General features: G+C 66.5%; 39 protein-coding genes. 20 read left to right on the top strand and 19 right to left on the bottom strand.

Translation table 11 applies throughout. From position 1 onward, the window contains the following. The first annotated feature begins 792 nt into the window (after positions 1–792). On the top strand, positions 793–1,644 hold the full coding sequence (locus tag BVE01S_RS16930) for a hypothetical protein (RefSeq protein ID WP_157076486.1): 852 nt from the start codon (positions 793–795) through the stop codon (positions 1,642–1,644). 381 nt (positions 1,645–2,025) lie between these two features. On the opposite strand, the gene BVE01S_RS15710 is transcribed toward BVE01S_RS16930, so the two are convergent. The 6 genes from BVE01S_RS15710 to BVE01S_RS15685 all read right to left on the bottom strand — a co-directional run bounded on the left by BVE01S_RS15710 (position 2,026) and on the right by BVE01S_RS15685 (position 8,041). Next, positions 2,026–2,466, bottom strand: coding sequence for a hypothetical protein (locus tag BVE01S_RS15710; RefSeq protein WP_066629595.1), 441 nt, complete (start codon positions 2,464–2,466; stop codon positions 2,026–2,028). A gap of 87 nt (positions 2,467–2,553) precedes the next feature. Then, positions 2,554–2,940 carry a DUF6491 family protein gene (locus BVE01S_RS15705; protein ID WP_066629592.1) on the bottom strand — a complete coding sequence of 129 codons (387 nt, stop codon included), beginning with the start codon at positions 2,938–2,940 and terminating at the stop codon, positions 2,554–2,556. Between the two features lie 26 nt (positions 2,941–2,966). Beyond that, complete coding sequence (gene mnmC1 / locus BVE01S_RS15700; RefSeq protein WP_066629589.1) at positions 2,967–4,799, bottom strand: FAD-dependent 5-carboxymethylaminomethyl-2-thiouridine(34) oxidoreductase MnmC1; 1,833 nt, start codon at positions 4,797–4,799, stop codon at positions 2,967–2,969. 85 nt (positions 4,800–4,884) lie between these two features. Next, the gene (locus BVE01S_RS15695; protein WP_066629586.1) at positions 4,885–5,190 is read right to left on the bottom strand and encodes a hypothetical protein; all 306 of its coding nucleotides are present in this window, start codon (positions 5,188–5,190) and stop codon (positions 4,885–4,887) included. A 98-nt stretch (positions 5,191–5,288) separates the two neighbouring features. Continuing rightward, positions 5,289–6,155: a flagellar motor stator protein MotA gene (gene motA, locus BVE01S_RS15690; RefSeq protein ID WP_055754172.1), complete on the bottom strand. Its 867-nt coding sequence runs from the start codon at positions 6,153–6,155 to the stop codon at positions 5,289–5,291. An 86-nt stretch (positions 6,156–6,241) separates the two neighbouring features. Beyond that, positions 6,242–8,041 (bottom strand): long-chain-acyl-CoA synthetase, encoded by a 1,800-nt coding sequence (locus tag BVE01S_RS15685; RefSeq protein ID WP_055753876.1) that lies wholly within the window; start codon positions 8,039–8,041, stop codon positions 6,242–6,244. Between the two features lie 325 nt (positions 8,042–8,366). Between BVE01S_RS15685 and BVE01S_RS15680 the strand changes: the two genes are divergently transcribed. Beyond that, a complete protein-coding gene (locus tag BVE01S_RS15680; protein ID WP_146112028.1) occupies positions 8,367–8,930 on the top strand; it encodes a flagellar basal body-associated FliL family protein in 564 nt (187 codons plus the stop codon). Between the two features lie 58 nt (positions 8,931–8,988). Here the strand turns inward: BVE01S_RS15680 and BVE01S_RS15675 are convergent, their stop codons facing one another. Beyond that, a complete protein-coding gene (locus BVE01S_RS15675; RefSeq protein ID WP_066629582.1) occupies positions 8,989–10,311 on the bottom strand; it encodes a PQQ-dependent sugar dehydrogenase in 1,323 nt (440 codons plus the stop codon). Positions 10,312–10,323: 12 nt separating this feature from the next. Next, positions 10,324–10,872: a lipocalin family protein gene (locus BVE01S_RS15670; protein ID WP_066629579.1), complete on the bottom strand. Its 549-nt coding sequence runs from the start codon at positions 10,870–10,872 to the stop codon at positions 10,324–10,326. A gap of 148 nt (positions 10,873–11,020) precedes the next feature. On the opposite strand from BVE01S_RS15670, the gene cysD reads away from it, so the two are divergent. Genes cysD through BVE01S_RS15655 form a run of 3 tightly spaced genes read left to right on the top strand, consistent with a single transcriptional unit; the run spans position 11,021 to position 14,992 of the window. Further along, complete coding sequence (gene cysD, locus BVE01S_RS15665; RefSeq protein ID WP_066629576.1) at positions 11,021–11,989, top strand: sulfate adenylyltransferase subunit CysD; 969 nt, start codon at positions 11,021–11,023, stop codon at positions 11,987–11,989. Next, complete coding sequence (gene cysN / locus BVE01S_RS15660; protein WP_066629573.1) at positions 11,989–13,902, top strand: sulfate adenylyltransferase subunit CysN; 1,914 nt, start codon at positions 11,989–11,991, stop codon at positions 13,900–13,902. The genes cysD and cysN overlap by 1 nt, the downstream gene beginning before the upstream one ends. A 40-nt stretch (positions 13,903–13,942) precedes the next feature. After that, on the top strand, positions 13,943–14,992 hold the full coding sequence (locus tag BVE01S_RS15655) for a mechanosensitive ion channel family protein (protein ID WP_066629570.1): 1,050 nt from the start codon (positions 13,943–13,945) through the stop codon (positions 14,990–14,992). On the opposite strand, the gene BVE01S_RS15650 is transcribed toward BVE01S_RS15655, so the two are convergent. Continuing rightward, positions 14,980–17,124 carry a malate synthase G gene (locus BVE01S_RS15650; RefSeq protein WP_066629567.1) on the bottom strand — a complete coding sequence of 715 codons (2,145 nt, stop codon included), beginning with the start codon at positions 17,122–17,124 and terminating at the stop codon, positions 14,980–14,982. The two genes, BVE01S_RS15655 and BVE01S_RS15650, sit on opposite strands and share 13 nt — an antisense overlap. A gap of 228 nt (positions 17,125–17,352) precedes the next feature. Here BVE01S_RS15650 and BVE01S_RS15645 point away from each other — a divergent pair, with 228 nt between their 5' ends. Beyond that, entirely contained in the window at positions 17,353–17,727 is a 375-nt protein-coding gene (locus BVE01S_RS15645) for a hypothetical protein (protein WP_055753868.1), read from the top strand. Between the two features lie 18 nt (positions 17,728–17,745). On the opposite strand, the gene BVE01S_RS17070 is transcribed toward BVE01S_RS15645, so the two are convergent. Continuing rightward, positions 17,746–17,892, bottom strand: coding sequence for a hypothetical protein (locus BVE01S_RS17070; RefSeq protein ID WP_165113816.1), 147 nt, complete (start codon positions 17,890–17,892; stop codon positions 17,746–17,748). 175 nt (positions 17,893–18,067) lie between these two features. Here BVE01S_RS17070 and BVE01S_RS15640 point away from each other — a divergent pair, with 175 nt between their 5' ends. The 3 genes from BVE01S_RS15640 to BVE01S_RS15630 all read left to right on the top strand — a co-directional run bounded on the left by BVE01S_RS15640 (position 18,068) and on the right by BVE01S_RS15630 (position 21,432). Continuing rightward, on the top strand, positions 18,068–19,711 hold the full coding sequence (locus BVE01S_RS15640) for a peptide chain release factor 3 (protein WP_066629565.1): 1,644 nt from the start codon (positions 18,068–18,070) through the stop codon (positions 19,709–19,711). 61 nt (positions 19,712–19,772) lie between these two features. Beyond that, complete coding sequence (locus tag BVE01S_RS15635) at positions 19,773–20,111, top strand: hypothetical protein (protein WP_240612048.1); 339 nt, start codon at positions 19,773–19,775, stop codon at positions 20,109–20,111. A gap of 106 nt (positions 20,112–20,217) precedes the next feature. Next, a complete protein-coding gene (locus tag BVE01S_RS15630; protein WP_066629563.1) occupies positions 20,218–21,432 on the top strand; it encodes a hypothetical protein in 1,215 nt (404 codons plus the stop codon). 3 nt (positions 21,433–21,435) lie between these two features. Here the strand turns inward: BVE01S_RS15630 and cysQ are convergent, their stop codons facing one another. Next, the gene (gene cysQ, locus BVE01S_RS15625) at positions 21,436–22,263 is read right to left on the bottom strand and encodes a 3'(2'),5'-bisphosphate nucleotidase CysQ (protein WP_066629560.1); all 828 of its coding nucleotides are present in this window, start codon (positions 22,261–22,263) and stop codon (positions 21,436–21,438) included. Between the two features lie 96 nt (positions 22,264–22,359). Between cysQ and chpT the strand changes: the two genes are divergently transcribed. The 3 genes from chpT to BVE01S_RS15610 all read left to right on the top strand — a co-directional run bounded on the left by chpT (position 22,360) and on the right by BVE01S_RS15610 (position 24,312). Next, positions 22,360–23,031 carry a histidine phosphotransferase ChpT gene (gene chpT / locus BVE01S_RS15620; RefSeq protein ID WP_066629557.1) on the top strand — a complete coding sequence of 224 codons (672 nt, stop codon included), beginning with the start codon at positions 22,360–22,362 and terminating at the stop codon, positions 23,029–23,031. Between the two features lie 91 nt (positions 23,032–23,122). Beyond that, entirely contained in the window at positions 23,123–23,500 is a 378-nt protein-coding gene (locus BVE01S_RS15615) for a response regulator (RefSeq protein WP_017505646.1), read from the top strand. Next, complete coding sequence (locus BVE01S_RS15610) at positions 23,497–24,312, top strand: CheR family methyltransferase (RefSeq protein WP_066629551.1); 816 nt, start codon at positions 23,497–23,499, stop codon at positions 24,310–24,312. Before BVE01S_RS15615 ends, BVE01S_RS15610 begins: the two co-directional genes overlap by 4 nt. A gap of 21 nt (positions 24,313–24,333) precedes the next feature. On the opposite strand, the gene cckA is transcribed toward BVE01S_RS15610, so the two are convergent. From cckA to fliQ, 4 genes are read right to left on the bottom strand one after another with little or no spacing between them, the layout of a single operon-like run. Next, the gene (gene cckA, locus BVE01S_RS15605; RefSeq protein ID WP_055806826.1) at positions 24,334–26,385 is read right to left on the bottom strand and encodes a cell cycle histidine kinase CckA; all 2,052 of its coding nucleotides are present in this window, start codon (positions 26,383–26,385) and stop codon (positions 24,334–24,336) included. A 51-nt stretch (positions 26,386–26,436) separates the two neighbouring features. Next, a complete protein-coding gene (flhB, locus tag BVE01S_RS15600) occupies positions 26,437–27,513 on the bottom strand; it encodes a flagellar biosynthesis protein FlhB (protein WP_055753861.1) in 1,077 nt (358 codons plus the stop codon). Then, entirely contained in the window at positions 27,506–28,279 is a 774-nt protein-coding gene (gene fliR / locus BVE01S_RS15595; RefSeq protein ID WP_066629549.1) for a flagellar biosynthetic protein FliR, read from the bottom strand. Before fliR ends, flhB begins: the two co-directional genes overlap by 8 nt. Further along, positions 28,279–28,542 (bottom strand): flagellar biosynthesis protein FliQ, encoded by a 264-nt coding sequence (gene fliQ / locus BVE01S_RS15590; protein WP_017505641.1) that lies wholly within the window; start codon positions 28,540–28,542, stop codon positions 28,279–28,281. Before fliQ ends, fliR begins: the two co-directional genes overlap by 1 nt. A gap of 297 nt (positions 28,543–28,839) precedes the next feature. On the opposite strand from fliQ, the gene folE reads away from it, so the two are divergent. The 4 genes from folE to BVE01S_RS15570 all read left to right on the top strand — a co-directional run bounded on the left by folE (position 28,840) and on the right by BVE01S_RS15570 (position 35,943). After that, on the top strand, positions 28,840–29,424 hold the full coding sequence (gene folE, locus BVE01S_RS15585; RefSeq protein WP_066629547.1) for a GTP cyclohydrolase I FolE: 585 nt from the start codon (positions 28,840–28,842) through the stop codon (positions 29,422–29,424). A gap of 63 nt (positions 29,425–29,487) precedes the next feature. Beyond that, on the top strand, positions 29,488–30,645 hold the full coding sequence (locus BVE01S_RS15580) for an acyltransferase family protein (RefSeq protein ID WP_066629545.1): 1,158 nt from the start codon (positions 29,488–29,490) through the stop codon (positions 30,643–30,645). Positions 30,646–30,813: 168 nt separating this feature from the next. Then, positions 30,814–32,487 (top strand): MFS transporter, encoded by a 1,674-nt coding sequence (locus BVE01S_RS15575; protein WP_055753857.1) that lies wholly within the window; start codon positions 30,814–30,816, stop codon positions 32,485–32,487. A gap of 90 nt (positions 32,488–32,577) precedes the next feature. After that, positions 32,578–35,943, top strand: a complete 3,366-nt coding sequence (locus tag BVE01S_RS15570; protein WP_066629542.1) for a hybrid sensor histidine kinase/response regulator — start codon at positions 32,578–32,580, stop codon at positions 35,941–35,943. 11 nt (positions 35,944–35,954) lie between these two features. Here the strand turns inward: BVE01S_RS15570 and BVE01S_RS15565 are convergent, their stop codons facing one another. Then, positions 35,955–36,563, bottom strand: a complete 609-nt coding sequence (locus tag BVE01S_RS15565; RefSeq protein WP_066629540.1) for a response regulator transcription factor — start codon at positions 36,561–36,563, stop codon at positions 35,955–35,957. A 161-nt stretch (positions 36,564–36,724) separates the two neighbouring features. Between BVE01S_RS15565 and BVE01S_RS15560 the strand changes: the two genes are divergently transcribed. From BVE01S_RS15560 to BVE01S_RS15545, 4 genes are all read left to right on the top strand, one after another. Beyond that, entirely contained in the window at positions 36,725–38,077 is a 1,353-nt protein-coding gene (locus BVE01S_RS15560; RefSeq protein ID WP_066629538.1) for a DcaP family trimeric outer membrane transporter, read from the top strand. A gap of 4 nt (positions 38,078–38,081) precedes the next feature. After that, entirely contained in the window at positions 38,082–40,037 is a 1,956-nt protein-coding gene (gene acs / locus BVE01S_RS15555; RefSeq protein ID WP_066629598.1) for an acetate--CoA ligase, read from the top strand. Between the two features lie 68 nt (positions 40,038–40,105). Beyond that, entirely contained in the window at positions 40,106–41,101 is a 996-nt protein-coding gene (locus BVE01S_RS15550; RefSeq protein ID WP_066629535.1) for a bile acid:sodium symporter family protein, read from the top strand. A 188-nt stretch (positions 41,102–41,289) separates the two neighbouring features. Next, positions 41,290–41,712, top strand: coding sequence for a hypothetical protein (locus BVE01S_RS15545; RefSeq protein ID WP_039246275.1), 423 nt, complete (start codon positions 41,290–41,292; stop codon positions 41,710–41,712). A 78-nt stretch (positions 41,713–41,790) separates the two neighbouring features. On the opposite strand, the gene BVE01S_RS15540 is transcribed toward BVE01S_RS15545, so the two are convergent. Genes BVE01S_RS15540 through BVE01S_RS15530 form a run of 3 tightly spaced genes read right to left on the bottom strand, consistent with a single transcriptional unit; the run spans position 41,791 to position 46,205 of the window. Next, positions 41,791–42,702, bottom strand: coding sequence for a hypothetical protein (locus tag BVE01S_RS15540; protein WP_066629532.1), 912 nt, complete (start codon positions 42,700–42,702; stop codon positions 41,791–41,793). 27 nt (positions 42,703–42,729) lie between these two features. After that, positions 42,730–45,429, bottom strand: coding sequence for a fimbria/pilus outer membrane usher protein (locus BVE01S_RS15535; RefSeq protein ID WP_205678462.1), 2,700 nt, complete (start codon positions 45,427–45,429; stop codon positions 42,730–42,732). Then, positions 45,426–46,205 carry a fimbrial biogenesis chaperone gene (locus BVE01S_RS15530; protein WP_055753849.1) on the bottom strand — a complete coding sequence of 260 codons (780 nt, stop codon included), beginning with the start codon at positions 46,203–46,205 and terminating at the stop codon, positions 45,426–45,428. Before BVE01S_RS15530 ends, BVE01S_RS15535 begins: the two co-directional genes overlap by 4 nt. Positions 46,206–46,450 lie beyond the last annotated feature (245 nt).

Here is a 46,450-nt window from a genome sequence, read left to right as displayed (position 1 = left end):
ACGGCTGACGAAGAACGGCAGACTCAGCGTCTCGTTATCGCCGGAGGTGTAGCCAACAATTAGAGAAGGAAGGTTTTTCGCAAAGTCGTCCGAACCGGGAGGAACGTCGGACCATTCGCCCTCAGCGGACTGAACCGCCATCTCGACTGGGCCAACCTTGCGACCTGTCTTCGATCGGGAAAGCCGGATAACGCGTTCTGTATGTCCTTCCGGCGCGATACGGTAGCGGATATCGAATAGAGACTCGCGGTTGGAGCTCGTACGCTCCTGGTCGTCAGCGCATTCATGCCACGTCGCCGACATTGCGGCAGGCCGCTTAGGGGCATGGTTCGGCCCATCCGGGCTGGAGTCTTTTGCCAATTTATTCGTGGACCTCGAAGAAGTTGAGACACTTCGCGGACCAAGCGGCCTTGGACGCAGCGAAATGGTGTCGGCCAAACAGGCGACACAGCGCCTTCGCGTAGGTCATCGGACTTTGACGGCGCTGATACTGCAACAGCAAACTTGCGCAAACTGGGGTCACAATAGACGCCTCATCGCTGTTTCGAGAAACTCGGTTGATCGCTGGGCACAGGAGTTGGTCACGTCTGCGGATCTCGCACGTCCCATAGGCGTCGGCCCTGCTTCGATCACGAAACGTCTGAACAGCTGGGTATTGAGCCCATTTTGAATGCCGATCCTCAGGCGAAGATCGCAGCGCTTTGGTCACGAAACTCGGTCGAAGGGATAAGCTTCGAAACGCAATGGGTCACGGCGTCGGGGACAGTATGCGTCAAACCCAAGCGAAGCAGTATGAAAAAGCTCAAGCTCCGAGATGGACGAACAGTGCCGAAAGGCAATATTTCTTTGACTGAGCTTAAGAGCCTGACCAACATCGACAGTGAGACCCTTCGGCACCTCACCCTGAACGGCTATCTGCAAGCTACAGAATTCACCACGGCGGGTCATCTGCGGGGAGTTTTGCGAACATCCGCGCAGGCATTTCGGAAAACATACGTCTCCAGCACTGAGATCGCCGCCACGCATGGACTGAACACCATTGCGGTTACGCGACGCCTGCGCGCAAGCGGTCTGCGACCGATCCTGGAACTAGAAAATAATGTCCGCGTGCAATCCTGCTGGCGCAGGGCTGATATCTCAAATTTTGACTTCAGCTCGCAGTATTTGATGCCCTGTGGCCGGCCCTCAACCCCCTCAAGCATAGACGGAGCAACTCTACTGCCCTCGCGCCCTACAGGCAGTCCGCGCCTCGTTGAAGGGTCGATTTACGTCCATGTTGCGGCAGGCATTCTGGGCACGAACTCTTCCGGCATTCGTGCGGCAGTCGATGCGGGACACATCAGCACAATGAGTCGGTCAACTACTGACAAGGTGCTGACTGTCGTTGAGGCCGACGTGTTGGAATTTGCAGGGCGTTACGCATTCACACCAAAGCTGGCTTCCGAGCTTGGCCTTTCGGTCAGAAGCGTGTCACGCAACCTCGCCCGTCTAGGAATTAGCCCAGTCTGGCCGGGCATAAGGCCGGTGCATGCGCTCTGGGACCGTCAGTCTTTCGACATTGGTGACCTTCTCGGGCGTTGGACCACGACGGAGGGCGTTCTGTCTGAGCAAAGCTCATTGTTTAACCTTTGCAAGAATCCGTAACCGCTGTTGTGACCTGATGCATCTCGCTCGACTGAGCGCCCGCTTAGAGGTCTGCTACCGATCCGCAAGATTGGCCCGGACGGGTCAAGACGTCCGTTAGTGAACGTTTTTCTATTGCGTATCCAATGGGCGACGCGGCCCGTCGGGCCTCAGCGAAAAGTACTTAAAGCTTATAGCTTTAATTTTTGCGAGGATCCGGCACCGCCCAGCAGCTCAGAAATTCTGGTCGACAAAGTAGCTTTCTCATAAATTTTGAGCGTCGAACGCCAACATCTCAAAAATTTTGATCCTCGACTTTCATTATTAGTGAAGCGCGCCGAGGAAAGATGAGTCTTTCCAGACAGGGCAATCTCATCCATTTTGACTCGGACCAGGCGCGGCCTACTGGCCGCGTCCGCCCGCGATGAAGGCCTGGATGGTCGGGAAGGCCGCCGTCTGGGGCCGCATGTCCTCACAGGCGAAGGATTTGATTGCGCCATAGATGCCGCCGGCCGGCGTCGCTTCCCACGGCGTGTCCTCGGAATAGCGATCGGTTTCCGCCCCGTCCGCGCCATAGGTCACCGTCGCGCCCGAACGCGACTGGCCGTCCGAACACCGCACCATGACCTCTTCGGTCTCATGGCTGAGATTGGTCGCCTCGCCGCGCGCGGGCACCCGCGCCATCCGCGTCGTCGCCACGCCGTCCACCGGCGTCAGCGCATCGACATCCACCAGATAGACGGTGGCGTCGCTGCGTGAAAACGTGGCCCAGCTTTCGGCCGCCGATGGCGATGCGATCGCCGCCGTCGCCAGGATCGCCGTCACGCCGATTGTTCTGATCATCCTCTTCCCTCCCCAGGCAAGACGATCATTTCATACCCGCACGAACGAGAATTCAATCTCTCCCGAAGGCCTCGAAAGCGTTTTCGATCAGGGCCGATCGCGAGACGGCAGGGCCTCGAGCTCTGCGGTCGTCAGCTTCTTTGCGATGCGCACGCGGCACGGTTGAGGCCCCGTCGCCGGGCTGAGTAAGGCGGCCTGATCGCCGGGACACAGCCGGCTGGATCCCGCGACAGGTTCCAGCGCGATCGACAGGGCGCGGGTCATGTCGCGACAGAAGGGGGTTTCGATCTGGAACACACCGGCGTCCGCCGTGCGGACGTACAGGGTCTGGTCGTTCGGCGCGGTGAAGTTGCGCACCAGATTGGGCCGGAAGCACTGGCCGGCGTCGGCGCGGCTGGCCGTCGCCACGCCCGGCGACGGCGCACAGGCCGACAGTACGAGGAGAGCAGCAGACGACAGAATGAGGCGATGCATAGTCAACTCCTGAACAAGCCCCCGCTTCATCCTGCGCGCGTCGGCGAGGATGATGCAAGGGCGTCCGCCAGAACCGAAGACCGACGGGGCGACACGCGCGCCGCCAGATCGCGCGGCAGGGGCGAAGGCTGATCAAGGATGAGGGCGGCGATATGCTCGCCAAGCAAGGGCCCGACGCAAAAGCCGCGCGACCCCAGACCGCCGAGCACATAGAGTCCGTCATCGAGAGCGCCCGCCACAGGCAGGCGATCCGGCGTCGTGGCGCGGACTGCCGCCCGGTTCTGCACCGGCCCGGCCGCCGCGATGCGCTTGGCCAACTCCGGCAGGCGCGCTTCCAGGGTTGCCAGATTTCGCGCGCTGTCGGCCTCGCGCGGCGCCGTGTCGGTGTCGGCCCGGTCATGGGTCGCGCCGAACAGCACGCCTTGGCCCGTCGGAACCGCATAGCCGCCCCATGCCATGGGGTGGATGGTCACGTCCCCGTCGATCCAGTCCGCCTGCCCCCGCACGGGCGACAGGCGCGGCGTCTGGTCGAACCCGTCCATCAGGGCGGCCGATCCCCAGCCGGCGGCGAGAACCACCGCATCGACCTCGCCCAGCACCGCGTCGTTTTCGCCGATCAGCCGCCAGCGGCCGTCGGCGCGCTCCAGCCGTGTCACGCGCTCAGAGCGCATCTCCGCGTCCGAAAGCCAGTTCGAGAGCACCGCCGCAGGGCGCAGCGCGAATGCCCCCTTCATCAGCAGACCGCCCTGCCCCGTTGCTTCGCCGGCGACCGCTGACGCCGCCCCTTCATCCAGCACCCCCATGTCATCGGCATTCCAGATCGGTTGGCGAGCGATTTTTTCGAACCGGGCCGCATCGCGCGGCGCTTGGGGCAGTTGCAGCACGCCGTCGCCCGTCACGGCGCCCGGGATCGCGGCATAAAGATCGCCCGCCCGCTCCAGCGCCTGGGCGTGCAGGGCGGCGATGCCGTGATCGCCGGCGTCCAGACGCGGCGTGACCAGGGCCGCCGGAAAGCCAGAGCCGCCCGCGCCCGGGCGCTCACCCTCGAACACCACGGCCCGGAGGCCCTGCGCCTCCAGGGCGCGGACCACAGATGCACCAGCGACGCCCGCGCCGATCACGGCGACGCGGGGCGGCGGCGACGGTTCGAACACTGAGGGGAGACGCGCCTCAAGCCGCTCGCGCTTGCGGCCATGGCCGGGGCGCTTCTCGACGACGAAACCCTGCCCAGCCAGGCCCCGCCGCACGGCTCCGGCGACGGTGAAGGTGGCCAGGCGCGCGCCCGGCGCAGAGCGCTCGGCGATCAAGGCCATCACTTCGGGCGACCACATGCCCGGGTTCAGCGCAGGCGAGAAACCGTCCAGGAACCAGGCGTCCGCCGCCCCCGACCACTGCTCCAGCGCCCAGGCCGCATCGCCAACCGCCACGTCCAGCACGGCGTCGAAGCCCGGCAGGTCCACCCGGTGAAAGCCCGGCGTCGCGGCCGGCCAATTTGCGATCAAGGCCTCGGTCGCCTCCGCCAGTTCGGGCCAGGCGCCCAGCGCCCTCGCCGCCTCCGCCGCCGTCAGCGGATACCCCTCGATAGAGAAGATGTGCAGCCGCCCGCCCTCGGGCCGCGTCCGTCGCCACAGATGCAGCAGGGCGGCGATGTTCAACCCTGTGCCGAACCCCAGCTCGGCCACCGTGAAATGATCCCGCCCCATCCAGGCGTCCGGCAGGCCGCAACCTTCCAGAAACACCGCCCGCGTTTCGGCCAGGCCGTCATCACGCGAGAAATAGACGTCGCCGAACCGGCCTGAGCGCGGCTCGCCCTCTTCGGTCCAGGTCAGCAGGGGCGAGGCGTCGTCATCAGGCGTCATCGCGCGGCTCTAGCACCTTCGTCGCCGACATGAAAAAGGCCGCCCCAGTCGGAGCGGCCTCTTCGGGCTTTGGTTTCGACGCGTCCTAGTGGGCGGCCGCCGGACCGTGCGCAGGTTCGGCCGGCGCGACGGGAACCGGCGCCGCGGCGGAGGCGTCGGCGCCCTGCATCGTCGTGGCCGCCTGGGCGGCGGTGTCTTCCTGAATGGCCTGATTGGCCGCCGCTTCGGCGTCCTTGGCCGCTTGATCGACCGTCAAAGCGGCTTCTTCGGCGCTGCCGGCGGCCTCGACCGCATCGGTGGCCGGCGCTTCGGCCTTTTCTTCCGGGGCCTTGCTACAGGCGGCCAGGACCAGGAGCGCAGCGGATGCGGCGACGAGGGCTTTGATACGCATGAAGATGTCTCCGAAGCTTGCGAGACCGGAACGTCTCTTGGCGCAAACGATAGGGCCGCCGCGCGCGGCAGGGCAAGTTAAGATCAGGAATGTCGGGATCAGTCGGCGGTGATGCTGTTCAGCGCCTCTTCCATCTCGCCAAACGACGGCTGCGCCGACGACGGGATGTCGCCCCGGCCGATCTCGACCGAAATCTGGGCGGCGTTGCCGTGCAGGTGGGCGACCAGCACCGACTGGATGATCTTATAGTAGGCGGCTTCCTCGTTGATGATGGCCGTCAGGCGCGCCGCGAATGGACCGACCAGACCATAGGCCAGGAACACGCCCATAAAGGTGCCGACCAAGGCGCCGCCGATCATGCCGCCCAGAACCTCGGGCGGCTCGGTGATCGAACCCATGGTCTTGATGACCCCCAGGACGGCGGCGACGATGCCCAGCGCAGGCAGACCGTCGGCCAGGTTCTGAAGCGCGTGGGCGTTTTCCAGATGCTCGTGATGGTGCTTTTCGAGCTGCTTTTCCATCGCATCCTCGACCTGGTGCGGATCCTCCAGGTTCATCGTCATCATCCGCAGGGTGTCGCAGATGAAGTCGACGGCGAAATGGTCCTTCAGCACCTTGGGGTACTTCTGGAAGATGGTCGATTCCTTGGGCTTTTCGATATGGCTTTCCAGCGCCACCACGCCCTTGGACTTCATCGTCTTGGTCAGCTGGAACAGCAGCGACAGCAGGTCCTTGTAATCCTGCTTCTTCCACTTCGGCCCGGCGAAGGTCTTGCCCAGGCCCGCCATGGAGCCCTTGATCACCGGCAGGGAGTTGGAGATCAGGAAGGCGGCGATGCCCGCCCCGCCGATGGCCATCAGCTCGTGCGGCGCGGCGTGCAGGATCACTTCGAACTTGCCGCCCGAAATGGCGTAGCTGCCGAAGACGAGGCCGAACAGCAGCACGATGCCGATGATCTGGAACATGGAGGCGAACAATCCTGACGCGAGAGGTCGGGACTATCGCCATTAATCATTAAGACGGCGTTTCGCGAACGCCGCCTTCCCAGTCGTTACAGACGGCTTTCGCCCTTCAGGATGGCGTTGCGCCCGGCCGCCGTCAGCTTCTGATAGCCCGCAGCCCCGCCCCGCACATAGAGGGCGGCGCCAGTCTTGGACGGATCGAACCCGTCGACCACCAGATCGGCCTTGCGGTATTTGAAGGTGCCGGTCGTTTCGGCCGACTTGATCAGCCGCACAAACACTGGTTGGGCATAGGCGGGCAGCTTGGCCTCGACATGGTCGGAGAAGGCCTGGGCGTCGAACTTGCCGTCCACCACCAGAGCCGCCATCCCGGCCTTGCCGTCCTGGGCTGGAACGGGCACGCCATAGACGATGGCTTCGGTCACGCCCGGTGCGTCCATCAGCACCTGTTCGACCTCGGAGGTCGAGACGTTCTCGCCCTTCCAGCGGAAGGTGTCGCCCATCCGGTCGACGAAGTAGAAATAGCCTTCCTTGTCCTGCTTCATCAGGTCGCCGGTGCGGAACCAGCGGTCGCCCTTCTTGAACACGTCGGTCAAGATCTTCTTCTGCGAGGCGGCCTTGTCGGCATAGCCCGAGAAGTCGTGGCGGATGTCGTTGCCGATCAGGCCGATGGCCTCGCCGACCTCGCCGACGCGCGCCAGGCGACACAGACCGTCCGAGCCGCGGATCGGCTGTTCGGTCTCTACGTCGAACTCGACCAGGCGAATATTGATCTGCGACTTCAGGAAGCTCGGCACCCGACCGATCGCGCCCTGTTTGCCGTCGAAGTTGAACAGCGAGACATTGCCTTCGGTCGAGCCGTAGAACTCCAGGATGTCGGGGATCTTGAACCGGCTCTGGAAGTCGGGCCAGACATCGGCGCGCAGGCCGTTGCCGAACGCCAGACGCAGCTTGTGCTTGGTCTCGTCCTCGTGCGGCGGGCAGTTGACCAGATAGCGGCACAGCTCGCCGATATAGACGAACATGGTCGCGCCCGACGAGCGCACGTCGGGCCAGAAGGTGCTGGCCGAGAACTTCTTGCGGATCACCAGCCGCGCGCCGTTCAACAGCGCTGCGCCCACCCCGACAAGACCGCCAGTCGAGTGATACAGCGGCAGGACGTTGAAGATCCGGTCCTCGGGCGTCGAACGCGTGGCGCCGGCGAAGGCGCGCATATAGGTCCGGGCGCGCGAATGCGGGATCCGCGCCGCCTTGGGCAGGCCGGTCGTGCCGGAGGTGTAGATATAAAGGGCGGTGTCGCGGTTGGTCAGGCCTTCGCGCGCCGACTTGGACGGCCGCACCGAGGATCCGCCACGCACGGGCTTGTCCAGGCCGCGACGGTCGCTGGTCTCCAGATCGTCGGTCAAGCCCAGAACCCAGAGCGCCAGGTTGTGATCGACCAGAGGCCGCGCCTCCTCGATCTGACGCCAGCAATCCTCGTCCGCGACGACGTTGAAGGCCTTGGAAATGGCCAGACAGTGGGCCAGCCCCTGTCCGTTCAGATTGGTGTTGATCAGGGCCGTGGCGATGCCGACCTTCGAGAAGCCGATCCACGCCGCCAGATACTCGATCCGGTTGGTCATCATCAGGGCGATGGTGTCGCTGCGGCGCAGGCCCCGGTTCTTGGCCCAGTGGGCGAAGCGGTTGGCCATGGCGTCCAGGTCGCGATAGGTCAGGGTGCGCTGACCGTCGTCGATGGCGATGTTGTCGGCGAACTTGTCGACGGCTTCTTCAAAGTCGTCACAGAGCAGGACGTCGCTGTCCAGCTCGATCGGCTTGATGCGTTTCAACAGACGGAACAGGCCGCGCGCGAACCGGACATCCCTGCGGATATTGGCTACAAAACCCATGCGCGCCGTACTCCGGTCAATGCGTGTTCCACCCGGTCCGGTGATGGACGAAGGCGGCCGGTCGGGTCAACCGTAGGGTCCGCAATCCTTCGCGAACCTGACGAATTGCCGTCCAGCCGTGATCCATTTGTTCGGTTGACGCGGCGGAAATCCAGAGCACCGCCCTGCTTTTTATTGCCGCATTGACGGCAAATGCGGCGGCCGCACGCACGGTCTTCGCCCCATTCCGGGCGGAAACGGTGTTTCTTCGGGGCTTTTGCGCTTTACGCGGAACGCCGTTGCGGAACGGCGGGTTGGTTGATCGACGTTATGGAGGACAGAAACAATGTCTATGACCTATGCCAACGCCAATACCGAAGCCCGCGCTGAGGACACGACCTTCGTTCCGCGCTACGCCCGCACGACCAAGTCCAAGAAGTCGGTGAAGACCTGGATGATCCTGGCCCCGATCGGCGCCGTGGTGCTGCTGGGCAGCGGCGTCGCCATGATGATGGGCGGCGAACAGGCCGCTCCCGCTCAGCCCGCCGAGACCGCCGCACCGGCCATGCAGACCGCGCCCGCCGCGATGACGGCCGCCCAGGCGCCGGTCACGCCCGCCCCGGCCGAGGTCGCGCCCACGCCGGCTGCGGCTCCGACGCCGGCCGCCGCGCCTGCGCCGGTCGCTCGCCGCGCCGAACCCGTGGCCCGTCGCGCTGCGCCGGCCGTTGAACGGCCCGCCGCTGCCCGTGTTGAGACGCCGGCTACGCCTTCGGGTCCGCAACCCTACACCGCGCCGGCCGCCTCGACGGCGAGCACCAGCCGGTTAAACACCGCGCCTGCAGCCTCTACCCCGGCTCCGGTCGTGACCACGCCCGCCGCGCCGGCGATCACGGTCCAGCCGCTGAACTGATCTCAGCAGAATAATGGAAAGCCCCGGTTTCGGCCGGGGCTTTTTCTATGATCGAGGTTCAGGCGCCGCTGACGCGCCAGATGACATTGCCCACATCATCGGCGACCAGCAGGGCGCCTTCTCGGTCGATCTGCACCCCGACGGGCCGGCCTTGCGCCTGACCCCGGGCGTTCAGAAATCCGGTCAGAACATCCTGCGGCGGCCCGGCGGGACGTCCATCGACGAACGGCACGAAGATCACCTTGTAGCCGCTGCGCACGCTGCGGTTCCACGATCCGTGCTGGCCGACGAAAACGCCAGAGCGCAAGGCTGGCGGCAACAGGCTCGCGCCTTGTCCGAATGTCAGCCCCAGCGACGCCGTGTGCGCGCCCAGTGCGTAATCCGGCCGGATAGCGCGCGCGACCATCGCCGGATTGGCGGGTGGGCGCGTATCGACAGTCTGGCCGTAATAGCTCCACGGCCAGCCGTAGAAGGCGCCCGGCGCCACCGAGGTCATATAGTCGGGCACCAGATCGTCGCCGATCTCGTCACGCTCGTTGACCGCCACCCACAGCTGGCCGGTCTGCGGGTTCCAGTCCATGCCGACCGGATTGCGCAGGCCCGAGGCATAGACCTGCCGCGCGCCCGTGGCCGGATCGATCTCCAGTATGGCGGCGCGATCGACTTCCTCGTCCAGGCCGTTTTCGCCGACGTTGGAGTTGGATCCGACCCCGACATAAAGCCGGCGACCATCCGGGCTGGCGACAAGGCTCTTTGTCCAGTGATGATTGCGGCCGGCAGGCAGGTCCGCGACCTTCGTGGCCGCAGCGTCGATCTGCGTCTGGCCGCTCCGATACGGAAAGGCCACCACCGCATCGGCGTTGGCGACATACAGCCGGTCGCTGACCAGAGCCATGCCGAACGGCGAGTTCAGTCCGGTCAGGAAATCGCTCTTGGTCTCCGCTACGCCGTCGCCGTCCGCGTCCCGCAGCAGGACGATCTTGTTGGGGCTTGGGACACCGGCGCCGGCCTTGGCCATGACCTTGCCCATCACCCAGCCACGCAGACCGCCCTTCTTGTCTTCGGGCTTGGGCGGCGCGTTCGACTCCGCGACCAGAATATCGCCGTTGGGCAGGCGATAGAGCCAGCGCGGGTGATCCAGGCCTGTCGCGAACGCCTGCACGCGCAATCCCGCCGCCGCGACCGGCGTCGCGCCTTCGGGCCAGCTCGACGCCGGGGCGATATTGACGGTGGGCAGCAAGCCCTGACGCACCGCCGGCAGTTGCGGGTCCGGACCAAACCCCGCCGCGACGGGCAAGGCTGTCCCACCCGCGCAGGCTCCTAGACCGATCACCGTCGCGAGCAGTGTCGAGGCGAACAAAACCGTCCGTGGCGAGCGCATGGTCTTTGATCCTTACCGCGCCGGTTGGGCCGGGAACTCCAGACGACTGACATCATAACCAAGGGCCCGCGCCCGTTCGGTCAGGGCGCGCACCTGCTGCTCGCTTGGCAAGTCGCGCGTGTAGATGAACAGCCGATTGAAGGTCGGATCAGCCGAGATGAACCAGCTGTAGTCGTCCGCTCGGTCCAGCACCCAATAGTCCCAGGTCACGAACCCGGCCAGATATTTGACCCTCAGCTTGGCGTTTGTGCCCGGATCGAGGATCTCGCCCCGTCCGCCGATGGCCTTTTCCTTGCCGTCGGGCGTGCCGACCTGACAGGTGTCGCGCACATCGACCCGCGTGCCCTCCACCGGCGTATAGATCGACGCGCCGGCGACGCAGCCGTCGGTCAGCCGATCCGGCAGACGCGCGATCTCGTGCCAGCGCCCGGACCACAGACGCTGCACATCCACCGGCTTGGCCGGCTGCGGCGCGCGATATTCGGAAGGCGACGGTGCGGTCACGCATCCCGCCAGCGCGATCGCGGCGGCGGATGCGGCGAGGGATTTCAGGCTGGACATGGGCGTTTCCGTTTTGATGCCATAAGCCGCTTTCAGCGACCCTGGTTCCGTTACGCACCGACGGCGAAATCGGACGCCGCGGGACGAAAATCTCCTAGCGGGGAACAGGAACCCTCGCTTGTCCCGTCCCGCCCTTTGGCGTTGTCACATGGCGTTCGACGGAGACGCCCCGGTGACCACCGCCACCCTGACCAAAAAACCTGCCGCCCTTTCCACGCCGCGCCTGACCCACCTCCAGCGCCTGGAGGCCGAGAGCATCAACATCCTACGCGAGGTGGCTGCCGAGGCCGAGCGTCCGGTCATGCTGTATTCGATCGGCAAGGATTCAGCCGTCATGCTGCATCTGGCGAAGAAGGCCTTCTATCCGTCCAGGCCGCCCTTCCCGCTTCTGCACGTCGACACGACGTGGAAGTTTCGCGCCATGTACGCGATGCGCGAACAGGCGGCGGCCGATCTGGGCGTCGAACTGTTGGTCCACCAGAACACCGACGCCCTCGCACGCGGCATCAACCCCTTCGATCACGGCTCGGCCCTGCACACGGACCTCTGGAAGACCGAAGGTCTGAAACAGGCCCTGAATCATTACGGCTTCGACGCGGCCTTCGGCGGCGCTCGTCGCGACGAGGAGAAGTCGCGCGCCAAGGAGCGCATCTTCTCCTTCCGCACCGCCGAACACCGTTGGGACCCCAAGAATCAGCGGCCCGAACTCTGGCGGCTCTACAACACGCGCAAAAAGCCCGGTGAGAGCATCCGCGTCTTCCCGATCTCAAACTGGACCGAGCTGGACGTCTGGCAATACATCCACCTGGAGCGGATCCCCATCGTTCCGCTCTATCTGGCCGCCGAACGGCCGGTGGTGGAACGCGACGGCGCCCTGATCATGGTCGATGACGACCGGTTCCGACTGCGTCCCGGCGAGACGCCGCAGATGAAGTCCGTCCGTTTCCGCACCCTGGGCTGCTACCCCCTGACCGGCGCGGTCGAGAGTACGGCCGCGACCCTGCCTGAGGTCATCCAGGAAATGCTGCTGACCACCACCTCCGAGCGCCAGGGTCGGATGATCGACCACGACCAGTCCGCCTCGATGGAGAAGAAGAAGCAGGAGGGCTATTTCTGATGGCTCACCAGTCCGACCTGATCGCCCGCGACATCGACGCCTATCTGGACGCCCACCAACACAAGAGCCTGCTGCGCTTCATCACCTGCGGCAGCGTGGACGACGGCAAGTCCACCCTGATCGGCCGCCTGCTCTACGATTCCAAGATGATCTTCGAGGATCAGATGGCGGCGCTGGAGGCGGACAGTCGCCGCGTCGGCACCCAGGGCGGCGACATCGACTTCGCCCTGCTGGTCGACGGCCTGGCCGCCGAGCGGGAACAGGGCATCACCATCGATGTCGCCTATCGCTTCTTCTCCACCGAAAAACGGAAGTTCATCGTCGCCGACACGCCAGGCCACGAACAGTACACGCGCAACATGGTCACCGGCGCCTCCACGGCCGACGCCGCCGTCATCCTGATCGACGCCCGGCGCGGCGTGCTGACCCAGACCCGCCGCCACGCCTATCTGGTCAGCCTGTTGGGCATCCGCCACGTCATCCTGGCAGTGAACAAGATGGACCTCATGGGCTGGTCTCGGTCCGTGTTCGACGCCATCTTCGCCGACTTCCGCGCCTTCGCCGCCCAGATCGGGCTTCAGGCCTTCGACGCCATCCCGATGTCCGCCCTGCGCGGCGACAACATCACCGAACCCAGCGCTTATTCGCCCTGGTACGCCGGCCCGCCGCTGATGAGCCTGCTGGAAACGCTGGAGGTCGGCGACGCTCTTCAGGCCGATCCGTTCCGCCTGCCGGTGCAGTGGGTCAACCGGCCCAATCTCGACTTCCGCGGCTTCTCCGGCCAGATCGCCGCCGGGACCGTGCGGCCGGGCGATCCGGTGCGCGTCCTGCCGTCCGGCAAGACCTCGACCGTGGCCCGCATTGTCACCGCCGACGGCGACTTGAGCTTGGCCGTGGCCGGACAGTCGATCACCCTGACCCTGGCCGACGAGATCGATGTCTCGCGCGGCGACGTGCTGGCCAGCGCCGACGCCCCGCCCGAGGCGGCCGACCAGTTCGAGGCCACCGTGGTCTGGATGGACGACGAGCCCCTGCTGCCGGGCCGGCCTTACCTGCTCAAGATCGGCGCAAAGCTGGTGGGCGCCACCATCACCGAGCCCAAGCACAAGGTGAACGTCAACACCCTGGAGCAGCAGCCGGCCAAGCGGCTGGAGTTGAACGAGATCGGCGTCTGCAACCTGTCGCTGGACGCCCCCGTCGCCTTCGCCCCCTATGCCGAGAACAAGGACCTGGGCGGGTTCATCCTGATCGACCGGATCTCGAACCGCACAGTCGGGGCGGGTTTGCTGCACTTCGCCCTGCGCCGCGCCCACAACATCCATTGGCAGGCCCTGTCAGTGGACAAGGCCGCGCGCGCCACGATCAAGAACCAGACGGGCCGCGTCGTCTGGCTGACCGGCCTGTCGGGCGCCGGCAAGTCGACCATCGCCGATCTGGTGGAAAAGCGGCTGCACGCCGACGGTCGCCACACCTATCTGCTGGACGGCGACAATGTCCGCCACGGTCTGAACCGCGACCTGGGCTTCACCGAAGAGGACCGGGTCGAAAACATCCGCCGCGTCGCCGAGGTGTCGAAACTGATGGTGGACGCGGGCCTGATCGTCCTGGTCAGCTTCATCTCGCCCTTCCGCGCCGAACGCCGCCTGGCCCGTGACCTGCTGGGCAAGGGCGAGTTCGTCGAGGTCCACGTCGACACGCCCCTGGCGGTGGCCGAGGCTCGCGACGTCAAGGGTCTGTACAAGAAGGCTCGCGCGGGAGAGCTCAAAAACTTCACCGGCATCGACAGCCCCTATGAAGCGCCCGAACACCCCGAGATCGTCGTGGACACCACCACCATGTCGCCCGAGGACGCCGCCGAGCGCATCGTCGCCTGGCTGGATGGGCGCTTCTCGACCGAGGACTTCACCATATAGGTTTGGAACCTTGACCGTTCGCTGGACGCTCTAGGACGCGATGACCAATCCGATCCAGAAGCTGGGCCTCGACACCATCGAGCAGTCGCAGATCGCCCGCATCGCCGGGATCAATCTGACGCTGGGCGGTCTGGTCAGCGCAGGCGTGATCCTGCTGATCGCATTCGCGGCCCATTGGCTGGTGACGCGGTCGCTGCGCCGGGTGCGCGAACGCTCGGACCGCAGCCGTCAGGCGATCTATCTGCTGGAGCGTCTGGCCGGCTACGGCATCATTGTCGTCGGCGTCATGTCGGCCCTGTCGGCGGCAGGGCTGAACCTGTCGTCCCTGACCGTCTTCGCCGGCGCGCTGGGCATCGGTGTCGGTCTCGGGCTGCAGGGGGTGGTCAAGGAGTTCGTCTCCGGCCTGTTCCTGATCTTCGACCGGATGGTGTCGGTCGGCGACTATATCGAGATCGAGGACATCGGCATTCGCGGCGCCATTATGGAGATCGGCCCGCGCGCCACCCGTGTCCGCACCAACGACAACGTCAATGTCCTGGTGCCCAACTCGCGCTTCATCGAACAGCCCGTCACCAACTGGACGATGAAGGGTGACACCCGCCGCATCCATGTGCCCTTCACCGTCGCCTATGGCTCGGACCGGGGTCAGGTGCGCGACGCCGTTCTGACCGCCGCCCGCGCCAGCCCCTTCACCCTGCCGGAGACGGAGGCTCGCAAGAGCCAGGTCTGGCTCGTGGCCTTCGGCGATCGGGGCCTGTCGTTCGAACTGGTGGTCTGGCCGACGCGTGACGCTGTCAAACGTCCGGCGGCCATGCACGCCGCCTACACCTGGCTGATCGCCGACGCCCTGGACACGGCGGGCGTCGAGGTGCCGGTGCCCCAGACCGATCTTCGCCTGCGCACCGCCTTCGGCCTGGACGGCGAGGAGGCCTTGAAGCGCCTCGGCTACGGCGTCGGCTCACCGCCGCGACCGACCGGCCCGCAAAGTCCCGCCCGAACCGCCAACGACGCCGCCGACGACGTCATGGCCGACGACGAGGCCGAGATGCCTGAGCCGCCCGCTCCGCCCAAGGCGCGTCAGACGGACTGAGCCGCCTTGGCCTTCAACCGCCAGGCATGCAGCAACGGCTCGGTATAGCCGTTCGGCTGCTCGACGCCTTCGAACACCAGCGCCCGCGCCGCCTGATAGGCCAGACTGTTATTCGGGTCCGCCGCCATCGGCCGATACAGCGGATCGCCCGCATTCTGACCATCGACCTTGGCCGCCATGCGCTGGAAGGCCGCCTCGACCTGATCGGCCGTACAGACGCCGTGCAGCAGCCAGTTGGCGATATGCTGCGAACTGATCCGCAGCGTCGCCCGGTCCTCCATCAGGCCGATGTCGTGGATGTCCGGCACCTTGGAACACCCCACCCCCTGGTCGATCCAGCGCACGACATAGCCCAGTATGCCCTGGGCGTTGTTGTCCAACTCGGCCGCCACCTCGTCCTCGGACCAGTTGACGCCGTTCGCCAGCGGCGGGGTCAGCAAGGCCTCCAACCCCGGCGTGTCGCGCCCGGCCACATCCTTCTGAACCGCGAACACGTCGACCGCATGATAGTGCAGCGCGTGCAGGGTCGCCGCCGTCGGCGAGGGGGTCCAGGCGGTGTTCGCGCCCGTCTTCGGATGACCGATCTTCTGCTCCAGCATGTCCGCCATCCGGTCCGGCGCCGCCCACATCCCCTTGCCGATCTGGGCCTTGCCCGACAGGCCGCATTTCAGGCCAATGGCGACGTTTCTCTCCTCATAGGCCGCGATCCAGGCGCTGGACTTGATGTCGGCCTTTCGCACCACCGGCCCGGACTGCATGGCCGTATGGATCTCGTCGCCGGTGCGATCCAAAAAGCCTGTGTTGATGAAGACGATCCGGTCCTTCACCGCCTGAATGCAGGCCGCCAGATTGGCCGAGGTCCGCCGTTCCTCGTCCATCACGCCGACCTTGATCGCATGGCGCGGCAGGGCCAGCAGATCCTCGACCGCATCGAACAGCCGATCGGTGAAGGCGGCCTCTTCCGGCCCGTGCATCTTGGGTTTGACGATATAGACCGAGCCCGTCGCGCTGTTGCCGAACCCGCCCAGACCCTTGATGTCATACAGCGCGATCAGGCTGGTCACGATGGCGTCCATGATCCCTTCCGGCGCCTCCGACCCGTCGGCCAGACGGACGGCCGGGGTCGTCATCAGATGCCCGACGTTGCGCACGAACAGCAGGCTGCGCCCCTTCAGGATCACCGACGACCCGTCCGGCGCGGTCCACTGGCGATCCGGCTCCAAGGCGCGGGTCAGGGTCTCACCGCCCTTCTTGAACGTCGCGGACAGGTCGCCGCGCATCAGACCCAGCCAGTTGCGATAGGCCTCGGCCTTGTCCGCCGCATCGACGGCCGCGACGGAATCCTCCAGATCGACGATGGTCGACAGGGCCGATTCCAGCACCACGTCCGCCAGACCGGCCGCATCGCTGCGCCCCACCGGATGGCTGTGGTCGATCACCAGTTCGATGTGCAGCCCGTTGTTGATCAGCAGGATGGAAGACGGCGCCGTCGTCTCGCCGGTAAAACCGACGAACTGTCCTGCATCCTTCAACGCGGGCGACAGTGCGCCATCAACTACCGACCAGCCGGCGACATCCGTATGCGAACCCTCCGCCAACGGCGCCGCCTCGTCCAAAAAGGCCTTGGCCCGCGCGACGACCCGCGCGCCGCGCGCCGCGTCATAGCCGCCGCCGGCCGGCAGGTCGCCCAACGCATCCGTGCCGTAAAGCGCATCATAAAGGCTGCCCCACCGCGCATTGGCGGCGTTCAGCAGAAAGCGGGCGTTCAGCACAGGCACGACCAACTGCGGGCCGGCCATGCGTGCGATCTCGGCGTCCACGCCCTCGGTCCCGATCGTGAACGGCGCCGGCTCCTCGACCAGATAGCCGATCTTTTTCAGGAAGGCCTGCGACGCCGCCACATCATACGGCTGGCCCCGCCGCGCCCGATGCCAGTCGTCAATTTGAGCCTGCAAGGCGTCTCGTCGCGCCAAAAGCGCCCGGTTCTCGGGCGCGAACCGTTCGAAAATCGCTGCCGCTCCGCTCCAGAACGCCGCCGCATCAAGCCCCAGCCCCGGCAGTACGTCCCGCTCGATCAGGGCGATCAATTCCCCCGCGACCTTCAGCCCGGCGCGATCTTCATGGGTCGTCATGACGGCCTCTCTCCGGCGCGACGCCGGCCTGTAACAATGCGTGATCAGGTAAGCTGAGGCCGCACGCCGACGCAAGGGTCACGTCGCGTCATCGCCGTCGCTTTTCGTTCAAGGCGACGGCCGGCTGGTCAGAAACTCTTAACCGCGTCCGTGAACGGGACTGCAAGCGGCGGCGCCTATTGTGAGCTTACGGACGAACTCGCGTCCGGCCAGTCGAGCGTCTCGCCCATGCTGTTTCTTCTGAACGATGTCGTGTTCGACCTGGACGAGGCCTGCCCGGTCACGCCCGCCGACGCGCGCCGGTTCGAGAAGCTGGGTCTGGACTATCTGCTGGAACTGGGTTGCGAACTGTTCGCCGAGGACCCGCTGCTTCACCGCAACGATCCCGAACGCGCCCGTCGCCTGGCCTGGCTGATCGCCGAGCGCAGCCCGGACGTGAACGCCGCCCTGTTCGCGGCGCCGGCACCCGCCTGCAATCCGGACCTGGTCGAGCCGCGCTTCTGCACCCTGCCCGAACAGGTGATGCGCCAGCTTCAGGCCAAGGGCCGTCGCCTCGACGCCGTCTCTGCCGACCGCGCCGTCTGGAACCGCCTGGCCGCCTGATCGCAGCCTGAAACGCCGTCAGAAGACGGCGTTGAACACCACATGGACCAGCGTCGCCACGGCTACGATAAAGCCGAAGCCGACGACCAGCCCCACCGCCGGATGCAGCGGCGCCCGCTCACGCGGCGCATGGGCGATACGGTCTTGAGGATGGATGACAGCCATCGTCCTTATCCTTTCCCTATGATCCCGGATTGATCCGGGAGGGGAGCGTCGGACTCTGACGGCCTGATCGTCTCCTCCAGAACCGAGCATGACTCCGATAGCCCTTCGTGGCGAGGGGTTGTTTCATCCGGTGCAATCCCGTGACTTTGAGGCGTGTCCGCGCTAGTCGCGCGCCATGTCTTCCTTGACCCTGCCTGAAGAAGCGGCGCGCCGCCGGACCTTCGCCATCATCGCCCACCCGGATGCGGGCAAGACGACCCTGACCGAGCACATCCTCTTGGCCGGCGGCGCCATTCGTGCGGCCGGCGCCGTGCGGGCGCGCGGCGAGAACCGCCGCACGCGTTCGGACTGGATGAAGATCGAGAAGGAGCGGGGCATCTCGGTCTCGGCCTCGGTCATGACGTTCGAGCACGACGGCAAGATGTTCAACCTGCTCGATACGCCTGGGCACGAGGACTTCTCCGAAGACACCTATCGCACCCTGACCGCCGCCGACTGCGCCATCATGGTGCTGGACGCCGCCAAGGGGATCGAGCCGCAGACGCTGAAGCTGTTCGAGGTCTGCCGCCTGCGCGACATCCCGATCATCACCTTCATCAACAAGCTGGACCGCGAGGCCCAAGACCCGATGGCCCTGCTGGACGACATCGCGTCACGCCTTCAGCTGGACCCCGCCCCGATCTGGTGGCCGGCCGAGAGCGGCAATCGCCTGCGCGGCATGGTCGAGGTCGGGACCGGCCGGTTCCAGCCCTATACCCGCAAGGCCGCCGGTTCGGCGGAGGATCCCGAACACCCCCCCGCCCTGCCGCTGGACCAGGCGGCCCAGTATTTCGAGGCGGGCGAGCAGGACAATCTCGCCGAGGCCGTCGAACTGGTCGAGGGCGGCTATCCGGCCTTTGATCGCCAGGCCTTCCTGGAAGGTCACATGACGCCGGTGCTGTGGGGATCGGCGCTTCGTCACTTCGGCATCGACGAACTGCTGAAGGCCATCGGCGACTGGGCCCCGGCGCCCAAGGTCATGAAGGCCAAAAAGGAATCCCCACCCGAGACCCGCAACGCCCCCGCCCCTGTCGAGACTGAGGTCGAACCGGGATCTAACGAGGTCACCGGCTTCGTGTTCAAGGTCCAGGCGAATATGGACCCCAATCACCGCGACCGGATCGCCATGTTCCGTATGGCGTCGGGCGCCTTCAAGCGCGGCATGAAGCTGAAGGTGCAGAACACCGGCAAGTCCCTGTCGGTCAATGCGCCGATCATGTTCTTCGCCTCGGACCGCGAACTGGCGGACGACGCATTCGCCGGCGACGTGATCGGCATCCCGAACCACGGCGTGCTGCGCGTCGGCGACAGCCTGTCGGAGAGCGGCGTGGTCCGTTTCGCCGGCCTGCCGAACTTCGCCCCCGAAATCCTGCAACGGGTTCGCGTGAAGGATCCGCTGAAGGCCAAACACCTGAAGAAGGCGCTGGAAGGTCTGGCCGAGGAAGGCGTGACCCAGCTGTTCCGCCCCGAAATCGGCTCGGACTTCATCGTCGGCGCCGTGGGCCAGCTGCAGTTCGAGGTCATGGCCGACCGTCTGGGCGAGGAGTACGGCCTGGACGTCGTCTTCGAACCCTCCCCCTACGCCGAGGCGCGCTGGATCGCTCCAGGCGCGGAGGGCTCCGACGCGGACGTCGAGGACTTCAGCGGGAAATACCGCCCCCAGATGGCTCGCGACATCGACCAGGCCCCGGTCTTCCTGGCCAAGTCGAGCTGGGAGACCGGCTATGTCGGCGAACGCTTCCCCAAGATCGCCTTCACCAAGACGAAGGAGCGCGGCTAAGACCGGGCGCCGCAAACGACTTCCTTTGGTCACGCGGCTGAGCCATTCTCAGGTCATGTTGATGCTTCTCGCCCTCGCCAGCACCGTCTTAATGCTGCAGGCCGCCCCTTCCGTGGGGCTGGTTTCGTATGAGGAGGCGGTGCGTTGTGCGGGCCTGACCCAGGCCGCGTCGGAGCTTGAAGGCGGCGAGAGCGCCCAGGGGCGGCGGCTGTATGACGCCGCGCTCTACTGGTCCCTGGCGGCCATGCAGGCCGCGACGGCGGCGGGCAAGGCGGCGCCGGCCGCAGAGGCCGATCAGACCCGCGCGCGCATCGCCGCGGTGCGTCAGCTCAACGCCGATGCGCCCGAGGCGCGCGCCAACCTGCAACGCTGCCAGCAGAAGACGCCGAAACTCGACTAGGTCGCCGGCTTAAGGCCAAGCCGAACCGCATTCCCGGCGCTGCGTTTGCATTGGACGCCGCAGGTGACGCAGTCTGCGTCCCGAAGCGGGATAACCGAGGTCCAGCATGTTCGAATTCGGCCGTGATCTTCGAAAACTCTTCGCCCAGGCGCGAGAGAGCGAAGACCTGGGCTGGGTCGAATTGATCGGCGCGGATCTGCTGCGCGCCGAGGCGCGACGCGAGGCCACGGACGCCGGACGCGTCTCCTGCGCTCGTCCCTTCGAGACCGAGAACCGCGCCTGCGCCCTGTGGCGCGAACACGCCCGGCGCACCGGCGCCGCCGACAGTCTGGACCGGGCCGAACGCTGCGCCGACAGCCTGGTGCGTTCAGCCGTGGGCGAGGATCAGATCGCGCGGGCCGCCCTGGCCAAGGCGGCGGTGCTGATGCTGCGCTTTGATCTGTGCGGCGATCCCGCCCGTCTGGACCGCGCAGCCACAACCCTTGCGGTGGTCGGGCAGCCGCGCAGCCGACGCATCGCGGTCGGCATGGCCGCGCTTCACGCCCGGCTGACGGTCCGCACGGCCCGGCTGAGCGGCGACATCGCCCGCCTTCATCAGGCGGCTGTCTTGATGGATGAGGCGGTGCGCAGAGACGACGCCGAGGACATGGATCTGCGTATGGATCGCGCCGCCCTTTCGCTGGAAATGGGCGTGGTGCAGCGCGACGTGCATCTTCTGGATCAGGCCGGCCGCGACCTGGGCGCCCTGGTCGAGGCCGCATCTCCCGACCATCGCCCCCTGACCCGCGCCCGGGCCCTCGCTCTGTGCGGCGCTGGCCTGTCGGCCCTGGCCGCCATCGCGGGGCATGACGAGGCCCGCAACCAGGGGCGGATCATGTTCGACGCCGCCGCCGATCAGTTCACCCCGGATCACAGCCCGCTGGATTGGGCCGCGATCCAGGTGCTGCGCGTCGGCGACGACGCCCAGCCGCTGATGCTGTTGACCCAGGCGGAAACCCTGACGCAGGGCGGCGAACTGATCATCGGCGCCCTGGCGCGCGAACGGCGCATCACGCGTGAGGTGGCCCTGGCCGAGGCGGTCAAGAACCTGACCGCCCTGATGACGCTGGAAACCCGCCTTCGCGCGCGCATGGCGACGGCGACGCCGCTCGACTGGGCCGCCGATCAGATCGGTATGGCCGAGATCATGCTGGCGCGGCATCGGCTGGGCGGCGGCGTCCCGACCGATCTGGGCCTGATCCTGGGCGAGGCGGCGATGACGGCCCAGGAAATGGGCGTCGACGCCCTTGCCGATCGCGCCGAGGCGCTTCTGAGGGCCTAGACCTCAGCCGCCCATGGCGACGAAGGCGCCGTTCAGGAACCGCGTCTTTCCATAGGCCATCCGCTGCCCGTCATCGGCCAGAACCCGCCCGCCGGCGGCTTCCAGCACCGCCTGGCCCGCTGCGGTGTCCCATTCCGAGGTCGGACCGGTGCGCGGATAGGCGTCGAACCGCCCCTCGGCGATCAGGCAGAACTTCAGCGACGAATCCGTCCCCTGCCAGCGCGAGCAGCCGTGACGGGCGGCCAGACGCGTCGCCTCTTCGTCGGTGACGCTGTGGCTCAGCAGGGCCATGCCTTCCTGCGGCCGATCACGAACCCGGATCGGACGCCAGTCCTCGCCCGAATGCGCCTCGCCGGCCTGAAGGGCGCCGAACTGACGCCGGAAGGCGCCGCCCTCGGGCTTGTCGGTGCGCCAGGTCGTCGCCGTCGCCGGCGCCGTCACCACGCCCGCGACCGAATAGCCGTCATGGATCAGGGCGATATTGACGGTGAAGGCCTCGCCGCCGCGCACGAAGCCGCGCGTGCCGTCCAGCGGATCGATCAGCCAGAACCAGTCCTCGGCGGTTTCAGGCGCGCCATCGGCCGACACGGCCTCCTCCGCCACCGTCTGCACGCCCGGATACAGGGCCGCCAGCCGTTCCAGGATCAGGGCCTCGGCCGCCCGGTCGGCCTGGGTCACCGGGCTGTCGTCGGACTTGGTCTCGACCGCCGTGCCTGCGCGCCAATAGGGCAGGATCAGCCGCGCGGCCTCCTCTGCGATCTCGGCGATGGCCAGGGACAGCGCGCCGGACGTCAGATCGCGCTCAAGAGCAGGTGTGGAAGAGGTCGTCATTGGCGGGTCGATAGACCATCCGGGCGGTTCCATGAACCGGCAAATCACTCCAACTTCGCGCGCGACACGAACTGTGACCTGAGCGCGCCAGACATCATGACCTCCCCCCACGACACAGACGCCGCTCCGCTGGACCTTCCGGTCGATGGGACGGAGCTGGCGACCTATATCGCGGCCAAGCTGTGCCATGACTTCATCAGCCCGTCGGGCGCCATCGTCTCGGGTCTGGACCTGATGCAGGACCCGACGGCTCAGGATATGCGCGACGACGCCCTGGCCCTGATCGAGCAGAGCGCCAGGAAGATGGTCGCCCTGGTTCACTTCGCCCGCGTCGCCTTCGGCGCCGCCACCACCAGCGAGAAGTTCACCGCCCGCGAGATCGAAGGCCTGGTGTCCGGCATGGTCCAGGGGGCGCGCGCCTCGCTGGACTGGCGCATCGCCGACGGCGAGTTTACCAAGCCCCAGGCCCGCGCCCTGACCAATCTCGCCTATCTGACCGTCGGCGCCCTGCCGATGGGCGGCGTCGCCACCATTCAGTCGCGGGTGGAAGACGGCCTGCTCTATCTGGAAGGCTTCGCCGAGGGCGCCCGCGCCCGGCTGAAGCCCGAGGCCGTCACGGGTCTGGCCGGCGAACGCCTGGTCGAGGGCCTGGCCGGCCAGTGGATCCAGCCCTACTGGCTGTGGCTGACCGTGAACGAGGCCGGCGGCGCTCTACGCGTCAAGGTTGAAGACGGAAAGGTCGCACTGGTCGCGCGAATGCCCGCCTGAGGCGTTTCCAAACGACTCATTAACTGGCGTTTGAGATAAAAACAGTCCATGCGCCACGGGCGAAAGCCGTCGTGTCATTGAGGGATCGACCTTGGACTTCCGAACCTGCCTGATCGTCGACGACAGCCGCATCATCCGCAAGGTTGCGCGTCGCATCGTCGAGGGCCTGGGCTATGAGGTCGATGAGGCGGCGGACGGTTCCGAGGCCCTGGCCTATTGCACCGGCGCCATGCCTGACGTCCTGCTGGTGGACTGGAACATGCCCGTGATGGACGGCATCACCTTCCTGCGTCGCTTGCGCGCCATGCCGGGCGGCAAGCAACCCAAGGTGCTGTTCTGCACGATCGAGACCCGCCCCGAGCGGATCGCCGAAGCCCTGGCCGCCGGCGCCGACGACTATGTGATGAAGCCGTTCGACGGCGAAATCCTGCAGTCCAAGCTGACGGAGGTCGGAGCGATCGCCGCATGACGCCTGAGGACTTCGACAAGCTGCAGTCCCTTCTCGCCACCCGCGCCGGCTATCGGCTGTCGCGGGATCGCATCCACCTGGCCGAACACCGGCTGGGTCCGATCGCGCGGCGTGAGGGCTACGCCAATGTCGAGGCTCTGCTGACGAACCTGTGGGCCAATCCGGTCGCCTCGCTGGCCTGGTCGGTGATCGAGGCCCTGCTGAACGCCGAGACCTGGTTCCGTCGCGACCGCACCCCTTTCCGCATTCTCGAAACCGAACTGCTGCCGGCCCTGTCCAAGGCGCGGCCCGACGGGCGGATCAAGATCTGGTCGGCCGGCTGCTCGACCGGCCAGGAGGCCTGGTCCATCGCCATGACGGCCAGGGAGATCGGCGTCGATGTGGATCTGGTCGCCACCGACCTGTCGCAGCGCGCGATCGAGAAGGCGCGCTCGGGCCTCTATACCGGCTTCGAGATTCAGCGCGGGCTTACGGCCAAGACCATGCTGCGCTGGTTCGAGCCGCGAGAAGACCAGTGGATCGTCAAGGCCGAACTGGCCGACGCCGTGCGTTTCGGTCGCGCCAACCTGCTGGACGAACCGACCGATGACGCCCGTTTCGACGTCATCTTCTGCCGCAATGTCATGACCGATATGGAGCCGTCGCGCCGGGCGCGTCTTCTCGACGGACTGGAGCGCCGCCTGGTCGATGACGGCTGCCTGCTTCTGGGCGTGGACGAAAGTCTGGAAGGCGAGACGGTCGCCTTCCGCGCCGTGAACGGCCGCCGGGGCCTGTATGTAAAGGCGCCGTCCGCGCTTCGCCGCGCCGCCTGAACCCGCCTTTCATGCGGGCGATCAGCCCGCGTGCAGTTCCTGCTTCACCCGCTCCGCCAGCGTCTTGATGTCCAGCGGCTTGGGCAGGAAGGACACGCCCGTCTCGTCCTGCAGCAGGTCCGAGAAGTCGCTCTCGGCATAGCCAGAAATGAACATGACCGGCGCGTCGCCCAGATATTTGCGCGCCTTCTTCAGCAAGGACGGCCCATCCAGTCCCGGCATGATGACGTCCGAGATCATCATGTCGATCTGGCCGGCGTGTTCCTCGGCCAGCAACAGGGCCTCCTCGCCGTCGGCGGCCTCGATGACCTCATAGCCGCGCTGACGCAGCAGCCGGGCGGCGATACCGCGCACGGCGTCCTCGTCTTCGACGAACAGGATGCGGCCGGCGCCCGACAGGTCGCGCGGCGCCTTGGCCTTGACCTCGACCGGCTGAACCTCGGCCAGCTCCGCCTCGCCCGCCGCCGGCAGGAAGATGCGGAAGGCGGCTCCAGCCCCCTCGATATTGCTGACCGTGATATGGCCGCCCGCCTGCTGCACGATGCCATAGACGGTGGCCAGACCCATGCCGGTGCCCTCGTTCACCGCCTTGGTGGTGAAGAAGGGTTCGAAGATCTTGTCCGCCAGTTCGGGCGGCACGCCGGGTCCGGTGTCCGACACCTCGATCAGGGCCACCTCGTCCGTCGGCGCATCGACCCAGCCCAGGGCCCGCGCCTCGTCGCCCGTCAGGCGGCGCGTGGCGATGGTGACGACGCCGGCGCCCGGCTCGACCACGCCGCGCATGGCGTCGCGCGCGTTGACGGCCAGGTTCATCACCGCCGTCTCCAGTTGAGACTTGTCCGCCAGCACGACCGGCAGGTCGCGTCCGTAGTCGGTCTCCAGCCGCACGTCCTCGCGCAGCAGCCGCCGCAACAGGATAGCGAACTCGCCCACCAGTTCACCCAGGTCCAGCCGCTCGCGCCGCACCGTCGACTTGCGCGAGAAGGCCAGCAGTTTGCGCACCAGATCGGCCGCGCGAATGGCCGTCTGACGGATCTCGTTCAGCCCCTCGTACGAAGGATCGCCCACCGGGTGCCGTTCCAGCAGACCCGAAAGCTGGAGCTGGATCGCCGTCAGCAGATTGTTGAAGTCGTGCGCGACGCCCCCGGCCAGCTGGCCCACGGCCTGCATCTTCTGCGCCTGGTTGAGCTGAAGCTCCATCGACTTCTGACCCGAGACGTCGAACAGCCAGATGCGCCGCTTGTCGCCCTCTGGCGCCACATACAGATGCAGCATCTTGTCGGGATAGGCCCGCGCGACCAGTTCGATCGGGCCCGACGATCCGCCCGCCAGCTTCAGCCGCGCCTCGGCGATTCCGCCCGGATCGAACAGATGCCCAAAGGCTGCATCGCGCGCCGCCCCCGGTCCGGTCAGGACCGCCAGCGCCGGATTGGCCTCTTCCGCGCGGCCAGAAAACAAGTCGTCGCCGCCGATCACGGCCGAGCCGAAAGGCGCCCCGGCGGCCATGGCCCGCGCCTCGCCGGTCGCCGCGGCGGCGGGCGTGTGAACAGGTGCGGCGGCGATGGGCAGGACGGCGTCCGGCGCGGCGCGCATCAGGAACCGGCCCTCGCCCGTCTTGCCATCGCCGATCTGGCCGATGACGACCTCGACCTCGCGCTGTCCGATCATGACGATGGCGCGGCCCGGCTCGCCTTTGCGCGCCTGGGCGAAGGCCATGTAGAGCGCCTGGGCCGACTTGCCGCGCGGCAGGGCGCCGGTCGCCCCATTGGCCTCGGACCAGGCGGCGTTGAAGGCCAGGATCTGCCCTGAATCCCACACCAGCGCCGCCGGTTCGGCCATGGCGTCCAGCACCTCGATGGCCGCGTCGCTGCTCGGCTTGGCGTCCGCCGCCCGGCGGAAGCCGAACAGACCGATCAGGGCGATCGCGCCCACGGTCAGAATCAGCACCAACCCCGGCGCCGAGGTCGGGTTGGCGCGAAACGCCGGATAGGCCAGCGCCGCAATCGCCGCCACGACGCCGAACGCCATCACGCCGGACAACAGGTCGAACGAAGGGCGGCGGGTGGACGTCATACAGCCTCGCGAATCAGTGTTGCGATCATACGCCCAAATCCTGACGCCGCCTTACCGGCGCTTGCGGGACTGGAAGACGAAGCCGATGATCTTGGCGGCGGCGTCGAAATGTTCGCGCGGAATGACCTCGTCCACCTCGACGGTGGCGTACAGGGCGCGCGCCAGCGGCACGTTCTCGACGATCGGCACGCCGTGCTCGGTCGCCACTTCGCGGATGCGCAGGGCCAGGGCGTCGACGCCCTTGGCCACACAGATCGGCGCGCCGTCGCCCTGATCCGGCTCATAGCGCAGGGCGACCGAATAGTGGGTCGGGTTGGTCACGATGACGGTGGCCTTGGGCACATTGGCCATCATCCGCTGGCGGCTGCGCTGCATGCGGATCTGCTTCAGCTTGGCCTTGATGTGCGGGTCGCCTTCGGACTGTTTGAAGTCTTCCTTCAGCTCTTCCTTGGTCATCCGCATCCGCTTGGCGAAGCGCATCTTCTGCCAGATGAAGTCGGCCCCGGCCGTGGCGCCCAGCAGGATGATCGACGCCACGAACAGCGAGATGGCCATGTCGCGCGCCAGCGGCAGGATCGCCAGCGGACTGATCGAGGCCATGTTCTCGAATTCGCGCAGGTGCGGCTTCAACACCATCCAGCACACGGCGCAGACGGCGATCAGCTTCAGGAAGGTCTTGACGAACTGCGCCAGGCCGTCGGGGCCGAAGATGCGCTTGAACCCCTGCATCGGACTGACCGCCGACCATTTGGGCTTCAGCTTTTCGGCCGTGAAGATCAGGCCGGATTGGGCGACATTGCCCCCGACCCCGCCCAGAATGGTCGCCAGCATGACGGCTCCCAGAAAGGGCGCCACGGCCCAGACGGCGCGCACCATGATCTGGTTGCCCGCGCCCGAGTTCAGCACGCCCAGCATCTCGTGCGGGGCGGCGATGAAGGGCAACATCTGTTCGGCGATGGACGAGGCGAACCAGCCTCCCCCCATCAAAATCACCGCCGCCGCCCCCGCCAGCGACAGCACCTGGGCGACGTCGGGCGACTTGGCCGCATCGCCCTTCTTTCGGGCGTCCTCAAGCTTTCGCGGGGTCGCCTCTTCGGTTTTCGACTCGGGATCCGCGCCTTCAGCCACCAGGGCCTCCCAGCACGAAATACTCCGCCAGACGGCGGTAGCGGTCGATGAAGAGGGTGCCCAGCGCACCCAGGCTCAGCGCGAAGATCGACAGGCCCAGGATCACGCTCAAGGGCGCGGCGGCGAAATAGACCTGGAACGACGGCATGACCCGCGCCACCAGCCCGGACGCCAGGTTGAAGATCAAGGCGAAGACCAGCACCGGCGCCGACAACTGCACCCCCAGCAGGAAGCTGTCGCCCAGGGTCCGCACCGCCATCTGGGTAAAGTCGGCCATCATCAGCGGCTGGGCCGGCGAGATCAGCCGATACGAGCCCACCATGCCGGCGATGAACAGGTGGTGGGTGTCGGTGGCGAACAGCAGCGTCACCCCCAGCAGGGCTAGAAAGGCGGCGATGGTCGAGCCCGGCTGGGCCTGCATCGGATTGGCGGTCTGGGCGAAGCTGAGCGTCGTCTGCAGCGACACGATTTCGCCCGCCGTCGCCAGGGCGCTCATGAACATGCGTAGCAAAAGGCCGATCATCAGGCCCACGACCACCTCGCGGATGATCCACCCGACCATCAGCCCCATGCTGTCCGGCAAGCCCGGCAGCGAACCGCGCACCACCGGCCACAACGCCAGACTGATGACCAGGGCCAGCGACAGTCGCACGCGCGGGGGCACATAGGCCTCGCCGAAGCCGGGGATCAGCATCAGGATCGCCGCGATCCGGGCGAAGATCAGCCCCCCGGCCCAGACCTGATCAGCGGTCGCATAAGCGTCCACTACATCCCCGCGATGCGGGCCGCGATCTGGCGCATGAAGCCGCCCAACAGGGCGCCCATCAGCGGCAGGAACAGGATCAGGCTGACGAAGATGGCGATGATCTTGGGCGCATAGATCAGGGTCTGTTCCTGGATCTGCGTCAGGGCCTGAAACAGGCCGATCACCACGCCGACGACCAAGCCGACCAGCAGCACCGGCAGGCACAGCTGGATCGTCAGCCATATGGCGTCGCGCCCAACGTCCAGAACTTCCGCGCCGTTCATCGGCTGCTCCCAAAACTACTGGGCAGAAAATGCCGACAGGATGGTTAACAGGCCGCTAACCAGACGCGTCTTCGTCTAGACCTGACCACGGAAAAACCTCGTCGGCGGCCTTGAACGGCGCCGCTTCGATGCCGACTTCCCCGCCTTCGCCTTGAGGAGCGCCAGCCATTCGATTTCAGACGAATTAGACGAATTAGACTCTCTTTTTCCGACTCCACCGTCTGAACCCGCGTCCGCCTCGTAATGGGACGGCTCGCCCTCTCCCCTTCCCTCAAGCGCTCCGCTATCTAGGCCGCCATGACAGACGCCCCCGCCTCCAAAGTCTCCCAGGCCGACGCCGAAGCCGCCGTCCGCACCCTGATCGAATGGGCCGGCGACAACCCGGACCGCGAAGGTCTGCTGGAAACCCCCGCCCGCGTCGCAAAGAGCTACCGCGAGCTTTTCCAGGGCTATGAGGTCGATCCGCTCTCCTATCTGGAGAAGACCTTCGAAGAGACGGGCGGCTACGACCAGTTGGTCGTGCTGAAGGACATCCGCTTCGTCAGCTTCTGCGAGCACCATATGCTGCCGGTCGTGGGCAAGGCGCACGTCGCCTATCTGCCGACGGACCGCGTCGTCGGCATCTCCAAACTGGCTCGGGTCGTGCGCGGCTTCGCGCGGCGCCTTCAGATCCAGGAGAAGATGACCTCTGAGATCGCCGAAGCCATCCAGACCGTGCTGAAGCCGCACGGCGTCGGCGTGGTCATCGAGGCCGAGCACAGCTGCATGACCCTGCGCGGCGTCAATGCGCCCGGCGCCAGCCTGTCGACCAGCCACCTCATCGGCGTCGTCCGCGACGACCCTCGCACCCGCGAGGAATTCCTTCGGCTGGTGCGGGCCTGATGTTCGCCTGACAGGCGAACTGGCCCGACGCTTGCGGTGAGGGGATCAAAGGAGGCGCTGACGATGCCCTGGTCCCTGATTTCGACCCGCAATGAGACAGTTCAGATCGCGCGCGGCGGCTGGCTGGACGCGCTGCGTTTCATCGTGGCCTTCCTGATCATCCTGCATCATTTCCAGGCCGCCGGTCCCGAACCGCTCGCCCATCTGATCAATCCGATCTTCGAACGCGGCGGCTTCCTGCTGACCAACTTCTTCCTGATCGACAGCGGCTATGTGCTGATGCGCGTCTATGGCGCGGCGGTGGACAAGGGTCGGATGTCGCCTGCCGACTTCTTCCTGAAGCGGTTCCTGCGCGTCGTGCCCGCCCACCTGATCATGGGTTTGTCGCTGGTCGCCTTCGTGCTGCTGGCGACCGCCACCGGCTCGCCGCCCCGCAATCCCGAATGGTTCGCCTGGGATCAGCTGCCGGCTCAGCTGCTGCTGCTGCAATCCTATGGCGTGCATGGCGGCCTGGGCTGGAACGCCCCGACCTGGTCGATCTCGGCTCTGATCGGCTGCTATCTGGCCTTCCCCTGGATCATTCGCGGCCTGATGCGTCTGGGTCCGTGGTCGGCCCTGGCCGTCGGCGTCGGCGTCTATCTGATCGCCAACCAGCTGTGCTGGTCGTTCCTCGGCTATCCCGTCTATCAGATGCCGATGCGCTACGGCATCATCCGCGCCCTGCCGCTGTTCTTCCTGGGCATGTGCCTGGCCTGGTTCGCCCAGAAGGTCTGGATCGCCCCGCGCCTGGCCGGCTGGGCCGGGGTGTTGGCCGCTGTCGGCTTCTTCGCGCTTCAACTTCACGACAAGCACGCCCTTTTCGCCCTGACCCTGATCTCGATCATCATCCTGGCCGCCGGCGCCGTGCCTGTGACCAAGCCCTCGAAGTGGGTGGAGACGGCCGCCATGGTCTCCTTCTCCATGTTCATCTCCAACGAGGTGGTCCGCATCGTCTGGTTCGGCGTGGTCAATGCGGTCGAGGCGCGCGTCGCCTTGCCCCTCTTCGTTCAATGGGGTCTGTGGGGCCTGGGCGTCGTGGCGGCGGTCGCCTTCGCCTTCGCCTTCCACTTCGCGATCGACAATCCGATCCAGACCCGCATCCGCGCCTGGCTGAAGCGTCGCAGCGCCCGGCGCGGCAAGGCGCAACCCAAGCTCGGCCCGGTCATCTCCATCGACGGCTGACTGCCCTGTGCGAGCGGTGATCCTCGACCCCAAGGTCGCCTTAGCGACCGACGATCCTCGACCAAAGTCGCTCTCTCCACCCGCCCCGCTCTCGGTCAATGTCGGCGTCCACGCATCCTGAAGGATGTGCAGAACGGCCGATAACGGCGACACGGGAGGAAATGGATCATGGCAACCGACGCACCCCTTGCGTCCGGAGGAGAGGAGCACACCGTCGATCGCAGCGATCGCCTGGTCATCCTCGCCTCATCGGTCGGCACCGTCATCGAGTGGTACGACTTCTATCTCTACGGCTCTCTGGCGGCGATCATCACCGTCCAGTTCTTCTCCGGCGTCAACGAAACCACCGGCTACATCTTCGCCCTGATGGCCTTCGCCGCCGGCTTTGCGGTGCGGCCCTTCGGCGCCATCGTCTTCGGGCGGCTGGGCGACCTGTGGGGACGCAAGAACACCTTCCTCGTCACCATGCTGCTGATGGGTCTGTCGACCTTCGTCGTCGGCCTGTTGCCGCCCTATGCGGTCATCGGCATCGCCGCGCCCATCATTCTGGTGCTGATGCGCCTGATCCAGGGTCTGGCCCTCGGCGGTGAATACGGCGGCGCCGCCACCTACGTCGCCGAGCACGCCCCGCAGGGCAAGCGCGGCTTCTACACCTCCTTCATTCAGATCACGGCGACCGCAGGCCTGGTGCTGAGCCTCGTGGTGATCCTGAGCGTCCGCCTTGCGGTCGGCGAAGAGGCCTTCGCCGCCTGGGGCTGGCGCATTCCGTTCCTGGTTTCGATCCTGCTCTTGGGCGTCTCCCTGTGGATCCGCCTGAAGCTGGCCGAAAGCCCGTCGTTCAAGAAGATGAAGGCCGAGGGCAAGGGCTCCAAGACCCCGCTGAAGGACAGCTTCGGCAAATGGCCCAACCTGAAGATCGTGCTGATCGCCCTGCTGGGCCTGACCGCCGGCCAGGCCGTCATCTGGTACACCGGTCAGTTCTACGCCCTGTTCTTCCTGGAACGGGTCATGAAGGTCGACGCCACACTGGTCTATGTGCTGCTGACCATCGCGCTTGTGGCCGCTTCGCCCTTCTTCATCTTCTGGGGCTGGCTGTCGGACAAGGTGGGCAGAAAGCCGATCATCCTGGCCGGCTGCCTGATCGCGGCCCTGACCTATTTCCCGCTGTTTAACGCCCTGACGCAGGCCGCCAATCCGAAGTTGGCCGCCGCCGCCGCCTCGGCGCCGGTCACGGTCTATGCCGATCCGGCCGACTGTAACCTTCAGTTCGATCCCGTGGGCAAGACGGTGTTCAACCACTCCTGCGACGTGGCCAAATCCTATCTGGCCAAGGCGGGCGTGACCTACACCAACGTCGCAGCCCCGGCCGGTACCGTCGCCGAGGTGCGTATCGGCGATCAAGCCGTCATCCCCAGCTTCCGGGGCGACGCCATGGCCCCGGCCGACTTCGCCGCTCAGAAGAAGACCTGGGACAAGAGTCTGGGCGAGGCCCTGACCGCCGCCGGCTATCCGGCCAAGGCCGACAGCGCCCTGGTCAACAAGCCGATGGTGGTGCTGATCCTGTTCATCCTCGGCTTCTATGTGACCATGGTCTACGGACCAATCGCGGCGGCCCTGGTCGAGATGTTCCCGACCAACATCCGCTACACCTCCATGTCCCTGCCCTATCACATCGGCAACGGCTGGTTCGGCGGCTTCCTGCCCACCACCGCCTTCGCCATCGTGGCGGCGACGGGCAACATCTATTCCGGCCTCTGGTACCCGATCGTGGTGGCCCTGGGGACGGTCGTTCTGGGCTTCCTGCTGGTCAAGGAAGGCAAGGATGTCGATCTGAACGCCTGATCCTGCTTTCAGGCGGAATGAAGGGCGGGTCGTCGCAAGACGGCCCGCCTTTCGCTTGTGAAACACCCCGTGCCCGGTTCAGATGCCCCGATGTTCAGCCTGACGATCCTCGGCCTGGTCGCCGCCTATATGGCGGTGCTGTTCGCCGTCGCCTGGTCCCAGGAACGGCCGTCGGCGCGCGCGCGCGGCAAGGGCCTGGGGCCGTCAGTCTACGCCCTGTCGCTGGCGATCTACTGCACCTCATGGACCTACTATGGCGCGGTCGGCACGGCGGCGCGCGACGGGTGGGAGTATCTGCCCATCTACATCGGCCCGGTGATCGGTCTGACGTTGCTGTTTCCGCTGTGGCGCCGGATCGCGGCGGCCGCTCGGCGCGAGAACGTCGGCTCCATGGCCGACTTCGTGGCCTCGCGCTACGGCAAGAGCCAGACCTTGGGCGCGGCGGTCACCGTCGTCGCCATCCTGGGGTCGCTGCCCTATATCGCGCTGCAACTGAAGTCGCTGTCGATGGCCGGCGCCCTGCTGACCGCCGGCACGCCGGTGGCAGGGTCCGAAGGTCTGACGGTCTTGGTGCTGGCTGGCGTCCTGGCCTTCTTCGCCATCCTGTTCGGGGCGCGCCGTCCCGATCTGACCGAGCACAATCGCGGCCTGATCCAGGCCATCGGTCTGGAGTCGATGGTCAAGCTGGGCGCCCTGCTGTTCGTCGCCGTCTTCGCCCTGGTCCTGCTGCTGAACGAAGGCTCGCCCCCGCGCATCATCGAGGGCCTGGGCGCCCTGGCCGCGCCGCCCGAGATCACGCCGCGCTTCACCGCCATCACCCTGCTGTCGACCCTGGCGATCTTCTGCCTGCCGCGACAGTTCCACGTCGCCTTCGTCGAAGGCGGTCAGCCGTCGGATGTGAAGCGGGCGCGGTGGATCTTTCCGCTCTATCTGCTGCTGACCAGTCTGGCGGTGCTGCCGCTGGTGGCGGCCGGCGCCTTGTTCGCGCCGTCGGTCAACCCGGACCTGCTGGTGCTGGCCCTGCCGTTCCAGCGCGGCGAGACCCTGCTGACGGCCGTGGTCTTCGTCGGCGGCTTCTCGGCCGCCACCGCCATGGTCATCGTCGAGGCCGTCGCCCTGTCGGCCATGGTGTCCAACAGCCTGATCCTGCCGTTCTTGGCGCGCGAGCGTTGGCGGGTGCGCGGCGACGCCTCCGACATGGCGGGGACCATTCTTCAGGTGCGGCGCGGGGCCATCGTCGCGGTCCTACTGCTGGCCTGGCTCTATTATCAGGCGACGGATCAGTCGCGCGGCTTGGCGGCCATGGGGCTGGTGTCCTTCGCGGCGATGGCCCAGCTGGCGCCGGCCCTGTTCGGCGCGGTCCTGTGGCGGGGGGGCCATGCGCAAGGGGCGCTGGCGGGCATGACGGTCGGGGTGGGCGTCTGGATCGTTATGCTGGCGCTTCCCCAGCTGTCGCCCAGCGCGCCCTGGCACCTGCACGTCATGCTGGGGATAGGCGACCCGCTGGCGCTCGGCGTCTTCGTCAGCCTGGCGCTGAACCTGGCGGCCTATGTCGGCGTGTCGCGCTTTGCTCAGCCCCGCTTGATCGACCGGGTTCAGGCCCGCGCCTTCGTGGATCGGCTGGGACCGGACTGGATGGAGGCCCGGCCCGCGCCGTCGGGCGCCTCGGTCGGCGATTTGCGCGCCCTAGTCGCTCGCTTCATCGGCGACGAACGGGCCGAGCGCGCCTTCACCGCCTGGGGCGATGAGACCGCTGCCAAGCTGCGTGACGCCGACCCGGCCGATGCGGCCCTGGCGCGCGCGGCGGAGCGGATGCTGGCGGGCGCCATCGGCGCGGCCTCGGCCCGGCGGGTCATCGCGGCGGCGCTGGCCGGCGTCGGGCGCGCGCCCGAGGACGTGGTGCGGATGCTGGACGAGGCGTCCCAGGCGGTTCAGTTCAACCGCGACCTGCTGCAGACCACGCTCGACAATATCGACCAGGGCGTGATCGTGGTGGACGAGGATCTGCGCGTCACCGCCTGGAACAGGCGCTACGTCGCCATGTTCGACCTGCCGGCCGGCTTCGTCCACGTCGGCCTGCCCATCGCCGTCATCTATCGGCTGAACGCCGAGCGCGGCGAGAGCCCCGACGACATCGAGGCCTGGGTCGAGCGGCGGCTGGAAGCGCTGAGCCGCCGCATTCCCCACGACCACGAACGCCAGCAACCCGACGGCCGGGTGCTGCGCTCCTCCGGCGCGCCGATCCCCGGCGGCGGCTACGCCACCAGCTACACCGACATCACCGCCCTGCGCCAAGCCGCGCGTGAGCTGGAAGAGGCCAACGAACGGCTGGAGGCGCGCGTTGCGGACCGCACCGCCCGGTTGGACGAGGCCCGACGCGTCGCCGAGGACGCCACGGCGTCCAAGACCCGGTTCCTGGCCGCCGCCAGCCACGACCTGCTGCAACCGCTGCACGCCGCCCGCCTGTTCATCGCCGCCCTGAAGGAGGAGCCGGCGTTGGAAGACGCGACCAGCCGCACCCTGGCCGTCAACGCGGACCGCGCCATCGACAGCGCCCACCGTCTGCTGACCGCCCTGCTGAACCTGTCCAAGCTGGAGGCCGGCGGCGTGCGGACCAATGTCGCGCGGCTGTCGCTGGGCGGCCTGTTCGACGAACTGCGCCGCGAGTTCGCGCCCGTGGCCGAGGCCAAGGGTCTAGACCTGACCGTGATGTCCAGCCGCCTGTGGGTCGCGTCCGACCGTGATCTGCTGCGCTCCATGCTGCAGAATCTGGTGGCCAACGCCATCCGCTATACGGATACCGGCCGGGTGTTGGTCGGGGCGCGTCGGCGGGGCGAGACGGTGCAGTTGTTCGTCTGCGACACCGGACGCGGGATCCCCGACACCGAACACGAAACCGTCTTCGGCGAGTTCGTGCGTCTGCCGGGCGCCGTCGATGAGCCGGGCGCAGGCCTGGGCCTGGCGATCGTGCGCCGCCTGTCCAGCCTGCTCGATCACCCGCTGGAGCTGAGTTCACGTTTGGGACGCGGCACGACCTTCCGCATCACCGTGCCGCGCAGCGCGGCCGACCTGCCCGCCGAGGCGCCGCCGGTGCGCGAGGCGCGCCTGCCGCTGGCGGGCTTGCGCGTGCTGTGCGTGGACAATGAGCCGGTGATCCTGGACGCGCTGAACGCCCTGCTCACCCGCTGGGGCGCGCGGCCGACGCTGGTCGCCAGCGTCGAGGCGGCCAAGACGGCGCAAGGGCCGTTCGACGCCGCCGTGGTCGATCTGCATCTGGGCGACGGGCCCGAAGGGTTCGCCGTCATCGACTGGCTGAGGCCCCAGGGCGTGCGCCGCATCGCCCTGGTCACGGCCGATACCCGCGACGGGCTGAACGAACAGGCCACGGCGGCCGGCGCCGTCCTTCTGCCCAAGCCGATCAAGCCGGCGGCGCTGAAGGCCTTCCTGTCGAGCTAGGAGTTGGCGAGTTAAGCCGGGTCCAACGACTTGGCCAGGATCACCGCCTGGGTCCGGTTGTGAACGCCCAGCTTTCGAAACACGCTGGTCAGGTGCGCCTTGATGGTGGCTTCGGAAACACCGAGGTCGAAGGCGATCTGCTTGTTCAGCCGGCCGGCCTTCAGCCCTTCGAGGATCCGCAGCTGCGACGGCGTCAGGCTGGCCACGCGGCCGGCCAGATCGTCGTCGGCCTCGGGCACATCCGGCGCCCAGCTGTCGCCGGCGAGAATGGCCGCGATCGCCTCGACCATCTGCGGCAGGGACGAAGACTTGGGAATAAAGCCGGCGGCGCCCAGACCCAGGGCGTGACGCACCACCGGCGCGTCCTCGCTGGCCGAGACCACCGCCACCGGCACGGTCGGCTGTTCGGCCCGCACGGCGGCGAGCCCCGCCATCCCTTCGCTGTCCGACAGCTTCAGATCCAGCAGCAACAGATCGACGGGCCCCGCGACCATCGCGGCCCGGGCTTCGGCCAGGCTGGCGCATTCCACCACCTCCGCGCCCGGCGTCGCCTTGTCGACGGCCGAGCGCAGGGCGGCGCGAAACAGGGGATGGTCGTCGGCGACGACGATGCGATCCATGGGCTTCCTTCCGTGCGCGGCGTCTGACCGGCCGCGTCGTCGCCATCATGGCGCGGTTCGACTTTGGTCGAAATTAGACCAATGGCCAATGGCTCCCCGAGGCCGGAGGCGGAAAGGTCGTCAAAGGGACGCCCGCGCGAGACGGGCGCGGGAGGTTCATCATGATCAAGACAAGCCTGATGGCAGGAGCCGCCGCCGTCGCGCTGATGGCGACGCCCAGCCTGGCCTCAGCCCAGGACCAGGCCGCGCTCGAGGCGCGCATCGCTCAGCTCGAAGCCCAGTTGAACGCCCTGAAGTCCGAGGTCGTCGCCGCGCGAACCCAGCAGGCGGCGCAACAGCAGGACATCATCCGCCTGGAGACCCGCCCCGCCGCGCCCGCCCCGGTCCAGCAAGCGGCGGCGCCCGCCGCACCCGGCGACGGCTTCCGCATCGGCGACCACACGGTCAAGTTCGGCGGCTTCGTCAAGGTGGACGCCTACGCCACTCGCTATTCCGGCGGCGATCCGGTCAATGGCGACGCGCTGCGTGAATTCCATATTCCCGGCTCCATCCCCATCGGCGGGACCGATGAGGATACGGCGACCGACTTCAACGCCCGCCAGACCCGGTTCTGGCTGACCACCGACGGCATGATCGGCGGCCACAAGATCGGCACCCGGATGGAGATGGACTTCCAGACCCTGCCCGGCGCCGGCGACCAGCGCACCACCAGCCCGGCCAACCCGGCCCTGCGTCGCGCCTTCATCACCATCGACAACTGGCTGATCGGGCAGGAGTGGACCAACTTCCAGAACACCGCCGTCCTGCCTGAATCCGCCGACTTCATCGGCGCGGCGGAAGGCACCGTCTTCGCCCGTCAGGTCCAGGTTCGCTACACCCGCGGGCCCTTCTCGGTCTCGGTCGAGAACCCCGAGACGACCGTGACCCCGTTCGGCGGCGGCGCCCGCATCGTGGCTGACGACAACAGCATCCCGGACTTCACCGCCCGCTATGCGGTGTCCAAGCCTTGGGGCGACTTCCAGATCGCGGGCCTGCTGCGCCAGCTGAAATACCAGAGCCCGGCCAGCAACATCGATTCCACTGCGACCGGCTGGGGGCTGTCGGCCTCGACCAAGATAAAGGTCGGCGCCAATGACGATCTGCGCCTGATGGTGACCGGGGGCGAGGGCATCGGCCGCTATGTCGGTCTCAACTTCTCCAACGACGCGGTGCTGAACGGCTCGGGCGATCTGGATGCGATCGGCGTCGTCGCCGGCTTCGCCGCCTATCGCCACGTCTGGGCGCCCGGCTGGCGTTCCAGCCTGATCTGGTCGGCGCAGAAGGTGGACAACGACACCGGCTTTACAGGCCTGGCCGCCAACCGTTCGGCCCAGAGCCTCCACGCCAACTTGATCTGGTCGCCGGTTACGGCGTTTGATGTCGGGGCCGAGCTGATGTTCGCAGACCGCGAGATCGAAACCGGCGCCAGCGGCGACATGACCCGTTTGATCCTGTTCGCCAAATACGGATTCTGATTTGATGCCGGAGACGTCTCGCGTGCCTGATCCCGCCCTCTATCCCGTCCCTGCCGACTGGGCCGCCAAGGCCCATATGGACCGGGAAACGTATGAGGCGGCGCGGATCGCCGCGCGCGAGACGCCGGACGCCTTCTGGGCCGAACAGGCCAGACGTCTGGACTGGATCACGCCGCCGACCCGGATCAAGAACGTCTCCTTCAACAAGGATGACTTCCGCATTCGCTGGTTCGAGGACGGCGTCCTGAACGTCTCGGCCAACTGCATCGACCGGCACCTGCCCCACCGCAAGGACGAGACGGCGATCATCTGGGAAGGCGACGATCCCGCCGACAGCCGCCATATCACCTTTGGCGAACTGCACGCCGAGGTGTGCCGCATGGCCAATGTGCTGAAGGCGCATGGGGCCAAAAAGGGCGACCGGATCACCCTGTATCTGCCCATGATCCCCGAGGCCGCCTACGCCATGCTGGCCTGTGCTCGGATCGGCGCCGTTCATTCGGTGGTGTTCGGCGGCTTCTCGCCCGACAGCCTGTGCGGCCGGATCGAGGACTGCGGCTCCAACCTGGTCATCACCGCCGACGAGGGTCTGCGCGGCGGCAAGCATGTGCCGTTGAAGGCCAATGTCGACGAGGCCCTGACGAAGGTGAAGGTCGACACCGTCCTGGTCGTGCGTCGCACCGGCCGCGACGTGCCGATGATCGAGGGCCGAGACTTCGACTACGCCCTGGAAGCCGCCAAGGCCGACGCTGACTGCCCGCCCGAGGCGATGAACGCCGAGGATCCGCTGTTTATACTCTACACCTCCGGCTCGACGGGCAAGCCCAAGGGCGTGCTGCACACCACGGGCGGCTATCTGTTCTGGGCCGCCTGGACGCACGAGCTCGTCTTCGACTATCGCCCCGGCGAGGTCTTCTGGTGCACCGCCGACGTGGGTTGGGTCACGGGCCACTCCTATATGGTCTACGGCCCCCTCGCGAATGCGGCGACGACCCTGATGTTCGAGGGCGTGCCCAACTATCCCGACGCCGGCCGCTTCTGGCAGGTGGTGGACAAGCACAAGGTCGAGATCTTCTACACGGCACCCACGGCTCTGCGCGCCCTGATGCGCGAGGGCGATGCGCCGGTGAAGGCCTCTTCGCGCGCTTCGCTGCGTCTGCTCGGCACGGTGGGAGAGCCGATCAACCCCGAGGCCTGGCGCTGGTATCACGAGGTGGTCGGCGACGGCCGTTGCCCCATCGTGGACACCTGGTGGCAGACCGAGACGGGCGGCCATCTGATCACCCCCCTGCCCGGCGCCACCGACCTGAAGCCCGGATCGGCGACCCTGCCCCTGCCCGGCGTCGAGCTTCAGATCGTGGACGCCGAGGGCCAGCCGCTGGAGGGCGCCGTCTCCGGCAATCTGTGCATCACAGACAGCTGGCCGGGCCAGATGCGCACCGTCTATGGCGATGATCAGCGCTTCTTCGACACCTATTTCTCGACCTATCCGGGCCGCTACTTCACCGGCGACGGCTGCCGCCGGGACGAGGACGGCTATTACTGGATCACCGGCCGGGTGGACGACGTCATCAATGTGTCCGGCCACCGGATGGGCACGGCCGAGGTCGAGAGCGCGCTGGTCCTGCACGACGATGTCGCCGAGGCGGCGGTCGTCGGCTATCCCCATGACATCAAGGGCCAGGGCATCTACGCCTATGTCACCCTGAACAAGGGCGCCGAGGCGACCGAGGATCTGAGGAAGGCCCTGGTCGCCCACGTCCGTCACGAGATCGGCCCCATCGCCGCCCCCGACGTGATCCAGTGGGCGCCGGGCCTGCCCAAGACCCGGTCGGGCAAGATCATGCGCCGCATCCTGCGCAAGATCGCCGAGAACGAGATCGGCGCGCTGGGCGACACCTCGACCCTGGCCGACCCGTCAGTCGTGGACGATCTGGTCAAGAACCGCGCCGGGGCCTGATGACGCGGGTTCAATGCGGGGGCTGATGCGCCTATCTGTGCGTCACCCCGCCGCAGCCTGAGCCATCCATGCCTCGTTTCCTGTCCCGCCTGCCGATCGACGGCTATCTGCTGGCCCTGATCGGCATGGTGATCCTGGCGGCGCTGTTCCCCGCCAGCGGACAGGCGGCCGTGGTCATGGACTGGGTGGTCAAGGCCGCCATCGCCCTGCTGTTCTTCCTGTACGGCGCGCGGATGTCGCCGGCGGCCATCGGGGCCGGCCTAATGCACTGGCGGCTTCAGGGCACGGTCTTCCTGTCGACCTTCCTGCTGTTTCCGCTGCTGGGGCTGGGCCTGGTCTTTCTGATGCGAGGATCGCTTCAGCCCGATCTGCTAACAGGGATGCTGTATCTGTGCCTGCTGCCGTCCACGGTGCAGTCGTCCATCGCCTTCACCTCCATCGCCGGTGGCAATGTCGCGGGCGCCCTGACCAGCGCCAGCCTGTCGAACCTGCTGGGCGTGATCGTGACGCCGTTGCTGGTCGCCCTGCTGATCGGCGGCGCCAACGGCGGCATCCATCTGCAGTCCATCTTCGACATCGGCCTGCAGATCCTGGCTCCCTTCGCCGTGGGCCAGCTGTGCCGCCCCCTGCTGAAGGACTGGCTGACCCGCCACGCCAAGCTGACGGGGCTGGTGGACCGCGGCTCCATCCTGCTGATCGTCTATGCCGCCTTCAGCGAGGGCGTCGTCGCCGGCGTCTGGTCCCAAGTCGCGCCGCTGGATCTGGCCAAGGTCATCGGCCTGAACATCGCCTTGCTGGCCATCGTCCTGGCGCTGACCCTTTTCGCCGGGCGCGCGCTGCAGTTCGATCGGCCCGACCGGATCGTCATCCTGTTCTGCGGCTCCAAGAAGAGCATGGCCACCGGCATCCCGATGGCCGGCATCCTGTTCGCCGGTCACGCGGTGCCGCTGATCGTCCTGCCGATCATGCTGTTCCACCAGATCCAGCTGTTCGCCTGCACCATCATCGCCCAGCGCTATGCGCGTGAGAATGAAGCGGTGGCAGTCATCGAACAGACCGCATAGGTCCGGCGCGACTTGAGCTAAATCAGAGATTAGGCCGGGTCCGCTTCAGTATTCCTGTGCACATCATCATGCTTTCCGACGCATTAACGTCGGCGATCAAGGTTAAGCCGCGTTAGGCGTGTTCGCTCGCGTGACCTTAACGCGCGGCGTTCTAGTGTTCCTCTGCAATGTGCAGATCGGAACCGCAGATGACCCAAGGTATCCTTCGCGCTCTCGCCGCCGCCACGCTCGGGCTCGGCCTGGTCGCCGCCGCCGCTCCCGCCTTCGCCGGGCCGACCGCAGGCGGCACCTATCGCCTTCGCGCCACCGTGCCTGTCGCGTGCTGGGTCAAGCCCACCTCGCCGGTCCTGGCCGCCGCCGGTCGCTCTGGAGAAGTGGTCGAGGCCTGCAACAGCCCCGGCGGTTTCACCGTCTCGGCCCAGTATCGCCCGTTGTCGCTGACCGAAAAGGCGGTGATGTTCTACGGTGACCGGACGTTTGATCTGGACAAGTCCGGCATGCAGACCCTGCGCCGCTCCAGCATCGCGACGATCCGTTCGGTCTCCTATCGCTTCGACGACGTCGAACTGGAACAGCCGCTGATCCTGGCCCTGACGATTCAGCCGATCTGATCGACGACCATATTCATCCCAATTGAAAAGAGGCGGGGACGCGCAACGTCCCCGCCTCTTTTTGTTTCGCGACGGCGCTTAAAGTGCGGCGACCGTGAAGGTCAGGATGTCGGAATAATCGCCGGCGCGCTTGCCGGTCGTGCTGCCGACGCTGATCGTCAGCGGATAGTCGTCCAGCCGCGCGCGACGCGACACCACATCGACCCGACCGCCGCGCGACAGGTCCATGTCGCGATCGCCCAGCACCAGACCATAGGGCACATACCATTCGCTTGCGCCCTGACGCAGGCGGCCCTGGTTCTGCGACGCCACCGAGACGCTATATCCGGCCGTGCTCAGAACATAGAGGGTCGTGCGCAGTTGCCGAACACCTTGGGTCAGTTCCCCCAGGTCGATCGTCGGTGTGCCGCCGTTACGACGAAACTCGCCCTTCAGACCCATGACGGCGGCCGAAGGCACCTGGAGGCTGAGCGTGACGGGTTTTTCCGCCAGCGGTCGGCCGTCCGGTGTTTCCAGATTGATGAAGGCGTTCTGGGAATAGAGACCCGCCGACAGGGTCTCAGCCGGGGCGGCGGTAAAGGAGAAGCGCATCAGACCCCGCTCGCCCGCCGCCAGGTTCAGGGGCCGCACCCCGATGCGGCGCGCGCTCTGGCCCGCGCGCGGCGTGACATCCGCGCCGCCACGCTCGTCGACCAGGGCGTAGGCCATGCGCTGGGCGCCGGCTTCGTTGACCAGACCGAACTGCTCGCCGCGCAGTTCGACGCGGCTGACGGCGGTGCAGGGTCCGTCGCCCTGGTTCACCACGGCGACATCGAATTCCTGCACGGCCACGTCCTGATCGAACGGCTCGTAGCGCATCATCCATTGATCGGCGCCGGATTCGATCACCAGTTGACAGCCCGGCGCGGCCTGGCTGGGCGCGGCCGCCATCAAGGTCGCCGTCGCAGCAGCGGCGGCCAGGAGCAGGGCGGATGTACGATTACGGGACATTTCAGCCTCCTCGGCTAAGTCTTGGGCTCAGGCTTCGGGCACGTCGAGCGGAACGGTAATTGTCTCGAGATCGAGCAGACCTTCGTTGTCCGCGGGAACCGTAAACTCGAACCCGAGCGCCGGCGTGGAGAACAGTTCGACGCGATAGCGCTTGCCCGGCTCCAGGTTCTGCACCGCAAACCGTCCAACCGAGTTGGTGAAGAACAGTTCGGGCTGTGCGTTCGCATCATCAAGGGGCGTCACACGACCCGAGATCAGCGACACAGGACGGTTTTGGTTGCCGACCAGACGGCCCAGCGCGCTGACGAACTTGGCGCTGCCGACCTGGATAGCGTAGCCGCTCTTGTAGGTCGGACGGACGCGCGCGATGCCGTCGCCGATGTTGTAGCCCAAGGGCGCGTCGAGCACGTCATAACGCACCGACTGGTTCACATAGGCAGTCAAGTTGTTCGCCACCGCGCCGCCCAGCAGGCCGCTGCGGCCCGTGTAGCGACCGCCTTCGAAGCTGTCGCCGACGATGACGGGATGATCGTCGATGCTCTTGTGCGGATAGACGATGGCGAAGCTGTCGTAGATGTTGCGGCCCACAGCGACCTTGCCCCCGGTCGTCGAGATCGACGATCCGAAGCGCAGATTGGTGATCTGCTCCTGCGTAATGTTCGAGAAGTCCCGCCCGAACGCCGTATGGCTCAGGCTGGCGTCAAAGCGGTTGCCGACATAATCGACCTGGCCCGAAACGGTCGCGGGACCATCGTCATAGGTGGAGGCCAGCGAATAGCCGAAGGAACCGACGCGGTTCTCGCTGGACTGCTGCGCGCGCACACTGCCGCTGTTGCGGGCCGAGTTATAGCGACCTTCGACACGGCGATCGTAACGCGGCTGCCAGATCAGGGCGAAGGTCGCGCCGAAGCCGCCGGACTGGAAGCCGCCGAAGCTGGCGCCGAAGTCGGAGTACTCCAGCCCGACCTGCGCGCTCCATTCCGGCGCGAACCGGTAGGTGGAGGTCGCGTTGATCGAATAGGAATCGTCGATCAGATCGCTTCGGCTCATCCGATAGGAGGCGCTGACGTTCGCCAGCCAGTCCTGCGAGAACTGGTGCGAATAGCCGCCGGAGAACACCCATGACGTCGGGTTCTGACCGGTCGGATTGCCGATGGAGGAGAAGTCTTCCGAGGTGAAGTCGGCGACGACGGTCCAGCTATCGAAGGTCTCGCCCAGATCGACGACGTGGTCGTAACCCAGCGCAAAAGCGTAGCCGACGCCGGGGTCGCCGTTGCTGGCGGCGGCGTCCAAGCGAACCCGCGCGCCGTTGCGAAGGATCAACTGGCTCTGGCCCGACAAGGTCTGGGCGTCCTGCGACGCCTGGAAGCCGACGCCCACAGCAGGTCGGTTCTCGAACGCCTTGCGCCAGAAGCCGGTGAAGGCCAGTTCGCCTTCGGAATAGTCGGGCGATCCGAAGATGCCGTTGTTGATGGCGCCGAAATAGGCCCCGTATTCGTAGTCGCCCGGTTCAAGCTCGATGGCGTCCAGATAGGCGCTGTAGGCGACCGTTTCGGCGCGGCCTGAGTCGTTCTGGATTTCCAGCTGGATGTCGTTGGAGCCAGTTTCCAGCGGCAGGTTGGTCAGGTCGTACTGGCCGGGATCAAGGCGAAACTCGCGCACGAACACGCCGTTTCTCAGCACACGGATCGTCGAGGCTTCCTGCAGCACCAGCTGACGGCCGCCGGCCAGGACATTGTTGCGGAACGAGTCAAAGCGTTGACGCTGGCGCGACACGCCGACCCCGCCGAGCTGCGAGAAGCCCTGACGACCGCGGATTTCGGGTTCCAGATCGCCGAGATACCAACGGCGATAGTCTTCGGGCTGATCAAAGACGAACCGGGCGTAGCGACGCTCGACATTGTATTCGCCGGTGAACAGATCCTCGCGGCCCTGAACGTCGGCTTCGAAAACCAAACGCTTGTAGCGGATGGCGCCGTTCAGGAAGACGCTGGGCTTACTGACATCGCCCGTCGATTCCCGACGCTGGATCGAGACGTTGCTGTTAAGATAGGCGCTGAAGGGTTCGGGCGGCAGGCCCGGCGTTTCCGGCTTGCCGCCGCGAAACAGCGACTCGACCGTCCGCTTCGTCGGATCAATGCGCAAGACCAGAACGGCCAACTGTTCCGGATCATAGTCCAGCTGAATGCCGGTGTCGTTGATCTCCTCCGGCGCAAACGACGTGACGCCTTGCAGCCGCGTCGCGAGTTCGGTCTGGGCTTCCGGGGTCAGCAGGGGATCGATCAGCGTCTTGAACCCCGCTGTGTCGACAATGAAACGGTCGTCACGCGTCAACACGACCGGAAGTTCACCCAGCACGCGGCTGTTGAAGTTCAGCGGCACCGTCATCGGGATGTCGCGATCGTAGGGGTTGATGTCGCGACGTTCGCGCGGTGCGGCAGGCGCAGCAGCAGTCGACGGCGTTTGCTCGACCGGAGCCGGCGCCTCGGGCGTAGGCCCGGCCACCGTTGGGGCGGGCGCTGGCTGGGCGGGCGCCTGCATGGCTTGAGCGCCGGAGGCGGCTTCGCCAGCCGCCAGACTGGCTCGGTTAAGAGCCGCCGTAGCATCCTCTGCCGCCTGTTGGTAAGCCGCGTTAGCCGCCCTGACGGCGGCCAACGCCGATGATTCCGGAACGCACGCCAGCCCCCAGGCCAGTGCAAGAACCGAGACGCCCCCCAGCGCTCTCATCGTCCGAACTTCAACGTGACGGGCTTGGCGGGATCCAGCGCCGTGCCAGTGGGCAGTTTAAAGGTTCTCTTGCCGCCACCGGGAGCCAGATAACCGACGCCAACCGTTTTGGAGATTTCACCGCTGTCGTACTCGCGGCGGAAAGGCTGGCCGGCGGTGTCCGTGCCTTCCACGATCCAAGTGGCACCGCTCATCAAGGCATAGCGCTTGCCGGTGTTGGACACGACGATCTCGATGCCGGGTTCGGCGGGCGGCGGAGGCGCGGCCTGACCGTTGGTGAGGGTGGGATCGATCTCGGGCGCCGGCGGGCTGACAAGGGCGGGCGTCACCGAGACGACCTCGACTTTCGGTTCGGCGCCAGGCGGCGCCACGACGATCAACGCCTTCATTGTGTAAAGGACCTGGACCGACACCGCGCCGCCGCTCTCGGGCGTGGCGGTCGGGTCGGTGGCGACCGGCAGCTGGCGGACCCATAGGTAATAGGCGTGGGAGGTCTCGATCTTGGGATCGCCGACCCATTGAACTCGAACCACCTGACGACCATTGACCGGGACCAGCCCTTGGGGCGGGAAGACCAGGAAGTCGTCGTCAGCGTCCGTCTCGGTCACATTACCGTTGGCGTCGATATCCATGCGCGTGATGCGTGTTTCGAACGGCAAGGCGACGGACCCGACATTGCCCACCTCGATCCGGGCGGCCGATCCGGCGCCGGTCGTGGTCAGTTCGGACACCATCGGCGACACGCGCATGGCCCACGCGGCACCCGCGATCGCCATGATCACAAGTGCAACCGCAAGCACGCCGATCATCAGGGCGATAGACCTGCCCCTGCGAACGCTGAACGATGAAGACATTGTGCTACTTCCCCCGAAGATCGGTCTGACGCCGGCTTGAGATTCCCGTCGCGAGCCGCCGCGCCCAGGCTGCTGCAAGCGTCGCGCCAGCTTGACTTAAGTATGGCGTAACAATGGTGACTGAAACGCAAACAGGGGGGACATGCAGACCCCCCTATCGCCGTTTC

The sequence above is a fragment of the Brevundimonas vesicularis NBRC 12165 genome, assembly GCF_001592205.1.
Classification (GTDB): domain Bacteria; phylum Pseudomonadota; class Alphaproteobacteria; order Caulobacterales; family Caulobacteraceae; genus Brevundimonas; species Brevundimonas vesicularis.
This window is presented reverse-complemented; position numbering and strand designations above follow the sequence as displayed.

Bases quoted from the DNA above. Each gene is read 5' to 3' on its own strand.
- BVE01S_RS15580 (WP_066629545.1), top strand. From the start codon at position 29,488: ATGCCCTGGTCCCTGATTTCGACCCGCAATGAGACAGTTCAGATCGCG.
- BVE01S_RS15540 (WP_066629532.1), bottom strand. From the start codon at position 42,702: ATGTCCCGTAATCGTACATCCGCCCTGCTCCTGGCCGCCGCTGCTGCG.
- BVE01S_RS15685 (WP_055753876.1), bottom strand. From the start codon at position 8,041: ATGGGTTTTGTAGCCAATATCCGCAGGGATGTCCGGTTCGCGCGCGGC.
- BVE01S_RS15565 (WP_066629540.1), bottom strand. From the start codon at position 36,563: ATGGATCGCATCGTCGTCGCCGACGACCATCCCCTGTTTCGCGCCGCC.
- fliQ (WP_017505641.1), bottom strand. From the start codon at position 28,542: ATGAACGGCGCGGAAGTTCTGGACGTTGGGCGCGACGCCATATGGCTG.
- chpT (WP_066629557.1), top strand. From the start codon at position 22,360: ATGACCTCCCCCCACGACACAGACGCCGCTCCGCTGGACCTTCCGGTC.
- BVE01S_RS15650 (WP_066629567.1), bottom strand. From the start codon at position 17,124: ATGACGACCCATGAAGATCGCGCCGGGCTGAAGGTCGCGGGGGAATTG.
- BVE01S_RS17070 (WP_165113816.1), bottom strand. From the start codon at position 17,892: ATGGCTGTCATCCATCCTCAAGACCGTATCGCCCATGCGCCGCGTGAG.
- BVE01S_RS15630 (WP_066629563.1), top strand. From the start codon at position 20,218: ATGTTCGAATTCGGCCGTGATCTTCGAAAACTCTTCGCCCAGGCGCGA.
- BVE01S_RS15705 (WP_066629592.1), bottom strand. From the start codon at position 2,940: ATGCATCGCCTCATTCTGTCGTCTGCTGCTCTCCTCGTACTGTCGGCC.
- BVE01S_RS15710 (WP_066629595.1), bottom strand. From the start codon at position 2,466: ATGATCAGAACAATCGGCGTGACGGCGATCCTGGCGACGGCGGCGATC.
- BVE01S_RS15695 (WP_066629586.1), bottom strand. From the start codon at position 5,190: ATGCGTATCAAAGCCCTCGTCGCCGCATCCGCTGCGCTCCTGGTCCTG.
- acs (WP_066629598.1), top strand. From the start codon at position 38,082: ATGCCGGAGACGTCTCGCGTGCCTGATCCCGCCCTCTATCCCGTCCCT.
- BVE01S_RS15550 (WP_066629535.1), top strand. From the start codon at position 40,106: ATGCCTCGTTTCCTGTCCCGCCTGCCGATCGACGGCTATCTGCTGGCC.
- folE (WP_066629547.1), top strand. From the start codon at position 28,840: ATGACAGACGCCCCCGCCTCCAAAGTCTCCCAGGCCGACGCCGAAGCC.
- cysD (WP_066629576.1), top strand. From the start codon at position 11,021: ATGGCGTTCGACGGAGACGCCCCGGTGACCACCGCCACCCTGACCAAA.
- BVE01S_RS15655 (WP_066629570.1), top strand. From the start codon at position 13,943: ATGACCAATCCGATCCAGAAGCTGGGCCTCGACACCATCGAGCAGTCG.
- BVE01S_RS15530 (WP_055753849.1), bottom strand. From the start codon at position 46,205: ATGGCGATCGCGGGTGCCGCGTGGGCCATGCGCGTGTCGCCGATGGTG.
- BVE01S_RS16930 (WP_157076486.1), top strand. From the start codon at position 793: ATGAAAAAGCTCAAGCTCCGAGATGGACGAACAGTGCCGAAAGGCAAT.
- motA (WP_055754172.1), bottom strand. From the start codon at position 6,155: ATGTTCCAGATCATCGGCATCGTGCTGCTGTTCGGCCTCGTCTTCGGC.
- BVE01S_RS15640 (WP_066629565.1), top strand. From the start codon at position 18,068: ATGTCTTCCTTGACCCTGCCTGAAGAAGCGGCGCGCCGCCGGACCTTC.
- cysQ (WP_066629560.1), bottom strand. From the start codon at position 22,263: ATGACGACCTCTTCCACACCTGCTCTTGAGCGCGATCTGACGTCCGGC.
- cckA (WP_055806826.1), bottom strand. From the start codon at position 26,385: ATGACGTCCACCCGCCGCCCTTCGTTCGACCTGTTGTCCGGCGTGATG.
- BVE01S_RS15535 (WP_205678462.1), bottom strand. From the start codon at position 45,429: ATGAGAGCGCTGGGGGGCGTCTCGGTTCTTGCACTGGCCTGGGGGCTG.
- BVE01S_RS15570 (WP_066629542.1), top strand. From the start codon at position 32,578: ATGTTCAGCCTGACGATCCTCGGCCTGGTCGCCGCCTATATGGCGGTG.
- BVE01S_RS15545 (WP_039246275.1), top strand. From the start codon at position 41,290: ATGACCCAAGGTATCCTTCGCGCTCTCGCCGCCGCCACGCTCGGGCTC.
- BVE01S_RS15645 (WP_055753868.1), top strand. From the start codon at position 17,353: ATGCTGTTTCTTCTGAACGATGTCGTGTTCGACCTGGACGAGGCCTGC.
- mnmC1 (WP_066629589.1), bottom strand. From the start codon at position 4,799: ATGACGCCTGATGACGACGCCTCGCCCCTGCTGACCTGGACCGAAGAG.
- cysN (WP_066629573.1), top strand. From the start codon at position 11,989: ATGGCTCACCAGTCCGACCTGATCGCCCGCGACATCGACGCCTATCTG.
- BVE01S_RS15680 (WP_146112028.1), top strand. From the start codon at position 8,367: ATGTCTATGACCTATGCCAACGCCAATACCGAAGCCCGCGCTGAGGAC.
- BVE01S_RS15560 (WP_066629538.1), top strand. From the start codon at position 36,725: ATGATCAAGACAAGCCTGATGGCAGGAGCCGCCGCCGTCGCGCTGATG.
- BVE01S_RS15675 (WP_066629582.1), bottom strand. From the start codon at position 10,311: ATGCGCTCGCCACGGACGGTTTTGTTCGCCTCGACACTGCTCGCGACG.
- BVE01S_RS15575 (WP_055753857.1), top strand. From the start codon at position 30,814: ATGGCAACCGACGCACCCCTTGCGTCCGGAGGAGAGGAGCACACCGTC.
- BVE01S_RS15670 (WP_066629579.1), bottom strand. From the start codon at position 10,872: ATGTCCAGCCTGAAATCCCTCGCCGCATCCGCCGCCGCGATCGCGCTG.
- BVE01S_RS15635 (WP_240612048.1), top strand. From the start codon at position 19,773: ATGCTTCTCGCCCTCGCCAGCACCGTCTTAATGCTGCAGGCCGCCCCT.
- BVE01S_RS15610 (WP_066629551.1), top strand. From the start codon at position 23,497: ATGACGCCTGAGGACTTCGACAAGCTGCAGTCCCTTCTCGCCACCCGC.